We start from the raw sequence: 42195 nt of genomic DNA on the forward strand, positions 1-42195 counted from the left end.
CAGATTTGGGTGCTTAAGGGTGATTTGAGATGGCAAAGCCGGTTGTTCATCAGTCGCCGGATAGTAGCCATTGTATTCAACACGCCACATGCCCCAGCTTGGTAAATACTGAGAAAAGCCAAGTAAATAGCCATTACTATCGAGTGACACATCATTGATGGTTTTCAGATCAGCATAGCCTGTCAGCCAACGGTTCATGGCATCAAAGGGGGCTCGATAACCACTGAGTTGGGCAATCAAATCTGCTAGTGATTGGCCCTGATAGTGCTCGCCGTCGACTGTCATGCTGGCACCATCTACATTTTGACTGGCTTCCAGTAAGGTGACGCCTAGGGTGTTGGTCAGCAATATGTGGGTTTCGGCTGCTGAATGCCGCCAGTTGACGCGGCTACTTTGGCGCTGCTCTGGGCTGATAAAGGCTAATTTACCGCTTGCTCGCCAGTTGTCGAATTGACCCAACTGTTCGCTGTGAGCCTCATAGGCTTGCAGCAGTTCTGGTGTTAAATCAGCATGTTGAGAGTCTGGCGGTAAGGTGGCACAGCCACTAAGCCAAATCACAAGTAGTAAGCCAATCCAGTTTTTCACTGCCAAACGTCCTGTTGCTCCAATCTAGGAGCGTCAGTATATCAGCGAGTGGTTTGAATGTTCAGTTGTGTTTCGCAAGTCGATTTGGCTGAGGCGGCTGCTTTGTTGCATGACAAACTCTGCGCCCCCTCAGAGCAGGTTATCGATTGCTGACGAAGACCTTCCGCAGCAGGGATGCTGCGGTAGAGGCTATAGGGACATATTTACGCCGTGTCTGAGTTAGGAATCGATAACTTGCTCTTTAGCACCAAAGTCTGAGCATTGAATCGGCTGCCAGCAATACCTTTCGGTGACGCTCAAGTCCATCCATGGATCGCTCTACACCCGGCATCCATGCCGGCTGAAGCACCTCAATGCATTGCTAGCAGCCGCTTTCGGATTCAGCTGCGAAGCTCACGCGGATCTGTTGATTCGGCAGTGAGGCCATAGGCACGTATTCACGCCGTGTCTGAGTTAGGAGTCGATAACTTGCTCTTTAGCACTAATGTCTGAGCAGCGGACCGGCTGCCAGCAATACCTTTCGGTGACGCTCAAGTCCATCCTTGGATCGCTCTACACCCGGCATCCATGCCGGCTGAAGCACCTCAATGCATTGCTAGCAGCCGCTTTCGGATTCAGCAGCGCACGGGCGGTTTGGGAGTAGCTTGGGAGTTGGATAGTCGAGCTTCTGCCGCAAGGAGGCGGCAGTAGAGCCTACATGGAAGTATTCACGGCGTCTCGACTAGGCAATTCGCAAGCTGCGAAGCTCACTCTGAGCTGGCTAATCGGCAATGAGGGCGATAGCAAATCTCCCCCCATGCTGACGCTCAAGCACATCCTTGTGTCGCTCTACATGCGGCATCCATGCCGCCTGAAGCAGCAAGTTGCGAGTTTTACTATCGCCCAAGAGGCTCCGGTGCGCTGCCGGCAGCCGCCTTTGGCGGACACCGACTCAAATTGTTCGTGCTATTATTTACCATCATTTTCCAGCAGCACCTAGCCCCCACATTTGGCAGTAACTGGAGCTATCAACATGATCAAAGCCGTCGTTTCCGATTTAGATGGAACCTTACTCAATGCCGACCATACCGTTGGTGAGTACACCCAACGAGTGCTGAAAGAACTCACTCAGCAAGGTATGAAGTTGATTCTGGCATCGGGTCGGCCTTGGGCTGATGTTGAAGTGATCCGGCAAAAACTCGCGATGGAGATTTTTTTGATTACCTGCAATGGGGCTCGTGTTCATGATCGCCAAGGTCACTGCATTTATCGTCATGATATCCCTGAGAACTTAGTCACCGAGTTGTTGGTATTTGGGTCGCCTGCGGGAGCCAAAATCAATGTCTATCAAGATGATTTATGGTGGGTTGCTGAGGAGAATCCGTCACTTCTAAAGTTTCATGCTGACTCTGGCTTTAGCTATAAAGTAACGCCCCATGAGCAATTACCCACTGAGCATATCGCTAAGGTGTTTTGGATCGGCGACAACGAAGCTCTTAAGGTGTTGGAACAACAATTAAACGATCACTTTGGTGACTCCTTGAGCATTGCCTTCTCGTTGCCCATTTGTCTTGAGGTGATGGCTGGCGGGGTGTCCAAAGCGCAAGCACTTGATGTCGTGCTGCAAGCAAAAGGATTAGCATTTGACCAAGTGATTGGGTTCGGCGATGGCCTTAACGACCGGCTCATGTTGTCGGCGGTGGGGCAAGCGGCAATCATGGCCAACGGTGCCGACGAGTTGAAACGAGCACTGCCTGATTTGCCGGTGATTGGCTCAAACACTGAAGAGGCCGTCGCCAAGTATCTTGATCAACTATTTTTGCAGTCATAATGCGGTGAGCCCCAGGGTCCAACATATGCCTTTTTTGCCGCCATGCTGCAACGCAATGAGTTTTAACTGTCGGTGACGTTTTAACAGGCTGCGATTTGGCGTAGAATAGCCAGCCAAAATATAATTAATTACGTGGCTGGAACAGCGCTAACCGCTGATTCCAAGCTTCAGCCAGCTGGATAAGACCGCTCAGTTATTCGAAGACGATGGCGTTAATCGCATTAGGAATTAACCACCAGACCGCGCCGGTGGCACTGCGTGAACGGGTTGCATTTGACCCCGAGACCTTGCCGCAAGCACTGCAACAACTGCACAATCGTGAAGGGTGCAGGGGCGCGGTGATCCTGTCGACTTGCAACCGTACTGAAGTTTATGTTCAGGATGAAGCGGAGCCTCAAGCGTTGCTGCAATGGCTGGCTGACTTCCATCAAGTCGCGCTCAACGACCTAACTGAGCATACCTACCAGCTCAATCAACTCGAAACTATTGCCCATCTGATGCGAGTGTCTAGTGGTCTTGACTCCTTGATATTGGGTGAACCGCAGATCCTTGGACAAGTAAAACAAGCTTATGCTCAGGCCAAAGCTGTTGGTACATTGAGCTACCGTTTGGAGCGCTTGTTTGACCGCGCTTTCTCGGTCGCCAAGCAAGTACGTACTCACACTGACATCGGTGCCAGTGCCGTATCAGTGGCATATGCGGCTGTAAATTTAGCCAAACACATTTTCGGTGAACTCGGTAAAGCCAAAGTCTTACTGGTTGGAGCCGGTGAAACCATTGAGCTGGTCGCCAAGCATATGCGTGACCAAGGCGTTGAAGCCCCTGTGGTGGCGAACCGAACGCTCAATCGCGCTGAACTGCTGGCCAATGAATTTGGTGGCCGCCCGATTACCTTGCATCAATTGGGTGATGCTCTAGGCCACGCTGATATCGTCATTTGTTCAACTGCCAGCCCAATGCCGATTGTTGGCGCTGGTGCTGTTAGTCGAGCATTGAAAGCACGCCGTCACCGGCCAATGTTGTTAGTGGATTTGGCCGTGCCACGCGATGTCGAGCCGGAAGTCGGTGATTTACGTGACGCTTACTTGTATACCGTTGATGATCTGCAAAACATCATCGCCGACAACATGAGCTCGCGCGAGAAAGCCGCGCAACAAGCCGAAGGCATGATTGCTGAGCATGCTGAATTGTTTAGCCAATGGCTGCAATCTCAACAGTCCGTGTCAGCGATTAAACAGTATCGCCAGCAAGGTGCTGAAGTGCGTGATGAGTTGGTCGAGAAGGCTTTGCAGTCTTTGGACAACGGCTTGCCAGCAGAGCAAGTGGTTCGCGAACTAGCCTATAAGCTGACCAATACACTGTTACACCCGACCACGAAAGCGTTGCAACAAGCTGGTTCTGAGCAGCAGTCGCAACGCCTCTCGAATTTAGCCGACAGCCTCGGCCTTGCCCTTAAAAACGACGAGCGTTAGCGCGCTCGCAGACACATATTTGGATCTATGAAACCGTCGATTATTGCCAAACTTGAAAGTTTGATTGAACGCTATGAAGAGCTGCAGGCGCTGCTCGGTGATGCTGAAACCATTGCCGATCAAGAAAAATTTCGCGCTTTGTCAAAAGAATACTCGCAGCTTGAGAGTGTGGTGAGCTGCTACCAGTCATTGCAGCAGGCGCAAGAAGATCTGGCGTCAGCAAAGGAAATGCTGGCTGAAGATGATGAAGATATGCGGGAAATGGCAGCAGAGGAAATTGCTGAAGCCAATGAACGCATTGAAACCTTGGATCGTGAATTAGAGATCTTACTACTGCCAAAAGATCCCAACGACGATAACAACTGCTACGTTGAGATCCGTGCCGGTGCCGGCGGCGATGAAGCCGCGATTTTTGCCGGTAATCTATTCCGCATGTACAGTCGCTACGCCGAAACTCGTGGCTGGAAAGTTTCAGTAGTGAACGCCAACGAGAGCGAACAGGGCGGTTTCAAAGAAGTGATTGCTTACGTCGTTGGTGACGGTGCTTACGGCGTCATGAAGTTTGAGTCCGGTGGTCATCGGGTGCAACGGGTTCCTGAAACAGAAAGCCAAGGCCGCATTCACACCTCAGCCTGTACTGTGGTGGTGATGCCGGAAGTACCTGAAGCCGAAGCGATTGAAATAAACCCAGCCGATCTTAAGGTTGATACCTTCCGCGCCTCAGGTGCTGGTGGTCAGCACGTTAACAAAACCGATTCAGCCATTCGGATCACTCACTTGCCTACGGGTACCGTGGTGGAATGTCAGGATGAGCGTTCGCAGCATAAGAACCGTGCCAAAGCGATGGCGGTGTTGAGTGCCCGCTTGCAGGCCGCTGAAGATGAAAAACGTCGTTCAGAAGAAACTAGCATGCGCCGTTCACTAGTGGCATCGGGCGACCGCTCCGAGCGAATCCGCACCTATAACTATCCGCAAGGACGAGTGAGCGAGCATCGTATTAACCTGACTTTGTACCGTTTGGATGAGATCATCAATGGTGATTTGGATGCGGTACTAACTCCGTTGATGCAAGAGCATCAGGCTGACTTGTTGGCGGCATTGGCTGAGGGTAGCGCCTAATCATGCGCATCGATGAGGCGCAGCGTTGGGCAACTGAGCAGTTACATCAGCAAGAAGGCGCGACCGATGCGGTGGCGCTGCTCACTCATGTATTGCAAAAGCCCCGCAGTTTTCTCTACACCTGGCCAGAACAAATTCTATCTGCCGAGCAGGAAGTTAAATTCCGCCAGTTGGTGACTCAGCGCCGCGATGGCCTGCCAGTTGCTCATTTGACCGGTGAAAAAGAGTTTTGGTCATTACCGCTGCAAGTGAACTCAAGTACCTTAATTCCCCGGCCCGATACCGAGTGTTTGGTGGAATGGGCACTAGAGTTGCAATTGCCTGAACCTCGATTGCATGCCAGCCAACCGCTACCTCAACATCGCGTGTTGGATCTTGGTACGGGAACCGGCGCTATTGCATTGGCGTTAGCAAACGAACAGCCAGAGTGGTTGTTATTGGCCGTCGATCAACAGGCGCAGGCGGTTGCGCTGGCCAGAGCCAATGCCAGAAGTTTAGAACTGGCCAACGTCTCTGTGTTGCAGAGTGATTGGTTTAGCGCAGTGCCTGATGACTTTGGTTTTGATCTCATTGTCAGCAATCCACCCTATATAGCAGAAGATGACGAGCACCTATCCCAAGGGGATGTTCGTTTCGAACCGAATTCGGCGCTTACCTCTGGCATTGATGGACTCGACGATATTCGGCTAATCATTGACCAAGCCCCACAATATCTGAATGATGGTGGCTGGCTGTTGCTCGAACATGGTTACGATCAGGCTCAAGCCGTATGCGATTTGCTGAGTCAACGCGGCTTTTCATTGGTGAGCTGGCGCAGTGATTTGGCTGGCCAGCCGAGAGTTAGTGGCGGCCAGTGGCTTGAACAATCGCAACCAATAACGATAGAAACCATTGCATCAAACAAGGAAGCATAATCATGTATACCGGAATAAAACACCTGCACGTTTTGCTGGCCGTTCTCTCTGTGGTTTTCCTCATCACCCGTGCTATTTGGTTGCTCCGTGGCAGTGACCTACTGCAACGTAAGTGGGTCAAGATCGTTCCCCATGTCATTGATACGTTACTGCTGATTGCTGCCATCACCATGGTGAGTATGGTGCCTTGGCTGGGACAACCTTGGCTATGGGAAAAGCTGGTGATGGTGGTGTTGTACATTGGCTTTGGTTTCTACATCTTCAAATTTGCTCAATCGGCGGCGACTCGAGTTGCCGGTTTAGTTGGCGCAGTCGGCTGTATTGCGCTTATCGCTCACCTGGCACTGAGTAAAGTGCCGTTTGTTCTTAGTTAAACCTTAGGAGTTGTTAATGTCGCACGATATGCACCAAGCATTAATCACTAACGATGCCGTAGTGCTTGGGCTACTTGCCATTATTCTGGGGGCAATTTTTGTAACCCACGCCAGTCCACACCCGTTCTGGCGTAAGTTCTATACCGTTATTCCTGCGGTATTGCTGTGCTACTTCTTGCCATCTTTGCTGAATACCTTTGGGATTGTCGATGGTCATGGTTCGAGCATGTATCACGTCTCAACCCGCTATCTATTGCCAGCTTGCTTAGTGTTGTTGACCATTAGCATTGATCTGAAGGCAATCATCGCCCTGGGGCCAAAAGCTTTGATCATGTTTCTCACCGGTACCTTTGGTATTGTCATTGGTGGCCCAATTGCCATCTTGTTGATGTCAATGGTCTATCCTGACGCTGTCGGTGGCGCCGGCCCAGATGCCGTTTGGCGCGGCATGACCACTGTTGCTGGTAGTTGGATTGGTGGTGGTGCCAACCAAGCGGCGATGAAAGAAGTGTACGAAGTTGGCGATAAGATCTTTTCATCCATGGTCACGGTTGATGTCATTGTCGCCAACATCTGGATGGCTTGTTTGCTGATGATGGCGGGCCGAGCGAAAGAAATTGATGCCAAAGTGGGAGCAGACAGCTCTGCGATTGAAGATCTGAAAAATAAGGTTGAAGCCTACCACGCTGAGCATGCTCGCATTCCAAGCGGCACCGATTTGATGAAGATCGTCGCTTGGGGCTTTGGTATCACCGGCTTAGCACACTTTGGTGCCGACTTCCTCGGTCCTTGGTTCGCCGAAAACTATCCCGCACTGAAGCCTTACAGCGTCCATAGCAAGTTCTTCTGGCTGGTGGTGATCGCCACCACTGTGGGCTTGTCGCTATCGTTTACCCGTGTCCGTCATATCGAAGCGGCCGGTGCGTCGAAAGTCGCATCAGTGATGATTTACATTCTGGTGGCGTCTATTGGTTTGCACATGGACATTACAGCCATTGCTGAGTCGCCACAGTACTTTGTGGTGGGCATGATTTGGATGAGCATTCATGCCAGCTTGATGTTGATTGTCGCTCGGGTCATCAAAGCGCCACTATTCTTTATGGCAGTGGGCAGTCAGGCCAACGTCGGCGGTGCTGCATCAGCCCCGGTGGTCGCTTCAGCATTCCATCCGTCGCTGGCCCCAGTTGGGGTATTGCTGGCCGTATTAGGCTACGCGCTCGGCACTTATGCCGCTTGGCTCTGTGGTCAATTAATGCAAATCGTGGCGCCTTAATTGCGGCGTCACGAACAATAAAAATTAGGACAACACCATGCAACATAAAACCGTAAAGGTTCAATCTATTGAAGTTGCCAACGACAAACCTTTTGTTCTGTTTGGCGGCATGAATGTATTAGAGTCTCGCGATTTAGCGATGGCGATGGCGGAGCAGTACGTTAAGGTCACTGAAAAGCTTGGCGTTCCGTTGGTCTTCAAAGCTTCGTTTGATAAAGCAAATCGCTCTTCGGTGTTCTCGTACCGCGGTCCAGGGTTGGAAGAAGGCATGAAGATCTTTCAAGAGATCAAACAAACCTTCAATGTGCCTGTGATTACTGATGTCCATGAACCTGAGCAAGCGGCGCCAGTGGCAGAAGTGGTTGATGTGATTCAGCTACCAGCATTCTTGGCTCGTCAAACCGACTTGGTTGAAGCGATGGCGAAGACCGGTGCGGTGATCAACATTAAGAAGCCACAATTTTTAAGCCCAGGGCAGATGAAAAACATTGCCGATAAGTTCAGAGAATGTGGTAACGAGAACCTTATTTTGTGTGAGCGTGGCACTAACTTCGGCTACGACAATCTAGTGGTGGATATGCTCGGCTTTAGCCAAATGTTCAATGCCACAGATGGCTTGCCAGTGATCTTTGATGTCACTCACTCGCTGCAGTGTCGCGATCCGCTGGGCGCCGCTTCTGGTGGTCGTCGTTCACAAGTGACTGAATTGGCTCGCGCCGGTATGGCGGTTGGTCTAGCAGGCCTCTTCTTGGAATCTCACCCAGATCCGGATAATGCAAAATGTGATGGCCCATCGGCATTGCCATTGAGCAAACTGGAGCCGTTCTTGGCACAAATGAAAGCCGTTGATGAAGTGGTCAAAGGCTTTGCCGCGTTGGATACGCAGAATCCTTAACAACTGGCTTTTACTCTGGAGCGAGCGTCGCAGCTTGCGATTGTCTATTCGAGACGCCGTAAATACTTCCATGTAGGCTCTACTGCCGCTTCCCTGCGGCAGAAGCTCGACTATCCAACTCCCAAGCTACTCCCAAACCGATTGTGCGCTGACCGAAACCGTCGAACTCCGAAGCGGCTAGCCACTTACTTCGAATTGTTCAATGCCCGGGAGCAAGCTTCGGAGCGTGATATTGAGGCTCGCTCGAACATTGGAAAAAGGTTATTCTCGAACATCATTTGGTCAGGGATTGAACCGCGAGCGTGTCGTCAATGAAAAGCATACTGCGCAAATTACTTGTAATAGGAATAACCGGTGTGGTTTTGACCGGCGTGTTTGTTTTTGCATTGCTCAGTAGCGAACCGGTTGTTGCACCCACTAAGTCACTGTCTCCCCGTGATGTTCAAGCTGCCAAAAACAAAGTCAAAGCCATTCGCCAGCAGCTGATTGCTCGACGCAGTCAGGTGGAGCTTAAGCTCAGCCAACAAGATATTGACGCCATCATGGCGGTGGCTAGTTACTCCATTCCCAACATGCAATTTGCTGGTTCTGTAACCCCATATGGTATGGCTGTGGCGGGCTCTGCTAGTGTTCCGATTGCTGGCTCAAGATACCTCAATGTGTCCTGCATGTTGCTGCCCGACTTTGATGCCAGCGGCTTACAAGACTGTCGTATCGGTAGTATTCCGCTTCCTTCTGGTCTGATCCAAGCGGTAGCGGTGACAGGCTTTGGTTGGGTATTTGGTGATGATGCCAAGCGCACGTTAGATCAACTTATTTCCGGGGCGCAATTTCAGAACGGTCAACTGGCTCTAGTAGCTGACAAACCGGTTGATTTTCGTGAACAAATCAAAGGGGGCATTCAGGGGCTTGCGAATACTGCCAAGTCAATTCATCGTCAGGATGAAATCGATATTGCCACCATTGATGTTTATTTGACCACGCTACGGACTATGGATAACTCGCCCGAATCGTTGGCTCCATATGTTGTTGAAGTGATGCGCACCGCCATGGCTCGGACATCGGCAGGGGCGGACCCGGCGACAGAAAACACCGCTGCGCTCTGGGCGTTAGCGATCAAGTTTGGCACCTATCGCTTTGCGTCGTTGGCCGGCTATGAGGGCAAACCCAAGGTTGGTAAGCGCAGGGCGGCATCATTGCAAGGTCGCAAAGACTTAGCGTTGCACTTTTTGTATTCCGCCATCCTTGAACAATTGGGCCGAGCACAACTGGCCTTCAGTATTGGTGAGATTAAAGAATTACTTGATGCCAACCAAGGTGGCTCGGGTTACAGCTTTGCTGACCTTGCAGCGGATAAGGCTGGGTTGAAGTTTTCCGAGTGGATTGGCGATGATGATCATGCCAAAGCGGCGCAGGATCTACTCGCTTTCGAAGGCAGCGAGAAAGCCTTTTTCCCGCTCGTGCACGACTTACCTGAAGGTTTGCGAGAACAAGAGTTTAAGCGCATTTTTGGTAGTGTCGGCTCCGATAAATATCGTGCTTTGGCCAGCAAGATCGACCAACGTATCGAGCAATTGCCGTTGTACTCTGGCAATGATAGCGCGGTGCGCTCGCGGTCATATCAGACGCCGATTGATGCCATCGATAATGGTCAGTGGTTTGTCGTAGATACTCACATCCACACCAAATTCTCTGATGGCTCCCATACCGTCGCCGAGGTTGCCGATAAAGCAGCGTCATTTGGGTGTGATGCCATTGCCATTGCCGATCATGGCGATCGCAATTTGAAGAAGGTTGCCAGCAAGTCCTATGTCGATGCGATTCGTAATGCCGACTATGCCCATCCCAATATGTCTATTTTGACTGGCCTCGAATGGAATATTGCGCCGTTTATGGGGCGCGAGCATGCCACCGTGCTGTTTCCTCAGTCGGATGATCTATTAGGGCAAATTTCGACCTTTAGAAACCGCTACGACAGCTATAAAAAGCGCTCAGAGGACATGCTGTCCGCTGAGCCAGGGTTGAAGTATCTGGCCGATATCAATGTTTACGGCACCCAGCCTGTGGTGTTTTACAATCATCCGAGCCGCAAATCATTCTACTTGAGCGAAGTGGGTCATGACATGGCAACTTGGATGGCCGCCAGCGATCTGGTTGTTGGGATGTCAGGAGCACCGGGACATCAGAAGAAAAAAGGCAAAAACAATGGCTCCTACTCAATGCAACATAGAACTGTAGGCGGTTGGGATCCCGCAGTGGCGAAAGTTGGCGGCCAATGGGATCAATTACTACAGCGCGGTTTGAACGTTTGGGGAGCAAGAGCGAATTCAGACTTTCACAATACTCAAATGGATTATTGGCCATGTCAGTTCTCAACCACTCATGTCTATGCCCGCAGTAACCGCCACAATGACGTCATCCAAGCATTGCATGCCGGTCAGTTTTGGGGCCAGCACGGTCGCTTTGTTGAAGCCCTCGATTTTTCGGTGACCACCTCCAATGGTCAATCTATCGTGATGGGAGACGTTGGCAGTCATGCTCGAGGCGAGGAAGTGTCGGTAAACATCGCTATTCAATTGGCGCAACAAGACTGGCAGGGGCTGCAAGCCTCACTATCCAAGTTGGAATTAATTGCGGTGATGTCCAACTCGGTGAAAGCCTATCCGCTGCCGTCGCAGGCAACACCTTCAGGGCGAGTGGAGCTACGCCATCAATTGCCAATATACGCCGACTCAACCGTGGTCAGGCTGCGCGGGGTAAGCAAACAAGCTGGGCGGCGAGATTATTGGTTCTACTCCAATCCTATTCGTATTCAAAGCCGAGGCTAGTGACCGAACATGACGCTGTTGAAAGCAATTATCTTATTTACTGTCGCCTTGCTGGTCGCTTGTACTCCCGAGCCAAAGCTTGCAAACAAGCAAACTCAAGTCAAACAACCGATGCTTCAGACCACGCTACAAAAGCGCTCCGCTGAAAAAACGTTGGGTACGGTCTTTCGCCCTGCGTCGATGAATAGTGTGCCGATGGTTGAGGAAATTGACTTTTCCCAACTTGGCTTGAATCAAGAGATGGATGCTGTGTGGGGCGCAACGGGCCGTGATGACAAAGGGGCAATCTACTTCGGTGTTTCTAGCCATGGAGGCAGGCAAGGGACGTCAGAGTTGCTTCGGTATAACCCTTACAGCGGCCAATTCAATTCCCTGGGTGATACCGTGAGCCAATTGGTCAAGCAAGGCTTAGCACCTGACAACGTCCAGCAAAACAAGTTGCACAGCAAAATTATTGCCGCTGATGATGGCTACCTCTACTTCTCAAGCTTTGATGAGGGCGGTGAGTCGCAAAGCGAACTGACCTTACCCACTTGGGGCGGTCATTTGTGGCGTACTCGGCCTGGTTCTGATAGTTGGCAACACTTGCTGGCAACGCCACACGCTCTGGTTGCGCTGCAAGTTCGAGGTCGCTTTGTTTACGCTTTAGGTTATTGGGGCCATGTTATCTATCAGTATGATTTGCTGAGCGGTGCATCTCGCTCGGTCAGCTTGGACTCCGCCACTGCACATGTATCACGTAACTTTTTAGTCGATTCGGCAGCAAATATTTTCGTACCAAAAATATCGACGACCGAAGACGGCCTCAGCTATGCCTCTTTGGAACAATATGATCTGCGACTCAATTGGGTTGCCAGCTTCTCTATGCCGAATTACTTCCGCAAACAATGGCACAAGCACCATGGCATCACTGGCTATGCTGAGTTACCCAACGGCGATGTTTATTTTGTCAGCCACGAGGGCCGTCTATATCACATAGACGCTGACGGTGTCGGCTTGAGCAAGGTATCGGAGCTTGGCTTGATGCATCCGCAGGGCAAAGCAACTATTGAAAGCCTATTTAGCCTTGATGGCCAACGCTACCTCGGTGCTGTGGCCCGCAGTCAGCGCGCGAACACGGCACAATGGTTGACCTACGATCTAGAGAGCAATTCAACGTCAGTGCAACCTTTGCCATCGATTCCGGCTAATCGTCTGATATATGGTTCGGTGACGCGTGATGATGAAGGTGCGATGTATCTCGTTGGCAGTCACTGGCAAGGGCGTTATGGCAAGCCCGTGGGATGGAAAATCAAACTTTGATGGTTGTTATTTTGTAATTCTTGGGTTCAGTTTCGACAAGCTTTTGCTCTATAATCTCACCCATTAGAAAATGTTATCAGTGAGGTTTGTTGTGTCTCGTCGTTTACCTCCATTAAATGCGCTCAAAGCATTTGAAGCCGCCGCCCGCCATATGAGCTTTACTCGTGCTGCTGAAGAGTTGTTTGTGACTCAAGCGGCGGTAAGCCATCAAATCAAAGGGCTTGAAGAGTTTCTGGGGCTTAAGCTGTTTCGCCGAAAGAACCGTTCGCTGCTGCTCACTGAACAGGGCCAAAGCTACTTTCAAGATATCAAGGAAGTGTTTACCCAACTGACTGAAGCTACTGAACGGGTGCTGGCCAGCACTGCCAAAGGAGCGCTAACGATTAGTTTGCCGCCAAGCTTTGCAATTCAGTGGTTGGTGCCAAGGCTGAATGAATTTCATATGTTGCACCCAGACATCGACGTTCGCATCAAGGCGGTTGACCGTGACGAAGGGTCGTTGTCTGAAGATGTTGATATTGCTGTGTACTTTGGCCGCGGTCGCTGGACTGGCGTTGTCGCCGATAAACTCCATGCCGAGTTACTGGTGACCGTATGCTCTCCTCAGCTGTTTGATCAGGGCATTCCACTTGAAACACCGCAAGATTTGAAGCGCCACGTGTTGCTCCATGATATTGACCGCAAAGACTGGAAAGCTTGGTTGAAGATGATGAATATCGAGGGCGTGAACGTCAATCATGGGCCGATCTTTAGCCATACCGCAATGGTATTGCAGGCCGCGGTTCACTCCCAGGGCGTTGCGTTGGTCAATAGTGTGCTCGCCCAGCCAGAACTTCTCAGTGGTCGTTTGGTTTGTCCGTTTTCCGAAGCGCTTACCAGTCAAGATTCCTATTATTTGGTGTGCGAACCGTCGCAAGCCGATTTGGGTAAGATCAAAGCGTTCCGTGATTGGATGCTCGAACGGGTGCGCAAAGAGCAAGAATCGATTAAACGCATGACCGGAGCAAACCCCGTTGAAAGCTAAGCCAGTCGCTCGAGTATTGCTGGCTCACGGCGCCGGGGCTGGCAGCGATTCCGAGTTTATGCAAGAGCTTGCGGGACAGCTGAGCGCTCAACATATCGAGCCGGTATTGTTTGATTTTCCTTACATGCTCAAAGCCAAAGAACTGAATAGAAAAAGGCCGCCAGACCGTTTGCCTGTCTTGTTGCAAGCAATGACCGAGCAAGTTGAATCCTTGCCAGCAGATTTGCCATTGTTTTTGGCCGGTAAGTCGATGGGCGGCCGAGTGGCAACCATGTTGCTTGAAACGCTAGCGCTGCCCGGTATTGCATATGGCTATCCGTTTCATCCGATTGGCAAACCCGAGCGGCTGCGAGTGGAACATTTACAACAGTTGAAGCAACCACTTCTGATTGTGCAGGGCGAGCGCGATACCTTTGGCAATCAACGCGAAGTGGCAGAATATCCGCTATCATCTGCAGTCCAGTTAGCCTGGTTGGCCGATGGCGATCATAGCTTTAAGCCCCGCAAGGCGAGTGGTTTTAGTCAACGGCAGCACATCGAGCGAGCAGCAGCGCTGTCAGCCCAATTTATTGAGGACCACTTATGCACAAGGTAGTGGCCTCCGCTGGTATTGTGATTTGCCTGCTTGCCGTTGCCATGGGGGCCTACGTAAGCCATGGCGCAGCCGTATCAGCAGCGCAGCAGCAGAGTCTGGAAGTGGCAGTGCGCTATCAGATGTGGCATGGCTTAGCGCTAATCCTGATCTCCCTAATGCCACTGACTCAACGCTGGGCTGGCAATATAGCAATTAGCTTGGTGATTGCTATCAGTCTCTTTAGTGGCAGTATTTATGGCCTAATCTTGGCCGAGTGGAACGCGATTTGGTGGATGACTCCACTGGGTGGCAGTCTATTGATTCTAACCTGGGCAGCTGTGTTGATTGGCTGCTGGAAGGGGCAACGCACATGAAACAGATTATGTTGTACTGCCGCGCTGGTTTTGAAAGTGAAACTGGAGCGGAATTCGCTGCGCTGGCCGAAAAGTATGAAAATTGGGGCTACGTTCGAGCCAATAAAGATACTGGCTTTGCGATTTATGAAACCTATCAGCAAGAAGATGCTGAAGCGTTGGCACAGGTGCCAATTCGGAGTCTTATCTTCGCCCGGCAATTGGTTTACGGCGATACCATCAATTTTGATCCTGAAGACCGAGTTGGACCGATTTTAGCGCAAGTCGCTGAACTTGGACCGTTTAGCGAACTGCGGATGGAAACGCCTGATACCAACGAGGGTAAGTCGCTCAACCGGCTGGCCAAGAAGTTATCATTGCCGCTAACCAAGGGCTTACAGAAGCAAGGAAAGCTCAATAAAGATAAGTCCTTGGCTGTATTGCACGTGTGTTTACTTGCTGGCACTCAAGCCTTTGTCGGTATTAGTGAACCTGGCCGCCATAGCCCTCATGTTAATGGCATCATGCGCCTTCGGGTGCCATCTGCGGCACCAAGCCGCTCAACATTAAAGCTTGATGAGGCGTTGCTGTCTTTCTTCTCTGAGGGAGAGTTGGCGGCTCGAATGACATCGGGCATGAAAGCTGTCGATTTGGGAGCTTGTCCGGGTGGTTGGACCTATCAATTGGTTCGTCGTGGCTTGTTTGTGTCAGCGGTGGACAATGGCCCTATGGCAGAGAGCTTGATGGAAACGGGGCAGGTTAAACATTTTCGTGAAGATGGTTTTGGCTTCGACCCGAAACGTAAGCCTATCTCGTGGATCAACCGTCAATTCGGCAATGGCAAGCGGATTAAATGGCCGGAAAACGCGCCATCGGAATGGATGGTGTGCGACATGGCCGATAAACCGCGTCGAGTCGCCCATATGGTGATTGACTGGTTTGCTCAAGGCAATACGCGCAATGCCATTGTTAACCTTAAGTTGCCCATGAAGGCGCGTTGGGAAGAAGTGCAAACTTGTATGAATATCCTCCGTGATGAATTACAAGATGGCATGGTGATCAAGGCCAAGCACCTGTATCACGACCGTGAGGAAATCACCGTCTTTGTCGGCTATCCAAAACTTAATTAGGCAAAGATATCGAAGCTGGCTGCGGCCAGCTTTTTCGTCTTTATGGCTAGCCCTGGGGCAGAGGACATATTACCGAGCCGCAAGCCAATACCGCCTCACGCGCTTCATTGAATTTTTTATTACTGATGTCTAATCGGGTCATCAGCGCCGTTCGCTCATTCCAATCACTGTCTTTGCCCAACAGCTGAATCATCATGTGACTTGCTAAGATAAGCAGGTAGTAAGGATGACGCGCCTTCATTGGTACTTCTTCTGGTAGGTATTCACCAGCAAACACTTCTAATGCTTGCAGCAAGCTCAATGGAATTTTCCACTGCCTTGCTGCTTCAACGCCTTTAGCCGCTAGCTCGTCATGCGGTGTCGCTGACAAAGTTTCAAATACGCTAAACAACTCCACTTCGAGCTGGTGGCGATCTTTGAGCTGAATACGGTTGTTGAGTTCGGTATCGGAAAACCAGCCGACCATGGCAAATGTCGCTAGTGTTCGCGCTTGCTCTGGCATCATGAAATAGCTTTGGGTGGCAATTTGGGCCGCACACTCGGCAAACAAATCGGTGTACTGATACGCCCAGTGATCGAGCGGAAAACGACGCTGCCGGCATTGGCTTAACAGATCGCTGCGTAGCAACATAGGACCGAGGCGATCTAAACCAATCATCATGATGGCATGCTTGATCGCTTTGGTTGGCTTCGCGTTATCGATTTCCCGATTGGCCATTTTAAACAGGACTTCAGACAGCACCGGCTCTGAGGCAATGTATTCCGACACTTTGGTAATGTTGGGGTTTTCCTGATTCAATAGCTGACTCAGTTTCACCTTTAGTTCACTGGGCTGTAATGTTGGCTCGGCCCATGGCTTGCTCAAGCTGTTACTCATTTGGCGATGGCCTTCGAGCCAAAGCGCCATCAAATCCATCTTGTCGACTTTCAGCATGGGGTAAACGCGAGCAACGTCTTGCTCCATGAGCTTGATGACTTCTATGCCTTTCTGACCTTGACGAGCGTAGTGCTTGACTGCCCATAGGTAGTTGCTGACAGGTTGACGCACCACTAAGGCGATACCGCCGCGTTTCAAACCGAGTTGTGCAGCAACCGGAACCGGCTGAAACAGCTCTGTTAGCGCCGTCAGGTGACAACGGTGATAATGATGACGACGCCAGTATAAACGCGCGATTACTTGCTCTGGGTGTAAGCCTTGGCGCTTGGCTGTTGGCATTAACAGTTCAAGGGCATCAGAGACTAAGGTTAGTAACGGTGAGGTTGGCAATAGGTTGTTGCCACTGACGCGGCTTGGAAAACCTAAGCCATTGGGGCGTTCATGATGCTGAAGCACATGACTCAACCACATGCCGTCGGTAACCCCAGCTTTGCGAAGCATCGAAAAGCTGAGGGCCGGATGTTTGCGCCAGCGGGATTTCAAATCAGCGCTAAAGCTGCCGCCTTTGACCCGAGTTTGCAGCACATCGACGACTGACAAGTCCATTGTCACCGCGGCACTCACCACGCGCCGCCAAATGGACTCTTGAAAACCGAGTTTTAGGCCCAGCAAGGCTGTTAAGGCACCTGCTTTGACTATCCATTGCGCAGCTGGCTGGTATTGATTGCTATATATCGCCAGCATTGACATGGTCAGGGGACGATCAGATGCAGCTAACGCACAAAGCTTCGCCGACAAGCGCTTGGCGGTTGCGGGCAAGTCAGCTTTTTCCGGCATGTTCACCGCGATCAATAGCTCCTGCGCCATTTGGTGAAGATCGGAAATCTGTTTGCCAACATCTGCCATGCAAAGGTCCTTTATCGTGTTGCTACCATGGAATTGGGGCGCCATCATAATTAATGAAATGGCCGCTGTCATCGCTGGATAACTGGTCAATGACATTTTTCATGCCTGCAACGGATTGCTGCGCAGAAATAAGAGCGTTTGGACCGCCCATATCGGTCTTTACCCAGCCAGGATGTAACAGCGCAATGGTGATGTCTTGTTCGCTCCAGTCGACAGCTAATGACTTCACTGCGGCATTGAGTGCAGCCTTGGCACTGCGATACATATAACTGCCGCCCGATTGATTGTCAGCAATACTACCCATTTTGCTACTGACGAAAGCGATTTTGCTACCTTGCTTGAGTAGCGGGCTGAGATTACGTGTCAGTAACACTGGCGCAACGGTGTCAATGTGTAATACATGCAGCCACTCTTCAGCATCAATGGTTTCGAGGCTGGCGCCTTTGGTGCCGTAAATACCGGCATTATTGATGACAACATCAAGCGTTTCGCCCTTGAGCAGATCGATGATCGCAGCCGCTTGTTGTTGTGACGCGATGTCTAATTGCATCACAGTCAATTGAGGGTTATCTGCTGCTAAGGCGTTCAGCTCTGAAGCTTGCTGTGGCGTCCGGCAGCAAGCAAAGACGCGTGCTCCGCTGGCAAGGTACTGTTGGCAGAATTCCAACCCGATGCCACGATTGGCACCGGTGATTAATACATTTTGGCTCATTTGGGATACCGTAGGTCAGACATTTTAAAGCCTAGCTCTCGCTCGGTATTTAATGTCATTAATTGTTGAAATATAGCGACTAATTCTTGTTCTTGCTGCCAACTTTGCTGTTTTGCTGGCGGTAATGTCGAAACGTCGTATTTTTGTTCTATGAAGCGCTTGGCGGTGGTGGGGCCAAAACCAGAAATGCCTGGGATATCGCTACTCGATTCGCCGGTTAGCGCTTTGAACTGCGGCCATTGTTGTAGCGCAATGGCAAACTTGTGTTGATAGTGTTCGATACTAAGTGGTTGCCGAGCAAAACAGTCATATTGCTCAATCGACTGGTTTAACAGCTGGCAAAAGCCTTGATCGGTCGAAACAATGACGACCTTGACGCCATGCCCAGACGCTTTGACTGCAAGTGTGGCAATGACGTCATCGGCTTCATCATGTGTCGGCAACACACTATCAACACCTTGTTGCCACCAGTGCTGCTGAATCAAGTCCAAACCATCGGCCAATTCTATGGGTAAAGGCTTGCGGCTTGCTTTGTAAGCAGGCCATAGCTGGTGGCGCCAACCTGGTTGATCACCATCAAATACTGCGACACTATGAGTTGCCTGATGGCGCTCCAAGCACTGCGACATTTTTTGCCAAGATTGTTGCTGTAAACGCTCAATACTGTCTTGAGTATGCTCTATCGCCGCGTAAATTCGACGCAGCAAATTCATCGCATCGAAGATGACTAGAGTTGGCGTCATGCTATGTCTGCACCGTGTAACATGGGTGATACTCTGAACCCGGCAATTTCATTCGGCCCTGAGCGATAAATGCTTTCAGCAACTTGTCCAGGCGGGTCATTAATTCCTTCTCGCCATGAAGGACAAACGGTCCGTTGCGTTCGATGGCTTTGATTCCCGCTTCTTTGACGTTTCCGGCAACAATACCAGAGAAGGCTTTGCGAAGCGCTGATGCTAGTGCAGCAGATGACTGATTGTGATGCAAATTCAGTTCTGCCATGCAGTCGTGGCTGGGCTCAAATGGCAACTGGAATTCTGGTTCAATGTGAAGCGACCAATTGAAGTGATAGGCATCACCAAGTGCTTTTCGATGTTGCCGGACATCCTGAGTTTTGTCGCTAATGTAGCGCGCGACTGCTACTGGATCATCAATGATAATTTCGTAACGGCTTCGTGCTTCTTCGCCAAGGGTATCGGCAACAAACTGATCGATCTGATTGAAATATTCGGCGCTGCTTTGCGGGCCGGTGAGTACCACAGGCAATGGCTCTTCGGCATTTTTTGGGTGAAGCAATATACCCAGCAAATACAGTAACTCTTCTGCTGTGCCAACGCCCCCGGGAAAGATGATCACGCCATGTCCTAAGCGGACAAAGGCTTCCAGACGTTTTTCAATGTCCGGCATGATAACCAGTTCGTTGACAATTGGGTTAGGTGGCTCGGCGGCAATAATACTTGGCTCTGTAAGCCCCAAGTATCGGCAGTGGCGTTGACGCTGTTGAGCATGGCCAATGGCGGCGCCTTTCATTGGTCCCTCCATCGCACCGGGGCCACAGCCGGTAACAATATTTAGCTCTCGCAACCCTAATTGATAACCAACCGAACGAGTGTAAAGAAACTCCTTCTCACCAATCGAATGGCCGCCCCAGCAAACAATCATATTCGGGTCGGCTTGCGAGTGGATGGCACGAGCATTGCGGAGGATATCGAACACCACGTGAGTGACGTGGGTCGAACTTGTCAGGTTAATCAGACGATTATTGTGGTACTGGTTTTCAACGTAGAGAATGTCGCGCAACACAGAGAATAGATGTTCTTGTATACCGCGAATCAGTGCGCCATCAACAAAAGCTTCTGCTGGCGGGTTGAGGAGTTCGAGTTTAATGCCTCGTTCTCGGCGCAGAACGTTGATGTCAAAGCTTTTGTGACTGTCGAGGATCTCGCGGCTATTGTCGGTCTGGGCGCCGACATTCAATACTGCTAAACAGCAATTGCGAAACAACCGGTACAGCTCAGAAGTCGATGTTTGTTTGAGTCGATCAACTTCCAATTGGGAAAGCAGATCCATTGATCCAACGGGATTAATTTGAGTGATCATATGACGAACCTCCAGCCTGCGAACTGCCCAAAGCAGGGCAGTCGCTCAGATTTATAATTGTTAGGCCGTGACGATTTGATTGCGGCCGTTATTTTTGGCTTGGTATAACGCGTTGTCAGCGCGATCAAAAAGCGCAATGCGCGATTCTTTGGGGTCAGCCTGAGCGACACCAATAGACATGGTAACGTTGAGTTTCTGGCCTTTGTAGATGAATGGAATTGATGCAATTTTCTTGCATAGCTTATCCAGCATTGGTGTTGACGATGCAATGGTTTGTTGGGGCAGTAGCAGAACAAATTCCTCGCCGCCATAGCGAGCAACAAAGTCGGAGGACCGAAGCCATTGTTTTAGCAGTTTACCCACTGCGCCAAGGGTTTTATCGCCGGCGATATGACCGTGATTGTCATTAATCGCTTTAAAATGGTCGAGGTCCATCACCGCTAGGGTTAGCGGCAACTGATAACGTTGAGCGCGTTCAAACTCGATCTCAAAACGCTCATCAAACGCGGCACGATTCTTCAATCCGGTTAGGGTGTCGACATAGAGCTTGTGACGTTGTTCTTCTAACCTTGTTTGGTAATTCTTTGACTCACTCTCCAGCTCGGTTAAGCGCTTGCTCATTTGCTGTAAGCTATCTTGCAACTGTAACTCAAGGTCGGCGTTGCTTGAGCGCTTGGCCAGTAAGTCGTTAATGGACTCCAAACGGCTAGCAATTTGAACTTTCAGCGGTTCTAAGCGATCGCTTACTTCGACGTCTTGTGACAATGCAGATAACTGCTGGCGGATTTGCTTTTCAGTCTCCAATTGCACCTGATTGAGCTGCGCCGAGGTACTTACTGACTGTTCCAAAGCTTGGTTGATACGATCGAGACTGGCATTCAAGCGACTTAAGAATTGTTCGGAACCGGTCCGCTCTACTTTCACCGCGTTAATGATCACCTTCATGGAGTCAACGCAAATGGTGACCAGCTCTTCTGGTTTTGAAGCTTGAGCGAGGGCACTGCGTTGGTCTTTTATCGCTTGTGCGGCTTTGGGTTCAAAGTCGAATTCCGACAACACATTGAGTAGTGCATTGCTCAGCGTATGAACGCTTTTTGGCAAGGTTTGCGGTTCAATACCTTTTTGCTGATGGAGGTTTGCTAATGTCTGGCTGTAGAGCTCAGAGAGCGTGCTTAAATGTGGCAGAAGGTGAGTTAGCTTGGTTTCTGGTAACTGCGACTGCTCAATCACCGAGCGCAATTGACGACGAGTCTCTGGCTCCAAACCTCGGGCACGCTGCAGCGTTGAGCAAGATTCGAAGAAGCTCTGTTTGGCTACCGCTAGATCCGCATCAATGCGGGCAGAGGCTTGTTGCAGCAGGTTTTCAACCTGATCGGTCAATGGCCGAATGTTTTCTAAGTCAGCATTTTCCTTGAGTGATGTCCGCAAGGTTGCGAGTTTATTGTCGAGTTCCGTTTGCTGGCCTTTGCACGCATGCGACATGCGCTCGACTAAGCGGCCCAGAGTTTCCCTATCACTGAGAAATTTCGACTCTAAGTCTCGATATGCTTTGTTAATGTCCTTCAATCCGTTAACTCCTGCGAGGGGGGACTATTACCCTACTAGCGAGTGGCCCTATTAATTCTAGAAGTCAGACTCTTGCCCATACAAGCAAACTTTCTGTTTTTTCGAAGCTTACTCGGGTCGCTGCACAAAATTTTGATTTTCTGACGTAAAAGGCCAATTAATGTCATTTTTATCGACATTTGATACCACCCGAATGAAGCCTTTACGAATACCGAGTAGGGTATTATCGCGTGGTCGATTATGGAATAGGCTAACGGGCGCTGTTTCTAATGCTTCTAACCCTACCCAAACGTCTGCGTCCTCGCGTTGGGTAATTTCCATTGCGGCATTTAATGCCAATAACAACATCTCACTGGCGGCTCCTGCGTTAACCGCCTTACTGTTTTTTTGGGTAAACGGGTAATGCATCAGAGCCACGCTGAGCGGTTTTCGTTTGGTCATCCCCGGCGGCGCAAAACCATGCAGCGTATCGATGATCCGCTGGGCGGTTGCCTCAATTGAGGAACTCGGCAAGATCACGGCGATGACGTCATCTCTGGGTTGGAACAAAGTTAAATCGGCAAAGCGGCTGCGAAGAAACTGGCCATATTTCATTTCGATCTTGCGACCACTTTCAAAACCATGGCGTTGATGCAAATGAGTTAAGAACGGCACGTGAATGAGGGTCAATAGTTTGCCAGCTGGGCGTTGTCCAGTTGCACCAGCGGCATACCAGTTCTCTTGTTGGCGCTGCAGCTTTAAGGTTTCTTTGACCAAATTTGGCACTAGCATCCGACCATTGCCCAAACCTGTATATTGAGTGTGTGAGGCGTCGTACGACAAATCTTTGATGTGGTGCTGCTGGGTTCGGAGCTTGCGCCATTGGCCTAAAATGGAACCAATCGCCAGCACCGCAATGACGAACAAGCCACTGGCGTAGTTAAGGTAGCGTTCGGCTAAGATGGCTTTATTTTCAGCACTATTTTTGTAGTCATCGAGCTGTTTTTGCAACAACTGAATTTGGTGGCTGCTCTGAACCTGATTGACGCGGATATGAATAGACGAATTGACGTGATCTTCTAGATACTCAAGCTCTTGTTGCATGAGTTTGCTGGCTTGCTCGAACTGGTCTTGTTGCAACAGCAATTTAATCATTATCTTACGGATCTCAATATCCATGTCGCTATTGATGGCAACTTGCTGTTTGGTTTGTTCAAGCAGTGATAATGCTTTGCTGATATGCCCTTCAGCTTCTAGCAATTCGGCGTCCAGCAGGGTCAATTGCAGAAGACTTTCGTTATCGTGAATTTGTCGAAATAGTCGTTGGGCATCTTGAAAATAGTGCCGAGCTTTTTCTAACTCGCCAAACTGCCGATATACATCGGCAATGGATTGACTGACGTCAGCGACGCCTTTGGCGTTATTCAGCTGTTTGTAAAGCGCCAGCGAATTGAGGTAAATAGCCATTGCTTGGTTCAACTGCTCGGCTTGGTGGTGGAGGTTGGCAAGTTGATTGAGCGTTTTGGCCAACATCAACTCTTCTCCCAATTGTTGATATTGCTCGGCCGCTTGTTGCAGATGATTAATGGCTTCTTTTTGTCGTCCTTGCTGTTGGTAAACCAAACCTATGTTGACATAGGCTTTGGTTGTTTGACGTAAGTTCTGTTGTTGTTCTGAGTAATTAAGCGCTTGATAGAAGGCTTCGATCGCTAGATCGAGTTGCTGTAGCTTAAGTTGGCTTTCACCCAATAAAAACATCGCATGAGTTGTTAACCAGGGTTGCTCTTGGGCCTCTGATAGCACCAAAGCCGTTTCGGCAGATTCGATGGCTTCTATGTTTTGATTGCGCTGAAGTTGGATTTGTCCTCGTAGTAGGTACAAATGAGCCAACAGAATGCTGTGAGTAGTTTCATCGGCAATGGCTTGTGAAGACAAGGTTTGCATCGCTTGGTTGAGTTGTCGCTCGCCATGCTGAATCAGCTGCCGGTGCTCGACCGAATCGCGCGCCAAGTGGTAGTAACCTTCGGCTTCAAGAAGAGGGTCTTTAATCATGATTGCCAAGTCGACAATTAACTGGGCATATTGATTGAAGGTGTGGCTACCGTTAGTGAACGGGGCGGTTCGCAAATAAATGGCAGTCGCTTGGGCGACTTGCAGGCGCTCTTTGGCACTGAGGTCAATCAAAGACTGAGGATCGAAAGAGGGTAGTTTGGTGTCGACAAAACTCTTACTGCGATCCATGAAGGATTGTTCGGACTGATGCCATTGCTGCTGGTACAATGCCGCCCACTGAGGCGCATCTGTGGCCGAAAATGCCGGCTTAACAAGCAGCAAAACAACCCAAAGCATCCTTGCGAATTTGGTCATGGCTCTCACGTTTTGATGACAAATTATCTGCGTTTAGTGTAACCAACTAACGCTAACAGAAACAGGTTTCAAGCTAGTATGTTGAACAAAATCATAGCATTTCTCACATTCACGGTGGCTTTTTATTGCTCCGCGGAAACGGTTGTCAGGTTAACCCCAGTTGCTGTCGAGCAGCATCAACTGCAAGTTGAAATTGAAATAAGCGACCTCAATCGCGAGACTTTGCAGTTTGCCATGCCGGTGTGGCGAACGGGTCGCTATGAGCAACTCGACTTCGCTAGTGCGATGACCAATCTCAACGTCGTTGATGGCAATGGCCAACCGCTGTCTGTTACGGCAATCAGCGATCACAAGTGGCGCGCTGAGTTGACATCCCCTAGCGCAGTGGTGATTCGTTACTTGTTGACGGCAGATGAGTTAGCAATGAGAACTCGTCATTTAGATGAATCACATTTGTTCCTTGATTTCGCCGCCGCAGTGGTGGCAGTTGAGGGCGCACAGGACAAACCCTACAGAGTAGAGCTAAATGTGCCAAAGCATTGGCAAATTCGCTCAGGATTAAAGCAGGGCGAGTCGGCAAATTCGCTAGTTGCTGATAATTATCAGCAGCTGATTGATTCTCCGGTTGAAGCCGGTGAGCACGAGTTTCGTTCATTCGAATTTCAAGGCGCTCAGTTTGAATTGGTGGTGTGGGGACATACCCCGGCTAACTTGGACAAGCTCAACGCTGACATCAAAAAGTTGGTGGTAGCATCTTACCAACTGTGGGGTAGTTTTCCGTTTTCCAAATATGTCTTTATGGTCCATGCAACGGACAACATTCGAGGCGGTACCGAACACCTAAACTCCACCATCATGCAATGGGATCGCTTTAAGTTTAATGATCCAGAAAATTACCTCGATTTTATGGGGCTGGTGGCTCATGAATTTGTTCACACTTGGAATGTCAAAGCTTATCGCCCTGCGGCATTTGTACCCTATGACCTCAACCATCGTCACCATTCAACCTTGCTATGGTTAGCCGAAGGATCAACCAGTTACCTACAAGAAAAGCTTTTGCTGACATCCGGTTTGATGAACGAAACCAAGTATTATCAACGACTAGCAAAGCGGTTGAGTCGACACCAAGCAACGCCCGGCGGCAGTCATCAATCGGTTGCTGATTCAAGCTGGTACAAGTGGCATCAACATGGTGGACAGCACGGTCACAACTTCGATGCCAACATCTATCAAGAAGGCTTTGCGGCGACTTTAGCGCTTGATTTTTGGTTGTTGCAGAATTCTGGTCATCAAGCTGGCGTTGCTGCACTGCATCGACTGCTCTACGAATTGTTCAGCTTGCCCAATGGCCTCACTGAGGGACAGGTTCAGCACGCCATGGCCGAATTGGTAGGCGAACAGGCCGATGTAGGGCAATGGTGGCAACAGCACATTGACTCACCATTGGCAGTCGATTGGATCGAACTATTGGCTCAGGCTGGGTTGGAAAACGAAGCGAAGAGTAAGCCAAATTATTGGCTCGGTGCTCGCCTCCAAGCAGCCCCTGAAGGCCTTAAAGTTGGCGCTGTATCAACACAAAGCCCGGCTTGGATGGCGGGGTTAAGCCAAGGCGATCGCATTATTGCGGTCGATGGTTTCGCTGTTCATTCTGGCAACTTCGAACGAATTCAACATAGTTGGGATGCCGGTCAAACATTGCAATTGCACCTGTTCCGGCAGGGAATTTTAACTAAGCGAGAGGTGACGCTGGCATCGCCGCAAGGTTTGATTAACAAGTTGAAAGTGGCGCCCAAAACCTCGCCAGAAGCCGATGCTTTGCGTCAGGCATGGTTGGGTAATCGGTAGACTAAAATCAAGGCCGACACGACTAATCGTGGTGTCGGCGGAGCCAGCAACTTCGGCTAATGAAGTTATTGCCGTGCTAATCGGAATGGTGCCGGTTGTGGTTCAAAGTTCGAGCGAAATGGGTTAATGTCAAGTCCGCCTCGGCGAGTATATCGAGCCAGCACCGATAGTTGTTGAGGCTGACAGAAGGTCATGATGTCAGTGAATATTCGCTCCACGCACTGTTCATGGAATTCGTTATGAAGGCGAAACGAGATCAAGTAGCGAAGCAACGCCTCGTGATTGATTTGGGCGCCTTTGTAGTGAATTTGTACTGAACCCCAATCGGGTTGATTGGTGATCAAACAGTTGGATTTGAGTAAGTGACTGACCAGTGTTTCTTCCACTTCTGCGCCATCTGCAGCACCTTGCAATAGTTCATTGCTGAATTCAAAGTCATCAATCGCAATATCAAGCTCATCCAAGCAGTCGCCGTCAAGTTGTGCCAACGGCAGCAGGCTAAATTGATCAGGCAACAATAGTTGCACCGCAACCTCTTGTCCTGCGCATTGACTAAGATCCTGACGCATCAGCTGCTGAACCTGTTCAATGGAATCAAACCGGCTTTGATTAAAGCTGTTGAGATACAACTTGAACGATTTAGATTCGACCAGGTTAGGGCTAGTACAAGGCAGAGTAAATAGGCCAATGGCTACCACAGGTTTACCCCTGGCGTTGAGCCAGCTGATTTCATAGCCGGTCCAATCATCGACACCATGAAATGGCAGTGCCGCGGCAGAAAGTTTGATATCGTCTCGGTTCAACGAGCGGGGTACCGCTTGCAGTTGACTGGGATCGTATTGCTGGGGGTAGTTTGTTTGTTGGCCGAGTCCTAAACCCTTCAGTTCAGGGGCATCATGGTAGTGCTTGCTCATGGGATGACACGAAATTACTGATAAAAATGACGGTCTTTATTGTATATCAATCGACGGATGAAAAACTGAAATGAATGACCCAAAAGCCATCGCTTGCGCTTTAGAACAGCTGATTGAGCGCTTTCAAGCTGATTATTTAGCTCAAATCGGAGAGCATCACTGTGTCGAGGTTGATGATGATTGGCCCTCGGCTTGTGTTCCGGCAGATGCAAAAGATGGCGAGCTAAGCAGTTGGAAAGTATGTTTACGCGATGATGTTGACCAGTTTGCCGAGCTTGAACAAGCAATGTCGGTGGACTTGCATCCGAGCGGTAAAGCATACTGGAATGCACTTTATGCTGCTGGTATCACGATTGAATCTGAGGTTGGCCCTGTCGAGTTGTTGATGCCGTGGAATCAGCAAGACTACGTCCGTTTCTTGCAAAATTTAACTGGCCACTTATTGACCCAAAAGCGCTTTAAGCTTGAGCCCAGTGTGTTTATTGGGGTAGCCCTGAATTCTGAACTAGTGATATCCGTTGCCGATGATGGCTCGGTTGTCGCAGAGTTACCAGGTCGGCCGCCAAGTCATACATTGGCCCCGACATTGGTTGAGTTTTTGCAATCAGCCAAGCCACTGATTCAGTGACGGCTAACCCCCTCTGAGCTCACTAATTTGCTGCTGCAATGAGATCACTTGCTGCTGTAGCTGGCGAACTGCTTGAGTTAGCTGCTCGTTTGTCATGGGCTCGACTTGCGGCGACTCAGAGGCCTGTTCCACCACTTTGCGCGCCGAATCGGCGCCACTATCGCTTTGTTGCGCGGCTTTCACTGCTGGCATCAAAATGGCGAGTGGCACAGGCTGCGACAAGTGGCGCTTCACTCTGGCGACGGTTGGTTGCTGATGTTGCGCGCGAATATGGGCAACGGCTTGATCGACGATAGCTTGGTAATCTGGCATGACTCTAATGAAGTTAGCGAAATAGCGCCAGTGTACAAAGTCATCAAGACAAAGCCCAGTGTTGAACTCATTGCTTGCTTTAACTTGGTCCTGGAGTGTTGAACAAAATGTGGTCAAGTGCGCAATTTTAAGTGTTGTCAAAGTGATCCTATTGGCTTTGCCGTTCAACCCTCGTAGGTTCGGAAAAAAGCCAGACATTATTAAGGGACATAATGACAACAACGACTTCACTGCGACTTCAGTACCTCGGTGCAGAGGACGCAGGCATCGCCGCTAGTTTACTGTTTCAGGCCTATCATGATGACGCCATGTTTCAAGGCATTTTTGACGTCGACAATGAAAACTACGAGCAGCGTTTACGGGCCTTGTTCCGCGAAGAGCTCGATGTATTCTGGCAGTATCAACTACCTGTTATTGGCGCCTTTGATAGCGATTTGTTGGTTGGCGTGGCTTGCTTGCAAACGCCAGAGTCACCGCTTGCCGGAGGCCGTTTCTGGAACTGGCGGATGAAAATGCTGCTATCTGCAGGCATCGTCAGCACCAGTAGGTTGCTTGAAAAAGAACAACGTATTTGCCAAGCCTTACCGTCTAATAACTGCTATCAGCTTAGCCTGCTAGCCACTGCGCCGAACTACCAAGGGCATGGGGTCGGCGATACGTTGTTGGCGGGCGTCGAAAGCTTACTTGACGAGCAGCGGGCTGCTGACGGTGTTGGTATCTTTGTGAGTCAGCCACGCTCAATCGATTGGCTTGAGCAACATCGCTACAAGCAAATTAAACAACTCGAATTTGCCAATATTTCAGGCACCTTGATGTTTTTGTATCGGCAACAGTGAATCAAGGGCTAACTACCATCATCAGCTAATCCCTGCTAAGTGTGTGCGAAATGTCGCACACACCTTGTAAGCTATTCTGCCTTTGGTGGCGTGGCAATATCGCTCCCGTAGCGACTCAACATAATGAAAATTAATAAAAAATTATGCTTGGGCAGCTTTGTTGCTCTGATTGTCTAATTTAACAAATTATTATCATCTATTGCTGATAAATGCTGATGGCGTAAATTAGATCCCGAGTTGGCGACAAGCACGGATGGTTGATCACAGGAGTGATAGCAGGAAGCTCGCCAAGCGAGCAGGATGCTCCATCAAGCTCGGAGAGTTTGACTACTCAGGCAGCAGGGATGTTGCTAGGACGGCGATCGGGATTGATCGGCAGGGGAATCAGGAACGTCAATTAAGGCGGCAGTATGGACACTGGCATGTTTAGGATGAATATGACGGGGGAGCGAGCTGGATGCTCATAAAAAGCCAGGGTTGCTTGCAACCCTGGCTTTTTGGTGTTTGACCCGGTCATTGTCGGTCAGATCTTGAAGCGCCCAACCAATTGGGATACTTCGTTGGTGTGGGAGCCAACTCGCTCATTGGCGCTGGTCACATCCAAGGTGATTTGATAAGTCTCTTCAGCAACTTGCTTGATTCGAACGCCATTTTCCGAAATTTGGTCTGCGGTGCTGCTTTGTTGCTCAGATGCGGCTGCAATTTGGGTATTCATGTCGGCAATCGACTTGACTGCGACACTTATCTGCTCCAACACATCTCCGGTTTGCGCCGCTAGTTCGACCACTTGCTGAGTACCATTCTGACTGGCTTTCATTGCTTCAACGGCCGCGGCACTCTCGCTTTGCAAGCGTTCAATGATGTCACGGATTGAACTGGTCGATTCTTGGGTGCGCTGCGCTAGAGTACGGACTTCGTCAGCAACCACGGCAAAGCCGCGACCTTGTTCACCAGCGCGGGCTGCCTCAATGGCTGCATTTAGAGCCAGCAAGTTGGTTTGTTCCGCAATACTGCTAATCACATCCATCACGGTACCAATTTCGTGGCTGCCGGTTTCAACCCGCTGAATGACTTGAGCAGACTTCTCGATATCGCTCACCAGATCCTCGATACTTTCTACCGTTTTGTTGACCACAGCGCGGCCATTATCGACGTCATTATCGGCTTTGTGAGTCGCAGAGGCTGCATCGCTGGCATTCCGGGCAACCTCTTGCACGGTTGCTGCCATTTCGGTCACCGCGGTCGCAATCTGATCATTTTCCGCTTGTTGGTTTGAAGTGGCGTCCTGAGCTTTAGTAATTTGCCGTGTTGCTTCGCCAAGTTCAGTATTGAGGCCTGACATGGCCCCCTTAATATGGCCAATAATGCCGGCCTGATTCTCGACAAAGGAGTTGAACGCCACACACAACTCGCCGATCTCGTCCTTTCCTTGAGCCCTAATACGCTGAGTAAGGTCTCCTTCACCTTCAGCAATGTCGCGGATTCGATCGCGCACTTCACGAATAGCATTGGTGGAGTAGATTGCTGTGACATAAGCAATCGAAAAGGCGATGACGATTCCAACGATAGCTACCAGCCAGATAGTCCAAGTGACGTTTTCTCGGACTGTTATCGCGTGCTCAATACTAACAGCGGCTTCCTGCTCGGTTAGTTCGGTTAATTTGTCAATCAAGTCTCGGGCGCGTTCGAACTGGGCGCTTGACTCTCCAACACTCAATGTTCTGGCGCGCTGTTGCGACTCTTTGGCAAGGCTTAATACCTGGTTGGATAGTGATTGCCAGCGATTCAGTTCGGTTTGAAAATCATCGTACATCCGAAGTTGGCCAGCGTCGCTAGCAAGAGATTTGGCTTTGCTTACTCGTTCCGCTGCTTGCTGGATGTTTTCTTGTTGTTGAGTCACCAGGTCAGCATAATCGGGATGAGATGAATCGATGGTGATCAGCGTGCGCTCGGCCAGTATCGATTGATATAAGTCGCGATCAGCTTGTAGTAAAAAGTTAACCCGAGGCAAAAAACTATCAGAGAAGGTTGATGTGTCGTTGCCAAGTTGCCGAGTGGCATTGAGCGCGACGACGATTAATACCACGATTGCTGTGCCGAATATGGCTGCAATTAACATTTGCTTGGCCATAAATCGTAAATTGTGAAGCCATCCCATAACTCAATCTTCCTCCAGTTGAGATGACTTTAACTGTAGCAACGGCTTGTTATATCTCCATCTAAAGTCTGAAGAAATTGATAAACTGAGGCCTAACTAGCGTTTCTAATTACGTTCAGCTCACTGGCGGCTTTACTTGTTGAAACAGCTGTCCAATTGCTTGACTCAATTGGACAGAGCGTTGCGGCCAGCGAAGCGCTTCAAGGGTCGCTTGACGGCATTGTGGAATGGCCGTGAGATCGGCGATGAGGGCGGCAAAGACCGCATCCCCTTGTGGACATTGAACCACGCTTTCAAGCAAGTTCACGACCCGCTCTGGGCTATTGAAATAGCGCCAATGACGAGCACAGACAGTGATCAATAGGTCAATCGATTGGCTTGTGTTGAGAACACCAGAGATGATTTCGCTTTGTGGTTGTTGTTGCGCTCCTGTCAGAGCTCGAAGCCAGAATGTATCTCGCTTCTCTACTGGCCAGCTCATCAGTTTAGTTTGAATGGGGGCAGGTAAGCGAATGTGTTCAAGGCATTGAGCCAGTGCACAAAATGCTGGCTCGGGCAGATATTCAAGCTGGCTAGCCATATGGTCAGCGCTGGCGCTGTCTAAACGCTCGGTCAAATCGGCGATGCCTTGGAATCCCAATGCTTGCCAGCCGTCGTCACTCGGATGATGGCAGAAATAGTCGTAGGCAGGTTCGTAATAAATCGACGCCGATTGATGGAGTTTGCTCCGAATACGGGCATTCAGTACTGCTAGCTTCTCTGTCGATGGCTTGAAAGCGTAGGGGTGATTGTTGAGTGATTCCGCATCGATATCGGCATTGGCGATATCTTCGCCCAGTGCTTGAATGACCATGCGCAAAAAATCATCGCGACCACTGAATATCAGTTTGCTCACTTCATCAACGGCAAATTTCAACAACCATAGATAGGGCGTTTGAGCTTGTTCAGGCTTAGAAAATACCACGGCGAAACAAGCGTGACCTTGAATTGGATAGGGGTAAGGGACCGCGCCCTGTTCAAACTCGACAAATTGCTGCTTGTCAATGCGCTGAACAGTTCGACCCATGTCGTAAACCGTGTAGTGACAACCGCCAAGGGTTAATACTTGATCGATAGTGCTCATGAACGTGACTGAATCCTGAAATAATCGGGCTGGGCATTGTAAGGGATGGTGCTTCGTTGGCAAAATCGAAAGTTCATCATTCTAATTCGGTGACATCAATATGCCTCGTAGTCAACAGATGGCGGAATTACTTCAGCAGCTCGAAACTGAACTGAAAAATCAGAATTTGTGGCAGACAGAGCAACCTAATGAACAAGCATTGGCGAGTACCCTGCCTTTTTGTGTTGATACCCTCAGCATGGCGCAATGGCTTCAATTTGTGTTCTTGCCAATCATGCAAGATCTGATCGAACAGCGCCGAGAGTTGCCAGAGGCGATTGCTATCAGCCCTATGGCTGAGGAAGTTTATCGCCATGAACTGACCCAGCGAGCTCCTCTCATCCAGATTCTCAGGACCATTGATGTTTGTTGAACGGCCCGAATTACCGATTCTATATCTCGACGATTACATTGTTGCAATTGATAAACCAAGCGGTCTGCTCGTTCATCGAACCGCTCTGGCTCGCGGCGAAGTATGGTTTGCTATGCAGCTGGTACGCGATCTTTTGGGTCGTCATGTGTTCCCAGTTCACCGGTTAGACCGGCCAACGTCAGGGGTGTTGCTGTTTGCGCTCAGTGCCGATGTAGCCCGTGTGATTGGTGAGCAGTTTCAGCTCCATCAAGTTGCCAAAAGCTACCTGGCACTGGCGAGGGGCTGGTTGCAGGGCCAAGGTTCGGTGGACTATCCACTGAAAGAGCAACTAGATAAAACCACGGACCGATTGGCGGACCAACAAAAACAAGCACAACAAGCGGTGAGTCACTACTGCGCTTTATCTCATTTGGAGTTGCCCTATGCTGCCGGGCGTTACAAATCAAGCCGATTGACTTGGTTGCGATTAACGCCTGAAACTGGACGCAAGCATCAGTTGCGACGTCATTTGGCTCATCTTAGACACCCAATAATTGGCGACACTACCCATGGTGACGGTCGCCAGAATCGGGCTTTTGCTGATTTCTCAAAGGTACAGCGGTTAATGCTGCATGCCGAGTCGCTGACCTTGAAACATCCGGTTTCTCAACAAATGCTCACAATTACCGCGCCATTGCCAACGGAGTGGCAATTGATGCAAGCCGATAACCATTGGCCAGGATGCAATCCGTTGATAAGCTCTGTGGCCTTTAGTTGAGGAGTAAAGTCTATGACCAAATTGGCGATCATCGTTGGCTCTGTATATGGTGGTGCAGCTGAGCTAGCAAACCATATTTGTGACTTGGCAAAAGGTAAATCAGTTGATGCCAATATATTTGAAGAAGCGACGTTGCAACAAGTGATCGATTTTTCGGCAGAACATTGGTTGGTGGTGACATCGACAACAGGGCAGGGAGACTTGCCACCGAGCATCGAAGGTTTTTACCAAGATTTGAACGATAAGTTTCCAATGCTGACTGATACCAAAACAGCGGTTCTGGCATTAGGAGATAGCAGCTATGGTGAAACATTCTGTGGTGCAGGTACCTTAATCTCAGACTTGTTAAACGAGCTCGGCAGCAAACAACTCATGCCAGTGCTCAATGTCGATGCCTGTGAGCACTTTGAAGCGATCAATGGCGCCGAAGAGTGGATTAACGATCTCCTCATCCAATTGTAGGTCAGCGCTGTTCATCTTTGTTGGGCCGAGTGAACGGATTGCTTTCATCGCTCGGTTTCCTGCCACATCTTTTGTTCCAATCTATCTCAGGTGACTGTGCTTGTTAATGGTGCGCTACAGAATAAGGTTGTGCACTGTTAGCTGGGTGTAAGGATTGTTATCTGCCTGTTGGTTAAATTTGGGTTAATTTGTTAACGGCAAAAGGCGCTGATATTTATTCGATTCTCGACGGAATTGTGGTGAATTAACAACTCGTTGGTGGCGATCCAAATTGGTGCAACTGTGAGACCGTTTTCTATTTGAAGTCCGCCACAACTTGCGTAACTGTGGTGTTATAAACTGATTTAAATGTGACTTTTGTCACAGATGATGGCGACGCTGCTCTCTACTATCAGCGCCGTTGGTTAGCACAGGCTAAGCTGAGCAACGACAAGACAACTTGCGCTCTAAACAGTTAGTTAGTTAGTTAGTGGTTTTGGTGGGCAAGAGGAATTAGTGAAATCGACGCGCAACTGTCATCTGATTGCAATCATGGACAGTTAAAAAGTGCAAAAGTTCACGGAAAAATGAAAAAAATTTCAAAGTTTGCTGACAGGTCAGCAAATTGAACTATCTTTCACTGGCGTAACAACTGTTACGTTTGGTTAAAGCGCAATTAACGGTGGCTCCGTAAATTGCAATAACGATAACAATGTGATTTAGCCCAACCGGGCGTTGAGCAGGAAATTCCCGCTCTTGTAATAGGTAATAACGAAGAGCTGCGGCTTTTCAAAAAATAACTGATAAGGGAAGTCATCATGACTAAAATCAAAGCACTTTCTGCAGCTGTTGCTGCGGTACTCATGTCTTCTAGCGCCTTGGCGGTTGAATTCCACGGTTACGCACGTGCCGGTATGTCTACTTCAGACGACGGTGGTGAGCAAACTTGTTACGGTGACGGTGGTACTGGTCACTTGGCCGGCCGTTTGGCGGATGAGTGTGACACTTACGTTGAAATGAGCTTCCAACAAGAGCTTTACAACCAAGGTGGCAAAAAGTTCCGTATCGAAGTAATGCCAGTATTCACTTCTGAAAACGACTTCCAAGGTAACTCTGCTCAGTGGAACAGCAGCCACTCTGACCCAGCGCACGATGATCGTGTTGAAGGTTGGCGCGGTGGTGACTGGTCTATGCGTCAAGCATACATTGCTGCTGAAGGCGTTGTTGGTTTCGCTCCAGAAGCAACTCTTTGGGCCGGTAAGCGTTTCTACCAGCGTAAAGATATCCACATCATGGATTGGTACTACCTGAACAACTCTGGCTACGGCGTTGGTTTGGAAAACATTTCTTTGGGCGCAGGTAAACTATCTGTTGCTTGGACCAACATGGACCAGCACGTAATGGATGGCGCTGACGACAAAGACAATGCTAACCGCTACATCAACATCGTTCAGAGCAACAAACTTGATGTTCGTTATGCCGGTATCCCTCTGTGGGAAGGTGCTTCTCTTGAGTTGGCTGCCATCTACGGCTGGGCTGACCTTACTGATTATCAAGATGATGCTGGCTACGATGATGAAGACGGTTACTTCTTGACCGCTGAAATCAGCCATGGCTTGATGGGCGGCTTCAACAAGATTGTTGTTCAGTACGGTAAAGATTCAATGGGTGATTCTGCGTGGGACAACCACGGTGGTGAATCTTCACTGTCTACTCCATGGTGGGGCGGTTCTAAAGAAACTTCTTACCGCATCATCGACTGGGGTGTGATCAACTTGAGCGAGAAAATCGAACTGGGTTACTCGTTCATGTACGCCAAGTCAGAGACCTTCGACAGCACTCAGCCAGAAGACGAACCAACTCGCGTGAGCGTTGTGTTCCGTCCAATGTACAAGTGGGATGACGTAATGAAGACCACTTTGGAAGTGGGCTACACGAAAGAAGACATCGTCTGGAGTGGTGAATCTGAAGACCTGTCTAAGATCGTTGTTGCTCAAGAATGGTCTGCTGGTCCTAGCTTCTGGTCTCGCCCAACTATCCGTCTGTACGCTGGTGCATACTTCGGTGACGTAGCTGAGAACCGTGATGACGACGGTAACCTGCGCATCGGTGCTCAAATGGAAGCTTGGTGGTAAGCCGCTTCTAAATACCGTTTAACGGTTTAAGCAAAACCCCCGTTAGCCTTGCTATTCGGGGGTTTTTTCTTTAGCTTTCATGAACAAATCGATGGCTCATTGGTCTAATGAGCACTTATATCTTCTTTGAGGGGAGTTGTGTGACACACAGTAAACGTTTTGTGTTAGCCCTAAGTTGTTTGGCTAGCAGCCTGATGTTAGGCACTTTTTCTGCACAAGCTTATGATGAGCCTTCAGCGAGCGGCTTGGTAACGTCTTTAAGCCAAGCGCAAAGTTGCTGCGCCAGTATTGCCGATTTACCTTTTCAACCGGTCGAATTAGACAGCATCACTGACGTCTTAATTGATCAAAATTCCCCTGCTTTTGAATTCCACACTGGCAAGAGTTATTTTGCTGCGTTTAAGCTGCCAGAAAATGTCCCGACGTTTTCAGTATTTATCCAAAGTCGCGCTAAAAATTCAGTGTTTTCTCCTTCGGTTTTGCTGCTTGATGCAAACCGAACTCCGGTCCGAGTCATTCCCGCGAGCGTTGCTCAGTACACGCCCGCCGAAATGCTAGATCCAGATTCATTGGATATGTCGTTCAACATTGAACGTTCTTACTTAGATAATCCAAAAACTGAGTATTACTTGGTGATCATGACGACACCAAGCGATATGGCTGGTCAAACTCAGCTGATTCATCCGGCCAAGACATTCGCCAAACGCAGTAATACGGTGCCGCCTGATATTGACGACCCGATTGCTCGTCATTCTCCAGGTGGATTGGTGAAGCTTGAGTTGCGCTCAGGTACCGTCGAATCGAATGCTGACTTCATGTCTCGAGTCAGTAGCAAGGTTAATTCATGGTTTGGTGTTGGTGAATCAGCGCCAGATTCTGGCGCTGCTGGACATCAAGTCAGTGCTGGTAACGCTGCTGCCGCTGCTTCTACTGGTGTACCTCCGCAGCCAATTGGTCAGGCCATCCCAGACCGTTCGCCAACGCCGGGTATGCAAAAGCAACAGATGGTCCGCCAAGTTCCGGTGAATATGTTGGCAGAGACAGAGGCTTTCTATAATCAACTGATTACTTCCAAGGTTGCAGAAGGCGATATCGATAGTGCCATGCGGCTCGTTGAAGAAGCTGAGCGTGCTGGCTCGAAAACTGCTCGTGATAGTTTCATTGAGGCAGTGAAAGGGCTCAAGTAACGGCCTCTGTTCTAATCGCTATCTGGGCCAAATCAGTTGGCCCAGATAGACAATATCTAGTTGGGCTGTGTTTGGTTTGTAACTTATGCCATACACCCAGACTGATTAATCCTTCATCAAGATCTATATTTGTGACATAGATCCAGATATACTCCGCGCCCCGGTCATCCACTCCGCGACTTAATGTGCAGCTTTTCTGGTGGCGACTAGGCTAACTGGATACAAGTCTTGCTGCGCAAGAACATTCCACCGATGTATTTTCTCTTTTAAGGCGCGTTAATGTCTGAACAACCCAATGCGAGTTTCGCCGATCTGGGCTTACCCGATCATCTTTTACAGGCCCTACAGGAAGTAGGTTATGAGACCCCTTCTCCAATTCAGGCGGAAACGATTCCCCATGTATTGAATGGCCATGATGTGTTAGGACAGGCCCAAACCGGTACCGGTAAAACTGCGGCGTTCGCATTGCCACTGGTTGCCAACATTGATGTTAGCGCCAGAACCCCGCAAGCACTGGTTTTAGCTCCCACCCGAGAGCTGGCAATTCAGGTCGCTGAGGCGTTCCAAAAGTATGCTGCTCACCGCAAAGGCTTCCATGTCCTGCCGATTTATGGTGGCCAAAACTACAGCAGTCAAATTCGTTCGCTTAAACGTGGCGTTCAAGTGGTTGTGGGTACTCCTGGGCGAGTGATGGATCATATGCGTCGCGGTACCCTTGATCTATCAGATCTGCAAACACTGGTGCTTGATGAAGCTGACGAGATGTTGCGAATGGGCTTCATTGATGATGTCGAGTGGATTTTGGAGCAACTGCCTGAACAACATCAAACGGCATTGTTTTCGGCAACCATGCCAAAAGAAATTAAGCGTATTGCGACCCGCTATCTTGATGCTCCGAAAGAAGTGACGATCAAGGTCAAGACTCAAACTGCATCGACTATTCGTCAGCGTGTTTGGATGGTCAGTGGTTTGCATAAACTCGATGCCCTGACACGTATTCTCGAGTCCGAGCCGTTTGATGGCATGATCATCTTCGTTCGTACCAAAAATTCCACCGAAGAACTGGCTGATAAGCTGCGTGCTCGCGGTTATGCTGCTTCGGCATTGAATGGCGATATGCCTCAACAAGCGCGAGTTCGTACCGTTGAAGGGTTAAAAAGTGGCGATATCGATATTTTGATCGCCACCGATGTTGCTGCTCGTGGTTTGGATGTTGAACGCATCAGCCATGTACTCAACTATGACATTCCATACGATACCGAGGCTTACGTCCACCGTATTGGTCGGACTGGGCGAGCAGGTCGCAGTGGCGAAGCAATTTTATTTGCCGCCCCTCGCGAGCGCCGAATGCTGAAATCGATCGAACGAGCGACTCGTCAGCAAATCGAACTGATGCAGTTACCTACTACTGATGCAGTCAACGATATTCGAGTACAACGGTTCAAAGATCGCATTACCGAGAGCTTGGGGATTGATGATGGCGAATTAGCTAAGTATCAGGAAATCATCGAGCAATACCAGAGCGAGCACAACGTACCAGCTTTGGAAGTTGCTGCAGCATTGGTGAAAATGGTTCAAGGCGACTCGCCGCTATTCCTCAAAGAGAAGCCACAGCGCGCCCCTCGCGAGCGTGATTTCGATAGTAGAGACAGAAAAGAAGGTCGTGGCGAGCGCCGTGAGCGCAAACCGCGACAGCGTCGTGAAGAAGTCGATATGGATACTTACCAAATATCCGTTGGCTATGAACATGGTGTGTCACCCAAGCACATTGTTGGTGCCATCGCGAATGAAGCAGGTATCGAGAGCCGCTACATCGGTGCCATTGAAATTGGTGATGAGCATTCTCATGTCGATCTGCCCAAAGGTATGCCTGATGATGTTTATGCCCACCTGAAGTCTGTAAAGATTTTGGGCAAGCCAATTCGACTGCAACTCGCTGATGGTGATGAGTTGACTAAATCCAAAGCAAAGCGTCGCTCGCGGCCGTCACAGGATGATTTTCGTCGAAAAGGTGGTGGTGACAAGCCACGTAAATTCGACAAGCGCAAGCCTCGATCAGCAAACAAGTAAATGCTAAGCCACCTGCAATCAGGTGGCTTTTTTTTGCCCTACCTTATGCTTGCCGAGCCGGCAATCAACCGACTAAGCGATTCCCTTGCTATCAGCTCTGCTGTAACCATCTGATCCCAATGAGGTCGATCATTTCTTTAATTGGTCAGGCCAATATGGATCGGCATTGTTTATCACTTAAATTAATAACTACCCCTTAATGCGCAGGAAATATGGCATTGGTTAAAGATGTTGATCACAGTATTGATGACAAATTTAACAAAATTGCTGACCAATTTGGTTAATCAAATTACAGTGTTTGTGTTGTTTATTGGTAATGCCAATATTGGTGTTATGTAAAGCTATTGGTTTGTATTGTTTTGCTGTTCGTTCTGCCAGGGTGGTTGAAGCTCAGCACTAAGCTTCCAAGGGATATTAAGAATGAAAAAGAAAATATTGCTCTCAGCAGTTGTTCTGGCTTTAACCGGCTGTAGCAATGATGACGGCTACGGCATCGGCAACTTCCGAGGCTCCGCTTCTTTGTCCGGTGATGCACGCGTTGGTGAAACTTTGTCAGTATCAATTACCGATAAGGATGGCGTGAAATCCGGCACCGACGTTTACACTTGGATGGCTGATGGTGCAACCATTGCTGGCGCTACCGCCAGTGCTTACGTGTTGACAGAAGCTGAGGCTGGCAAACAAATTCGTGTCACGGTTGCTTACTCTGATGAACGCAACAACAAAGAGGAGACACGCACCCAAACTTCAGAGCCGGTGATTGGTAATGAAGATGGTGTGCTGACGCTCACCGGTGTTGCTGAAACAGGCGCGACTTTGACCGCTACTCTTGCCGATGGCAATGGTATTGACCCAAGTGCCGTGGTTTACAGTTGGCTAGCCGACGGCGCAGTGATTGATGGTGCCACTGAATCTAGCTACGCCATCGCTGATACTGATGTTGGTAAAACAATTACCGCAAAAGCTGATTACACCGATCGCGATGGTTTTAGTGAGAGCGTCCTATCCGCGACCACTGACCCGGTTAAAGTGGCGAATACCCCAGGTATGGTGTCGATAGATAAGCAGGCTCCGATTGTTGATGATGTGCTGACCGCAACCGTTGCTGACGACAATGGCACCGAAGGCGTCGCAATTAGCTATCAGTGGTTAGCTGATGGAGTTGCTATCGATGGCGCGACATCACCAACCTTTAGCGTGACGTCGGCACAACTCGATAAAGCGCTCAGTGTTCAGGCGACTTATACCGACCAAGCCGAAAACGCCGAGGATATTGTGTCAGAGCAGACAGCACCAGTGGCTGCCGCTTTGATCAACGTGCCGGGCTCCGTTAGTTTGGATCAATTCACCAAGCTAGTGGTCGGCCAAACTGTGACAGCGATGGTCGATGATGATAACGGTGCAAGTGGCACGATTAATTATCAGTGGCAAGCCGATGGCGTTGACATTGCTGGTGCCAATTCAGCTGAATACGTGGTAGCTGCTACTGATGCTGGTAAAGTGCTGTCAGTGGTAGCCAATTACATTGATGATGCTGGCTTTGAAGAGACCGGCCATGGTGCTGAAGCTGAGGAAATTGCCTACAGCAAAATCGTCAACAATTTCGCCGAGTTGATGGCCGCATTTGATGGTGAAGTCGAAGGTGATGTCATCGGTATGGCGCCTGGCGATTACTCCAATGCAGGATTACTGACAGTTGATGTCAAAGATCTTCATTTGACTCGCACCGCTGATGCGATTGCTGCTTCTGGCACTGCAATTGAAACCGCGGCACTGAGTGGCGAAGTTTGTTTTGAAATTTTGGCAACAGCAGATGGCTCGTCAGCAGCTGACGGTGTTAAATTCGATCACCTTCACTTTGCCGACTTTAACTATGTCAAAGACACTTCATGTGACACTGACAGCTCCTCTGATGATTACTACATCAACAACAAGGCCGCTTACTTTAGTTTGACTAACACCTTGATGGAAAATGAAGCGAACACGTCTTCAAGCTCAACGTCGTGGGTTTATGTTGGTGGAAGCAAAGCGCATGTTGCTCGCAATACTTTCTCCGGCAAGGTTGATGGCAAGAAAGGTTCGTTTATTCGGGTATCAGCAAATGGCTTGGATGAAGAGAGCAATCTGCTGCCACCAGCGCAACACGTTGTTGAATACAACTTATTCCAGAATTTTGATGCTAGCGGTCAATCCAGCGGTTACGGTATGCAGTTAGGTGATACCACTGGCACTAACTCGGTCAACACCGCAGGTCATGTACTTCGTTATAACTTGTTCGATGGCATCTTGGCGAAAACTCGAGTTGTTAAAGTTCAAACTAGTGGTAGCTATGTCTATGGCAACACCTTTGCGAACACCTACGGTATGGTGTCGTTAGAAAACGGTCAGCAAAATACCGTTTACGCAAATGTCTTTATTGGCATGAACGGCAACAAATATGAATCTGGTGTTAATGCTGCGGCTTATGGCCACGTAGTAAGCAACAACTACTTTGCCGGCCAAGCCAGTGACTCTGATAGTGAGCGTGCATCTTTGGTGCTGACGTCTAATGAAAACAGTGACTCTGGCAACTCAACATTGGAAACCTCGGCAACCGAGTTCAGTCACAATACCATAGTCAACAGCATGGCTCCGTTCATGGTTGGCGCTAAAGGTTGTTCAGATACGCCTCTGACTTCTGCAGTTTCAATGGCCAATCTGCTGTTAAACGATTACGCACCAGCTGAAAACACCGAATTGACCGGTATTAACGGTGCAACCAAAGTTGATGATGGCTCGCTGGTTGATGACTGTGATAAGGCGACGGTGACCTTTGAGAACGACCATTACTACTCCGATGAAACTGTTGGTGGTAGTGCCGCTTCTAAGTCAGTGTCTGGTACCGGGGTGATCACCGCCGCAGCACCAGCAACAGCGCCTGTTATTGACGCTAATGGCTTTGTTCAAGGAGCTGGCGACGACGCAGGCATTGGCGCCGACACCAGCAAGCTCTATCGCATCAAAGCTTCGGACGTTGGCGTGGGTTCAACTTGGGAATCTGAAATAGACCACTCGGAGGTTTTCGGCCTCTAATCCGAGAAAACACTACAGTTCTAAAAAAGCCAGCGTTAAGCCTGTCTCTTATACACAAATCCCCGCTAAGCAATTGGCGGGGATTTTTTTGAACTTTTTCCGTTAACTTCGATCTGATCTCCACACTACTTTTTGGGGAGTATCA

34 protein-coding genes (1 of these 34 running past the window's edge) are annotated in these 42195 nt (G+C 49.5%); 23 read left to right on the forward strand and 11 right to left on the reverse strand.

Going from position 1 to position 42195, the window contains the following annotated elements; genetic code table 11:
- Positions 1–585 carry the 5' portion of a lipoprotein insertase outer membrane protein LolB gene (gene lolB / locus CBE68_RS09095; protein WP_158100554.1) on the reverse strand. The gene continues 39 nt to the left of window position 1, outside the view, so only the first 585 of its 624 coding nucleotides appear in the window; its start codon is at positions 583–585; the stop codon falls past the left edge of the window.
- Positions 586–1597: 1012 nt separating this feature from the next.
- Between lolB and CBE68_RS09105 the strand changes: the two genes are divergently transcribed.
- From CBE68_RS09105 to rlmM, 13 genes are all read left to right on the forward strand, one after another.
- Entirely contained in the window at positions 1598–2395 is a 798-nt protein-coding gene (locus tag CBE68_RS09105) for a Cof-type HAD-IIB family hydrolase (RefSeq protein WP_087505769.1), read from the forward strand.
- Between the two features lie 206 nt (positions 2396–2601).
- Complete coding sequence (hemA, locus tag CBE68_RS09110; RefSeq protein ID WP_087505770.1) at positions 2602–3867, forward strand: glutamyl-tRNA reductase; 1266 nt, start codon at positions 2602–2604, stop codon at positions 3865–3867.
- 27 nt (positions 3868–3894) lie between these two features.
- Positions 3895–4986: a peptide chain release factor 1 gene (gene prfA / locus CBE68_RS09115; protein WP_087505771.1), complete on the forward strand. Its 1092-nt coding sequence runs from the start codon at positions 3895–3897 to the stop codon at positions 4984–4986.
- Between the two features lie 2 nt (positions 4987–4988).
- The gene (prmC, locus tag CBE68_RS09120; protein WP_087505772.1) at positions 4989–5900 is read left to right on the forward strand and encodes a peptide chain release factor N(5)-glutamine methyltransferase; all 912 of its coding nucleotides are present in this window, start codon (positions 4989–4991) and stop codon (positions 5898–5900) included.
- A 2-nt stretch (positions 5901–5902) separates the two neighbouring features.
- Complete coding sequence (locus CBE68_RS09125; RefSeq protein ID WP_087505773.1) at positions 5903–6274, forward strand: SirB2 family protein; 372 nt, start codon at positions 5903–5905, stop codon at positions 6272–6274.
- Positions 6275–6290: 16 nt separating this feature from the next.
- Complete coding sequence (locus tag CBE68_RS09130; RefSeq protein WP_224745917.1) at positions 6291–7547, forward strand: DUF819 family protein; 1257 nt, start codon at positions 6291–6293, stop codon at positions 7545–7547.
- Positions 7548–7584: 37 nt separating this feature from the next.
- Positions 7585–8442, forward strand: a complete 858-nt coding sequence (kdsA, locus tag CBE68_RS09135) for a 3-deoxy-8-phosphooctulonate synthase (protein WP_087505774.1) — start codon at positions 7585–7587, stop codon at positions 8440–8442.
- Between the two features lie 356 nt (positions 8443–8798).
- Positions 8799–11270 carry a PHP domain-containing protein gene (locus CBE68_RS09140; RefSeq protein WP_158100555.1) on the forward strand — a complete coding sequence of 824 codons (2472 nt, stop codon included), beginning with the start codon at positions 8799–8801 and terminating at the stop codon, positions 11268–11270.
- A gap of 9 nt (positions 11271–11279) precedes the next feature.
- Positions 11280–12572 carry a ligand-binding sensor domain-containing protein gene (locus CBE68_RS09145; RefSeq protein WP_087505776.1) on the forward strand — a complete coding sequence of 431 codons (1293 nt, stop codon included), beginning with the start codon at positions 11280–11282 and terminating at the stop codon, positions 12570–12572.
- Between the two features lie 91 nt (positions 12573–12663).
- Positions 12664–13596, forward strand: coding sequence for a transcriptional regulator GcvA (locus CBE68_RS09150; protein WP_087505806.1), 933 nt, complete (start codon positions 12664–12666; stop codon positions 13594–13596).
- Positions 13586–14191 carry an alpha/beta fold hydrolase gene (locus tag CBE68_RS09155; RefSeq protein ID WP_087505777.1) on the forward strand — a complete coding sequence of 202 codons (606 nt, stop codon included), beginning with the start codon at positions 13586–13588 and terminating at the stop codon, positions 14189–14191. The genes CBE68_RS09150 and CBE68_RS09155 overlap by 11 nt, the downstream gene beginning before the upstream one ends.
- Positions 14179–14544, forward strand: a complete 366-nt coding sequence (locus tag CBE68_RS09160) for a DUF423 domain-containing protein (protein WP_087505778.1) — start codon at positions 14179–14181, stop codon at positions 14542–14544. The genes CBE68_RS09155 and CBE68_RS09160 overlap by 13 nt, the downstream gene beginning before the upstream one ends.
- Positions 14541–15653, forward strand: coding sequence for a 23S rRNA (cytidine(2498)-2'-O)-methyltransferase RlmM (gene rlmM / locus CBE68_RS09165; RefSeq protein ID WP_087505779.1), 1113 nt, complete (start codon positions 14541–14543; stop codon positions 15651–15653). The genes CBE68_RS09160 and rlmM overlap by 4 nt, the downstream gene beginning before the upstream one ends.
- Positions 15654–15699: 46 nt before the next feature.
- Here rlmM and CBE68_RS09170 read toward each other — a convergent pair whose 3' ends face one another.
- The 6 genes from CBE68_RS09170 to CBE68_RS09195 all read right to left on the reverse strand — a co-directional run bounded on the left by CBE68_RS09170 (position 15700) and on the right by CBE68_RS09195 (position 24160).
- Positions 15700–17436 (reverse strand): HDOD domain-containing protein, encoded by a 1737-nt coding sequence (locus CBE68_RS09170; protein ID WP_158100556.1) that lies wholly within the window; start codon positions 17434–17436, stop codon positions 15700–15702.
- 22 nt (positions 17437–17458) lie between these two features.
- Positions 17459–18148, reverse strand: a complete 690-nt coding sequence (locus CBE68_RS09175) for an SDR family oxidoreductase (protein ID WP_087505781.1) — start codon at positions 18146–18148, stop codon at positions 17459–17461.
- Positions 18145–18891: a 5'-3' exonuclease H3TH domain-containing protein gene (locus tag CBE68_RS09180; protein ID WP_087505782.1), complete on the reverse strand. Its 747-nt coding sequence runs from the start codon at positions 18889–18891 to the stop codon at positions 18145–18147. Before CBE68_RS09180 ends, CBE68_RS09175 begins: the two co-directional genes overlap by 4 nt.
- 1 nt (position 18892) lies before the next feature.
- Positions 18893–20248, reverse strand: coding sequence for a nucleotide 5'-monophosphate nucleosidase PpnN (gene ppnN / locus CBE68_RS09185; RefSeq protein ID WP_087505783.1), 1356 nt, complete (start codon positions 20246–20248; stop codon positions 18893–18895).
- Positions 20249–20308: 60 nt separating this feature from the next.
- Positions 20309–21814, reverse strand: a complete 1506-nt coding sequence (locus CBE68_RS09190; protein ID WP_143824521.1) for a GGDEF domain-containing protein — start codon at positions 21812–21814, stop codon at positions 20309–20311.
- Between the two features lie 108 nt (positions 21815–21922).
- Positions 21923–24160 carry a tetratricopeptide repeat protein gene (locus tag CBE68_RS09195; RefSeq protein WP_087505785.1) on the reverse strand — a complete coding sequence of 746 codons (2238 nt, stop codon included), beginning with the start codon at positions 24158–24160 and terminating at the stop codon, positions 21923–21925.
- A 78-nt stretch (positions 24161–24238) separates the two neighbouring features.
- Here CBE68_RS09195 and CBE68_RS09200 point away from each other — a divergent pair, with 78 nt between their 5' ends.
- A complete protein-coding gene (locus tag CBE68_RS09200) occupies positions 24239–26005 on the forward strand; it encodes a M61 family metallopeptidase (RefSeq protein WP_087505786.1) in 1767 nt (588 codons plus the stop codon).
- A 65-nt stretch (positions 26006–26070) separates the two neighbouring features.
- On the opposite strand, the gene queF is transcribed toward CBE68_RS09200, so the two are convergent.
- Positions 26071–26919, reverse strand: coding sequence for an NADPH-dependent 7-cyano-7-deazaguanine reductase QueF (queF, locus tag CBE68_RS09205; protein ID WP_087505787.1), 849 nt, complete (start codon positions 26917–26919; stop codon positions 26071–26073).
- Positions 26920–26989: 70 nt separating this feature from the next.
- Here queF and CBE68_RS09210 point away from each other — a divergent pair, with 70 nt between their 5' ends.
- Positions 26990–27547: a SecY-interacting protein Syd gene (locus CBE68_RS09210; RefSeq protein WP_087505788.1), complete on the forward strand. Its 558-nt coding sequence runs from the start codon at positions 26990–26992 to the stop codon at positions 27545–27547.
- A 3-nt stretch (positions 27548–27550) separates the two neighbouring features.
- Here CBE68_RS09210 and CBE68_RS18645 read toward each other — a convergent pair whose 3' ends face one another.
- A complete protein-coding gene (locus CBE68_RS18645) occupies positions 27551–27859 on the reverse strand; it encodes a hypothetical protein (RefSeq protein ID WP_143824522.1) in 309 nt (102 codons plus the stop codon).
- Between the two features lie 212 nt (positions 27860–28071).
- Between CBE68_RS18645 and CBE68_RS09220 the strand changes: the two genes are divergently transcribed.
- A complete protein-coding gene (locus CBE68_RS09220) occupies positions 28072–28695 on the forward strand; it encodes a GNAT family N-acetyltransferase (RefSeq protein ID WP_087505790.1) in 624 nt (207 codons plus the stop codon).
- Between the two features lie 523 nt (positions 28696–29218).
- Here CBE68_RS09220 and CBE68_RS09225 read toward each other — a convergent pair.
- Both CBE68_RS09225 and CBE68_RS09230 read right to left on the reverse strand, forming a co-directional pair.
- Complete coding sequence (locus CBE68_RS09225) at positions 29219–30814, reverse strand: methyl-accepting chemotaxis protein (protein WP_158100557.1); 1596 nt, start codon at positions 30812–30814, stop codon at positions 29219–29221.
- Positions 30815–30968: 154 nt separating this feature from the next.
- Positions 30969–31976 (reverse strand): DUF3549 family protein, encoded by a 1008-nt coding sequence (locus tag CBE68_RS09230; RefSeq protein WP_087505792.1) that lies wholly within the window; start codon positions 31974–31976, stop codon positions 30969–30971.
- 100 nt (positions 31977–32076) lie between these two features.
- Between CBE68_RS09230 and CBE68_RS09235 the strand changes: the two genes are divergently transcribed.
- The 7 genes from CBE68_RS09235 (at position 32077) to CBE68_RS09265 (ending at position 42050) form a co-directional block, all read left to right on the forward strand.
- Positions 32077–32388: a YqcC family protein gene (locus CBE68_RS09235; protein WP_087505793.1), complete on the forward strand. Its 312-nt coding sequence runs from the start codon at positions 32077–32079 to the stop codon at positions 32386–32388.
- Positions 32378–33145, forward strand: coding sequence for a tRNA pseudouridine(65) synthase TruC (gene truC / locus CBE68_RS09240; RefSeq protein ID WP_087505794.1), 768 nt, complete (start codon positions 32378–32380; stop codon positions 33143–33145). Before CBE68_RS09235 ends, truC begins: the two co-directional genes overlap by 11 nt.
- A gap of 12 nt (positions 33146–33157) precedes the next feature.
- Positions 33158–33607, forward strand: coding sequence for a flavodoxin domain-containing protein (locus CBE68_RS09245; RefSeq protein ID WP_087505795.1), 450 nt, complete (start codon positions 33158–33160; stop codon positions 33605–33607).
- Positions 33608–34404: 797 nt separating this feature from the next.
- Positions 34405–35721 carry a maltoporin LamB gene (gene lamB, locus CBE68_RS09250; protein ID WP_087505796.1) on the forward strand — a complete coding sequence of 439 codons (1317 nt, stop codon included), beginning with the start codon at positions 34405–34407 and terminating at the stop codon, positions 35719–35721.
- A 140-nt stretch (positions 35722–35861) separates the two neighbouring features.
- Positions 35862–36908 carry a MalM family protein gene (locus CBE68_RS09255; protein WP_158100558.1) on the forward strand — a complete coding sequence of 349 codons (1047 nt, stop codon included), beginning with the start codon at positions 35862–35864 and terminating at the stop codon, positions 36906–36908.
- A gap of 279 nt (positions 36909–37187) precedes the next feature.
- Positions 37188–38978 (forward strand): DEAD/DEAH box helicase, encoded by a 1791-nt coding sequence (locus CBE68_RS09260; RefSeq protein ID WP_087505798.1) that lies wholly within the window; start codon positions 37188–37190, stop codon positions 38976–38978.
- A 420-nt stretch (positions 38979–39398) separates the two neighbouring features.
- The gene (locus CBE68_RS09265) at positions 39399–42050 is read left to right on the forward strand and encodes a chondroitinase-B domain-containing protein (protein WP_087505799.1); all 2652 of its coding nucleotides are present in this window, start codon (positions 39399–39401) and stop codon (positions 42048–42050) included.
- The last annotated feature ends 145 nt before the right edge of the window (positions 42051–42195 follow it).

The organism is Neiella marina (assembly GCF_002165625.1).
Lineage (GTDB): Bacteria > Pseudomonadota > Gammaproteobacteria > Enterobacterales > Neiellaceae > Neiella > Neiella marina.

Bases quoted from the DNA above. Each gene is read 5' to 3' on its own strand.
- CBE68_RS09105 (WP_087505769.1), top strand. From the start codon at position 1,598: ATGATCAAAGCCGTCGTTTCCGATTTAGATGGAACCTTACTCAATGCC.
- hemA (WP_087505770.1), top strand. From the start codon at position 2,602: ATGGCGTTAATCGCATTAGGAATTAACCACCAGACCGCGCCGGTGGCA.
- prfA (WP_087505771.1), top strand. From the start codon at position 3,895: ATGAAACCGTCGATTATTGCCAAACTTGAAAGTTTGATTGAACGCTAT.
- prmC (WP_087505772.1), top strand. From the start codon at position 4,989: ATGCGCATCGATGAGGCGCAGCGTTGGGCAACTGAGCAGTTACATCAG.
- CBE68_RS09125 (WP_087505773.1), top strand. From the start codon at position 5,903: ATGTATACCGGAATAAAACACCTGCACGTTTTGCTGGCCGTTCTCTCT.
- CBE68_RS09130 (WP_224745917.1), top strand. From the start codon at position 6,291: ATGTCGCACGATATGCACCAAGCATTAATCACTAACGATGCCGTAGTG.
- kdsA (WP_087505774.1), top strand. From the start codon at position 7,585: ATGCAACATAAAACCGTAAAGGTTCAATCTATTGAAGTTGCCAACGAC.
- CBE68_RS09145 (WP_087505776.1), top strand. From the start codon at position 11,280: ATGACGCTGTTGAAAGCAATTATCTTATTTACTGTCGCCTTGCTGGTC.
- CBE68_RS09160 (WP_087505778.1), top strand. From the start codon at position 14,179: ATGCACAAGGTAGTGGCCTCCGCTGGTATTGTGATTTGCCTGCTTGCC.
- rlmM (WP_087505779.1), top strand. From the start codon at position 14,541: ATGAAACAGATTATGTTGTACTGCCGCGCTGGTTTTGAAAGTGAAACT.
- CBE68_RS09170 (WP_158100556.1), bottom strand. From the start codon at position 17,436: ATGGCAGATGTTGGCAAACAGATTTCCGATCTTCACCAAATGGCGCAG.
- CBE68_RS09175 (WP_087505781.1), bottom strand. From the start codon at position 18,148: ATGAGCCAAAATGTATTAATCACCGGTGCCAATCGTGGCATCGGGTTG.
- CBE68_RS09180 (WP_087505782.1), bottom strand. From the start codon at position 18,891: ATGACGCCAACTCTAGTCATCTTCGATGCGATGAATTTGCTGCGTCGA.
- ppnN (WP_087505783.1), bottom strand. From the start codon at position 20,248: ATGATCACTCAAATTAATCCCGTTGGATCAATGGATCTGCTTTCCCAA.
- CBE68_RS09195 (WP_087505785.1), bottom strand. From the start codon at position 24,160: ATGACCAAATTCGCAAGGATGCTTTGGGTTGTTTTGCTGCTTGTTAAG.
- CBE68_RS09200 (WP_087505786.1), top strand. From the start codon at position 24,239: ATGTTGAACAAAATCATAGCATTTCTCACATTCACGGTGGCTTTTTAT.
- queF (WP_087505787.1), bottom strand. From the start codon at position 26,919: ATGAGCAAGCACTACCATGATGCCCCTGAACTGAAGGGTTTAGGACTC.
- CBE68_RS09210 (WP_087505788.1), top strand. From the start codon at position 26,990: ATGAATGACCCAAAAGCCATCGCTTGCGCTTTAGAACAGCTGATTGAG.
- CBE68_RS18645 (WP_143824522.1), bottom strand. From the start codon at position 27,859: ATGCCAGATTACCAAGCTATCGTCGATCAAGCCGTTGCCCATATTCGC.
- CBE68_RS09220 (WP_087505790.1), top strand. From the start codon at position 28,072: ATGACAACAACGACTTCACTGCGACTTCAGTACCTCGGTGCAGAGGAC.
- CBE68_RS09225 (WP_158100557.1), bottom strand. From the start codon at position 30,814: ATGTTAATTGCAGCCATATTCGGCACAGCAATCGTGGTATTAATCGTC.
- CBE68_RS09230 (WP_087505792.1), bottom strand. From the start codon at position 31,976: ATGAGCACTATCGATCAAGTATTAACCCTTGGCGGTTGTCACTACACG.
- CBE68_RS09235 (WP_087505793.1), top strand. From the start codon at position 32,077: ATGCCTCGTAGTCAACAGATGGCGGAATTACTTCAGCAGCTCGAAACT.
- truC (WP_087505794.1), top strand. From the start codon at position 32,378: ATGTTTGTTGAACGGCCCGAATTACCGATTCTATATCTCGACGATTAC.
- CBE68_RS09245 (WP_087505795.1), top strand. From the start codon at position 33,158: ATGACCAAATTGGCGATCATCGTTGGCTCTGTATATGGTGGTGCAGCT.
- lamB (WP_087505796.1), top strand. From the start codon at position 34,405: ATGACTAAAATCAAAGCACTTTCTGCAGCTGTTGCTGCGGTACTCATG.
- CBE68_RS09260 (WP_087505798.1), top strand. From the start codon at position 37,188: ATGTCTGAACAACCCAATGCGAGTTTCGCCGATCTGGGCTTACCCGAT.
- CBE68_RS09265 (WP_087505799.1), top strand. From the start codon at position 39,399: ATGAAAAAGAAAATATTGCTCTCAGCAGTTGTTCTGGCTTTAACCGGC.